39 protein-coding genes and 1 riboswitch (2 of these 40 cut by a window edge) are annotated in these 57,671 nt (G+C 43.3%); of the genes, 10 read left to right on the top strand and 29 right to left on the bottom strand.

What is annotated here, in order from left to right:
- The 3 genes in view from DUL71_RS25735 to DUL71_RS25745 are tightly spaced (at most 7 nt apart) and all read right to left on the bottom strand, a layout consistent with a single transcriptional unit that may run on beyond the window.
- Positions 1-889 carry the 5' portion of a glycoside hydrolase family 26 protein gene (locus tag DUL71_RS25735; protein ID WP_154402479.1) on the bottom strand. 800 nt of this gene lie to the left of the window's left edge, so 889 of the gene's 1,689 nt are visible here — the first part of the coding sequence; the start codon lies at positions 887-889; its stop codon lies beyond the left edge, outside the window.
- 7 nt (positions 890-896) lie between these two features.
- The gene (locus DUL71_RS25740) at positions 897-3,791 is read right to left on the bottom strand and encodes a glycosyltransferase family 2 protein (RefSeq protein WP_114940734.1); all 2,895 of its coding nucleotides are present in this window, start codon (positions 3,789-3,791) and stop codon (positions 897-899) included.
- The gene (locus DUL71_RS25745; RefSeq protein WP_114940735.1) at positions 3,788-5,107 is read right to left on the bottom strand and encodes a glycoside hydrolase 5 family protein; all 1,320 of its coding nucleotides are present in this window, start codon (positions 5,105-5,107) and stop codon (positions 3,788-3,790) included. Before DUL71_RS25745 ends, DUL71_RS25740 begins: the two co-directional genes overlap by 4 nt.
- Positions 5,108-5,503: 396 nt before the next feature.
- On the opposite strand from DUL71_RS25745, the gene adhP reads away from it, so the two are divergent.
- Complete coding sequence (adhP, locus tag DUL71_RS25750) at positions 5,504-6,538, top strand: alcohol dehydrogenase AdhP (RefSeq protein WP_114940837.1); 1,035 nt, start codon at positions 5,504-5,506, stop codon at positions 6,536-6,538.
- Positions 6,539-6,748: 210 nt separating this feature from the next.
- Here the strand turns inward: adhP and DUL71_RS25755 are convergent, their stop codons facing one another.
- The 5 genes from DUL71_RS25755 to DUL71_RS25775 form a co-directional block, all read right to left on the bottom strand.
- A complete protein-coding gene (locus DUL71_RS25755; protein ID WP_208645650.1) occupies positions 6,749-9,283 on the bottom strand; it encodes a zinc-dependent metalloprotease in 2,535 nt (844 codons plus the stop codon).
- A 121-nt stretch (positions 9,284-9,404) separates the two neighbouring features.
- On the bottom strand, positions 9,405-10,877 hold the full coding sequence (locus tag DUL71_RS25760) for a RagB/SusD family nutrient uptake outer membrane protein (RefSeq protein WP_114940736.1): 1,473 nt from the start codon (positions 10,875-10,877) through the stop codon (positions 9,405-9,407).
- Between the two features lie 13 nt (positions 10,878-10,890).
- Complete coding sequence (locus DUL71_RS25765; protein ID WP_161964509.1) at positions 10,891-14,163, bottom strand: SusC/RagA family TonB-linked outer membrane protein; 3,273 nt, start codon at positions 14,161-14,163, stop codon at positions 10,891-10,893.
- A 230-nt stretch (positions 14,164-14,393) separates the two neighbouring features.
- Entirely contained in the window at positions 14,394-15,554 is a 1,161-nt protein-coding gene (locus DUL71_RS25770; protein ID WP_114940738.1) for a FecR family protein, read from the bottom strand.
- A gap of 74 nt (positions 15,555-15,628) precedes the next feature.
- Positions 15,629-16,228, bottom strand: coding sequence for an RNA polymerase sigma factor (locus tag DUL71_RS25775; protein ID WP_114940739.1), 600 nt, complete (start codon positions 16,226-16,228; stop codon positions 15,629-15,631).
- A gap of 554 nt (positions 16,229-16,782) precedes the next feature.
- Between DUL71_RS25775 and DUL71_RS25780 the strand changes: the two genes are divergently transcribed.
- Positions 16,783-17,229 carry a DUF4202 domain-containing protein gene (locus tag DUL71_RS25780; protein ID WP_244228836.1) on the top strand — a complete coding sequence of 149 codons (447 nt, stop codon included), beginning with the start codon at positions 16,783-16,785 and terminating at the stop codon, positions 17,227-17,229.
- A gap of 210 nt (positions 17,230-17,439) precedes the next feature.
- Here DUL71_RS25780 and gap read toward each other — a convergent pair whose 3' ends face one another.
- The 15 genes from gap to DUL71_RS25855 form a co-directional block, all read right to left on the bottom strand.
- Entirely contained in the window at positions 17,440-18,417 is a 978-nt protein-coding gene (gap, locus tag DUL71_RS25785; RefSeq protein ID WP_114940740.1) for a type I glyceraldehyde-3-phosphate dehydrogenase, read from the bottom strand.
- A 96-nt stretch (positions 18,418-18,513) separates the two neighbouring features.
- On the bottom strand, positions 18,514-19,575 hold the full coding sequence (locus tag DUL71_RS25790) for a GlxA family transcriptional regulator (RefSeq protein ID WP_114940741.1): 1,062 nt from the start codon (positions 19,573-19,575) through the stop codon (positions 18,514-18,516).
- Between the two features lie 103 nt (positions 19,576-19,678).
- Positions 19,679-20,509 (bottom strand): bifunctional hydroxymethylpyrimidine kinase/phosphomethylpyrimidine kinase, encoded by an 831-nt coding sequence (gene thiD, locus DUL71_RS25795; RefSeq protein ID WP_114940742.1) that lies wholly within the window; start codon positions 20,507-20,509, stop codon positions 19,679-19,681.
- An 8-nt stretch (positions 20,510-20,517) separates the two neighbouring features.
- Positions 20,518-21,579 (bottom strand): HesA/MoeB/ThiF family protein, encoded by a 1,062-nt coding sequence (gene moeB / locus DUL71_RS25800; protein WP_114940743.1) that lies wholly within the window; start codon positions 21,577-21,579, stop codon positions 20,518-20,520.
- A 4-nt stretch (positions 21,580-21,583) separates the two neighbouring features.
- Positions 21,584-22,696 carry a 2-iminoacetate synthase ThiH gene (thiH, locus tag DUL71_RS25805; protein WP_114940744.1) on the bottom strand — a complete coding sequence of 371 codons (1,113 nt, stop codon included), beginning with the start codon at positions 22,694-22,696 and terminating at the stop codon, positions 21,584-21,586.
- Positions 22,689-23,456 (bottom strand): thiazole synthase, encoded by a 768-nt coding sequence (locus tag DUL71_RS25810; protein WP_114940745.1) that lies wholly within the window; start codon positions 23,454-23,456, stop codon positions 22,689-22,691. Before DUL71_RS25810 ends, thiH begins: the two co-directional genes overlap by 8 nt.
- Before the next feature lie 10 nt (positions 23,457-23,466).
- Complete coding sequence (locus DUL71_RS25815; protein WP_114940746.1) at positions 23,467-24,111, bottom strand: thiamine phosphate synthase; 645 nt, start codon at positions 24,109-24,111, stop codon at positions 23,467-23,469.
- The gene (locus tag DUL71_RS25820) at positions 24,108-24,716 is read right to left on the bottom strand and encodes a thiamine phosphate synthase (RefSeq protein WP_114940747.1); all 609 of its coding nucleotides are present in this window, start codon (positions 24,714-24,716) and stop codon (positions 24,108-24,110) included. Before DUL71_RS25820 ends, DUL71_RS25815 begins: the two co-directional genes overlap by 4 nt.
- Positions 24,716-26,599, bottom strand: coding sequence for a phosphomethylpyrimidine synthase ThiC (gene thiC / locus DUL71_RS25825; RefSeq protein ID WP_114940748.1), 1,884 nt, complete (start codon positions 26,597-26,599; stop codon positions 24,716-24,718). The genes DUL71_RS25820 and thiC overlap by 1 nt, the downstream gene beginning before the upstream one ends.
- A gap of 16 nt (positions 26,600-26,615) precedes the next feature.
- The gene (gene thiS / locus DUL71_RS25830; RefSeq protein ID WP_114940749.1) at positions 26,616-26,819 is read right to left on the bottom strand and encodes a sulfur carrier protein ThiS; all 204 of its coding nucleotides are present in this window, start codon (positions 26,817-26,819) and stop codon (positions 26,616-26,618) included.
- Between the two features lie 66 nt (positions 26,820-26,885).
- A riboswitch (TPP riboswitch) is annotated at positions 26,886-26,977 on the bottom strand.
- A 188-nt stretch (positions 26,978-27,165) separates the two neighbouring features.
- A complete protein-coding gene (locus DUL71_RS25835) occupies positions 27,166-29,256 on the bottom strand; it encodes a hypothetical protein (protein ID WP_114940750.1) in 2,091 nt (696 codons plus the stop codon).
- Positions 29,257-29,347: 91 nt separating this feature from the next.
- Positions 29,348-31,939, bottom strand: coding sequence for a bifunctional YncE family protein/alkaline phosphatase family protein (locus DUL71_RS25840; protein ID WP_114940751.1), 2,592 nt, complete (start codon positions 31,937-31,939; stop codon positions 29,348-29,350).
- A gap of 343 nt (positions 31,940-32,282) precedes the next feature.
- Positions 32,283-32,702: an OsmC family protein gene (locus DUL71_RS25845; protein WP_114940752.1), complete on the bottom strand. Its 420-nt coding sequence runs from the start codon at positions 32,700-32,702 to the stop codon at positions 32,283-32,285.
- 55 nt (positions 32,703-32,757) lie between these two features.
- Positions 32,758-33,552: an alpha/beta fold hydrolase gene (locus DUL71_RS25850; RefSeq protein WP_114940753.1), complete on the bottom strand. Its 795-nt coding sequence runs from the start codon at positions 33,550-33,552 to the stop codon at positions 32,758-32,760.
- A 150-nt stretch (positions 33,553-33,702) separates the two neighbouring features.
- Positions 33,703-34,299 carry a Crp/Fnr family transcriptional regulator gene (locus DUL71_RS25855; RefSeq protein ID WP_114940754.1) on the bottom strand — a complete coding sequence of 199 codons (597 nt, stop codon included), beginning with the start codon at positions 34,297-34,299 and terminating at the stop codon, positions 33,703-33,705.
- Between the two features lie 211 nt (positions 34,300-34,510).
- Between DUL71_RS25855 and DUL71_RS25860 the strand changes: the two genes are divergently transcribed.
- Complete coding sequence (locus DUL71_RS25860; RefSeq protein WP_114940755.1) at positions 34,511-35,335, top strand: alpha/beta fold hydrolase; 825 nt, start codon at positions 34,511-34,513, stop codon at positions 35,333-35,335.
- A gap of 167 nt (positions 35,336-35,502) precedes the next feature.
- On the opposite strand, the gene DUL71_RS25865 is transcribed toward DUL71_RS25860, so the two are convergent.
- Entirely contained in the window at positions 35,503-36,534 is a 1,032-nt protein-coding gene (locus tag DUL71_RS25865) for a LacI family DNA-binding transcriptional regulator (RefSeq protein ID WP_114940756.1), read from the bottom strand.
- Between the two features lie 142 nt (positions 36,535-36,676).
- Here DUL71_RS25865 and uxuA point away from each other — a divergent pair, with 142 nt between their 5' ends.
- Positions 36,677-37,870 carry a mannonate dehydratase gene (gene uxuA / locus DUL71_RS25870; RefSeq protein ID WP_114940757.1) on the top strand — a complete coding sequence of 398 codons (1,194 nt, stop codon included), beginning with the start codon at positions 36,677-36,679 and terminating at the stop codon, positions 37,868-37,870.
- Between the two features lie 154 nt (positions 37,871-38,024).
- Here uxuA and DUL71_RS25875 read toward each other — a convergent pair whose 3' ends face one another.
- Complete coding sequence (locus DUL71_RS25875; protein ID WP_114940758.1) at positions 38,025-40,607, bottom strand: glycosyl hydrolase 115 family protein; 2,583 nt, start codon at positions 40,605-40,607, stop codon at positions 38,025-38,027.
- A gap of 11 nt (positions 40,608-40,618) precedes the next feature.
- Positions 40,619-41,701 carry an endo-1,4-beta-xylanase gene (locus DUL71_RS25880; RefSeq protein ID WP_114940759.1) on the bottom strand — a complete coding sequence of 361 codons (1,083 nt, stop codon included), beginning with the start codon at positions 41,699-41,701 and terminating at the stop codon, positions 40,619-40,621.
- A gap of 488 nt (positions 41,702-42,189) precedes the next feature.
- Here DUL71_RS25880 and DUL71_RS25885 point away from each other — a divergent pair, with 488 nt between their 5' ends.
- Positions 42,190-44,316, top strand: a complete 2,127-nt coding sequence (locus tag DUL71_RS25885; RefSeq protein ID WP_208645651.1) for an alpha-glucuronidase family glycosyl hydrolase — start codon at positions 42,190-42,192, stop codon at positions 44,314-44,316.
- Positions 44,317-44,337: 21 nt separating this feature from the next.
- The gene (locus DUL71_RS25890) at positions 44,338-45,450 is read left to right on the top strand and encodes a glycoside hydrolase family 43 protein (RefSeq protein WP_114940761.1); all 1,113 of its coding nucleotides are present in this window, start codon (positions 44,338-44,340) and stop codon (positions 45,448-45,450) included.
- Positions 45,451-45,522: 72 nt separating this feature from the next.
- On the opposite strand, the gene DUL71_RS25895 is transcribed toward DUL71_RS25890, so the two are convergent.
- A complete protein-coding gene (locus tag DUL71_RS25895) occupies positions 45,523-46,335 on the bottom strand; it encodes an SDR family oxidoreductase (RefSeq protein ID WP_114940762.1) in 813 nt (270 codons plus the stop codon).
- Positions 46,336-46,418: 83 nt separating this feature from the next.
- On the bottom strand, positions 46,419-48,347 hold the full coding sequence (locus DUL71_RS25900; protein ID WP_114940763.1) for a sialate O-acetylesterase: 1,929 nt from the start codon (positions 48,345-48,347) through the stop codon (positions 46,419-46,421).
- 182 nt (positions 48,348-48,529) lie between these two features.
- On the opposite strand from DUL71_RS25900, the gene DUL71_RS25905 reads away from it, so the two are divergent.
- The 4 genes from DUL71_RS25905 (at position 48,530) to galB (ending at position 57,050) form a co-directional block, all read left to right on the top strand.
- Positions 48,530-48,913 carry a hypothetical protein gene (locus tag DUL71_RS25905; RefSeq protein ID WP_154402480.1) on the top strand — a complete coding sequence of 128 codons (384 nt, stop codon included), beginning with the start codon at positions 48,530-48,532 and terminating at the stop codon, positions 48,911-48,913.
- A gap of 110 nt (positions 48,914-49,023) precedes the next feature.
- Entirely contained in the window at positions 49,024-52,155 is a 3,132-nt protein-coding gene (locus tag DUL71_RS25910) for a SusC/RagA family TonB-linked outer membrane protein (RefSeq protein WP_114940765.1), read from the top strand.
- Positions 52,156-52,166: 11 nt separating this feature from the next.
- A complete protein-coding gene (locus DUL71_RS25915) occupies positions 52,167-54,161 on the top strand; it encodes a RagB/SusD family nutrient uptake outer membrane protein (protein WP_114940766.1) in 1,995 nt (664 codons plus the stop codon).
- A gap of 93 nt (positions 54,162-54,254) precedes the next feature.
- On the top strand, positions 54,255-57,050 hold the full coding sequence (gene galB / locus DUL71_RS25920) for a beta-galactosidase GalB (protein WP_208645652.1): 2,796 nt from the start codon (positions 54,255-54,257) through the stop codon (positions 57,048-57,050).
- Positions 57,051-57,143: 93 nt separating this feature from the next.
- Here galB and DUL71_RS25925 read toward each other — a convergent pair whose 3' ends face one another.
- On the bottom strand, positions 57,144-57,671 hold the 3' portion of the coding sequence (locus DUL71_RS25925) for a Crp/Fnr family transcriptional regulator (RefSeq protein WP_114940767.1). 48 nt of this gene lie beyond the right edge of the window; the window shows 528 of its 576 coding nt (coding positions 49-576); the start codon falls outside the window, past its right edge — the gene reads right to left on this strand; it ends in the stop codon at positions 57,144-57,146.

The raw sequence follows: 57,671 nt of genomic DNA on the forward strand, positions 1-57,671 counted from the left end.
ACACGCCGACCTTTAACGAGGTACGATTTGGTTTTAGCTTGGCACTATCTGTATAATTGCTTTTACTATAAATAGTATTGCTGTAAGTTGTAACTAAACTCTTTTGTTCATTTAACCAACTATACTGAAAATCCGTTTTACCCTTATCACTACCCATAATCAATATTGGTTTGCCAATAAACCGCAAGCGATGCAGCTTGTGCGTTAACATGGCAACAGTTGTTTGGTCCTGCGGATAAAAGTGGGTAGTGAGCTCTGACCAACTGCCAAGTGTTATGCCCGCATAATCAACAGTTTTGTTTCCCGGCCAATATTCAGTATCACCAGGGTAGCCCGAAGGCCCCCAAACGATTTGTACAGCAGGAGCAATCGTTTTTATTTTTCTTGAAAAATAGTTGAATGAATTAATGTAGTCATTAGGCGATTTAAATTGCCATGGATAAACACCTGCAGGTACTTCCATATCGGGGTTCCAGCGAATAAATACTTGATGACTGCTCTTGGCTACTATGGCGGCCAATTGATCGAACTGTTTGTCAAATCGCCCCTTAAGCACTTCTGTTAAAACATTGTTTGCGTAATCAGGGCCTTTAAGCCAGGTTTCTAAAGTGATTAATATGTCTCCCTTAGTTAATGCTGTTTCTAAATCTCCATAGTTTGACCATAACGCGGTATTTGTTAATATGCCTCTGTAACATGCGATAGATTTGGCAGGCTGGGACTTGTTTAAATTGATTGGATCAAATACAGCTAACACTTGCTCGTTGGTGCCGTAATAACTATTCACCAAATAACTCTTAAAAGAAAAACGCATGTTTAGTAGCAATACACCTGAGAATAATATACCCAGGCCGACTGCTATATAAACTTTAGAGGATGTTTTTTTCACTTAACAATTAATTTTGAAGAGGTGTATTTAAAGTGGTATAGTCATCAGTCATGTTATCGCCTTTGGCAGCAACGAGATATATTCTGTACCTGTCGTCGTTTTGCGGAATTGTAACATTTATACTCGGTCCGTCACCCAATTTTTTCATGTCGGTGGCATTGCCCCAGTTGTCTGTTTTGATCAGATACCATTCAAATTTCAAGTCGTTTTTTAAATAACCCGCTATATTCCATTTGTTGTATGCATAAATCAGGGCGTTATAAGACAACGAAGCACCAGGAGTGGTTGTTAAGGCCGGTTTTAATATTTTAACATGAGGCAAATTATAGTCGGCCACTGCGCCATGCCAGCGTTTGCTTATGCTATACAAGTAAGGTTTATTTCGGCCCCATATATCTTTTAAACCGTCAAGTGTAATAGCTACGCCGCTTTGCTGATCCTGCCAGTTAGCATAAAAAGCCCCGCCTAAAGGTTCTTTGCCCGCAAGGGCCATAGGGTCGGCGCTGCTAAAGAAAAAAGGAGCTTTAAGATCTGATTTAATAAATTTTAATGCATGCTTATTACTAATGATCAATCCAAATGCATCAATTTGAGGCATCTGCTCATGTAATAAACTCATAGTAGTGCCGAGGGAAGGGGACGACAATAGATCCAATGTTAATGGCCTGGTAGGGTCTGCCTGTTTGATTGCCTTTACAAGGAGCTTTAAAAAACTGATGTAATGTTGTTGGGCTTGCTGTAATTGTGTCCCTTTATAATATTGAGCCAGTTGCTGGTAACTGTTGTTGCCAAGGTTCCAGGCACTAATTTGAGGGTTTGATTTATTCTTATTTACGATGTTAAGAATAACACTGGCTTGCTCCTTTAGATAGCTGGTATCATTTAAAAAGTTTGGCGGATCCGGCATCCAGAAGCTATAATGTATTTTTAAGCCCTTTTTATCCGCAGCATCAAAAATGGAACGGTCATAGATATTAGGCCCATATATTTTTATTGTATTTATTCCTGCTTTGCGCATGTCATCAAAGTCGTCCATGATGATCTTTTTTGTGAGCGGAGTTATGTTTTTGTACCAGTAGTTCCCTTTTGAGTAGATCACACCTTTAACGGATGTGAAAAATGAGGGGTTTGCCAATATTTGTTCCTGATCTTTTACCTCGTCGACACTGGTTAATGTATCGGTTAAAGGATCTTTTTGAGCAGTATGAAACGATACGAGAGAAGGACCTTTACCCGCGCTGTCCGAATTCTCATCCGAATTCCGGGAGGCATATATACTTAAACAGACTGCTAATACTGTAAGAATGAGGCTCAATTTTCTTACACCACCATATATTCTTCTTCGCAGCAACCAAAAATGCTTTTTAACATGCTGTACTTGCGAAACCATGCTAAATAAGGTAGCGTGCTTACCAACGTATCCCTGGAACTTTAGCTCCGAACTTGCTATCAGCATAAAGATCATGAACATGCAATTCAGGCTAACTATACCAGCCATGAAAAGCGTAAACGGACTCCAGTCGTCATGAAGGCCGTAAGCGATAGCGGCAAGGGAAACTCCCAATACCACGATATTAGGAAGGTTGTATCTTAAATTTTTTTCGTCCTTGATATCCTTTGGGGTCGCAATGTAAGGTACATCCTTTCTGATGAGGGTGTAGATAAAACCTAAAATGAATACCCACCATGTGCCAATAAGTAATAATCCTCCAACTACGTGAAATCCCCGCTCATTGTCTTCCATTACCCACTGCTGCACAAAATGCCGGATCAGGATAACCGCTGTTATAAAAGGGATGCTAATAACCAAAAACTCCGAAAAATCCATTCTTAATGGAAACACATCCATGAAAAGGGACATGACAGGGATCAGGAAATTAATAAGAAATACAAAACCCGATAAATAAAACAAGGGTAAAAGGCCGTAATGGAGCTTTTGCCGCCAGGTGAATTTTTTAAATAACTGAACATAAGAAGTGACCAGGAGCTCAAAAACGCCCCTCGACCATTTCAATTGCTGCTTATAATAAGCAGATAAAGTAGCCGGAACAAGGCCCCTCGTCAATACTGCCGGTACATAAATGGATTTCCATTTACGCGCATGCAACTGCATCGCAGTATGCATATCTTCCGCCAGTCCGGCTGCGTGGCCGCCAATTGACTCCAACGCCGTGCGCCTGAAAGTGCAATTGGCACCTATAGCCTGAACGGTTCCATAGCTGTTCATGCACATCATCATTGGGCCGTAAAACTGGTAGGTTTGTTGTGCCGCGCCTTTCGCTATCCATCCGATGCCCTGGTTGTAGTAAGCCTGTACAATTTGCACATACCCAATTTCAGGATTGTCAAAATGTGCAACTATCGGATCGAGAAAATCGGGTGTAGGCACGTGATCCGGATCAAGGACAACACATAGTTCTCCGGATGATTGAGCTAATGCATTGTTGATATTACCGGCTTTTGCATTTATCTTTTTAGTTCGGGTAATATGGTGAACTCCCAGTTCCTGGCATACTGATTTCAAATACGGATCATTGGCCTCATCACATAAGTATGCCTGATGCGGATAATGTATAGCCTGAATAGCAGTAAGCGTTTCAACAATCATTTCATAAGGCTCACCCGCACAAAAAGTAGTAAATATATCTACCGTATATTGTTTTGTTAGTGGGGGGGATGTGGGAACGCTTATCGACCAGTAATGATACCACTCATATAATATTTTGAAAAACGTATATATAAAGGTCGACATTAACAGCCAGTAAAGGGGCTGATAGCCAATAACCGATTTTTTGAACATGCTGTATGTAAAAAAAAGCATGCAGAACACGCCGATGAGAATCATCAATCTCAAATAAAGCAGCTGTAGTTTGCTTGGCGGTTTAATTAAATTGTTCTTCATGGATTTTTTAATACATAAAAAGGTGTACTGGAAGTAGCGAAAGCTCCCCTTTGATTATATACATAAACCAATATGCGATAAGGCCCTTCTTTATCGGGTACCTTAAAGCTTAAATTGGATCCATGCTGACCGACGATTAAATTCTGAATTTCTTTTGGCTTCTTTTCATTAAAAGTACCATTGGGTTTAAACCAGTCCTCGTGAAATATTTTCCATTTAAATGTTAAACCGGTTGTATCTGCGTTTTCAAAATATACTTTGCTGTTAACAGTTATAGCAGGTTGAAACAAAATATTATCCCTGGCGCCCTTTCCTTCTAATAGCATATATTTTAGTGAAGGGGCGCTGTTTGTTGTTTTTTTACCGGTCCAGATGTAGCGCATAACCTGAACGGCCCCGGTTTCGGCGCCGTTTTCGTCAAACATACTGAACCACGTAGGGGTTAGCTCCTGCTTTTGTCCCCAATAAAATACCATTGAGCCCAAAAATCCAGGGTCATTTACCGGCATATACTTTTGGTAATTGGTAAGGTATTGTTCAGCTTTTTTTGTACTTGTGCTTTCGATATAAGCACCCCAGGCATTTCGGTTTTCTGCAAGCCAGGGCCCTTCAATACCCCATTCTGTAATTAAGAACGGCCCGCTCCAAAACCACTTGAATTTTACAAGGTCTTCTTTCAATGTTTGAATAGAGCCGAAAATGTTGAATGATATAAAGTCGATTTTGGTTCGTAGCTTGATGTTAACGATGTTTTTCTTTTGAAAACTCATGATTGTCGTCGTCACCGGATGATTAGGGTCCTTTTGGTGAATCATATCGACGATACCGTTGAACGTTGCGTAAAACTTGTTGTATTTCGGTTTGTTAGGAAATGCAAGTTCGTTACCGAGGCACCAGCTCAATAACGCAGGGCGATCTTTGAAGCGCTCAATTAAACCGGCAATTTTATCTGCGTAAACATCAGCCTTAGGGGTATTATAAAAATTTTCAAGGCTTTCGCTTGAAGGCATTGGTAAACCCACTACTACCGCTAAATGATAGACTTGGGCCGAATCCAGAACGCTGGCTAAGTGCGATGTGTCCCAAACTCTGATGGTATTGCCTCCCGATTCCGCTAATTGTTTCAGGTTTGTAAAACCCGAGGCCCCTTTTACGAAAAACGGTTCTCCATTACGGTATAATTGGTACTTTCCATTTATATTTTGAATGCAAACCGTAACTTTTTTAGGATTAACCTGTGGCGATTGATAACATGAAGAGAGTAAAAAACAAAATATGGAAAAGTTAAGGATTTGCGTAAAGAGTGTAGATTTCATAAATGATAATTCGGCAGCACTTGAAAACGGATAAAAGATCCGTGTTTGTCTATTTAAACCGCATAATGCGGATTCCCGGGCTGCATAAGTTTTTTCATATTTAAATCCAGGTAAAATTTCATTGTATCCTGTATACGCTGAATATTGACAATAGTTGGATTATAGGATAGAGAACCGGGATGTTTTTAGCTAATTAAGTTCAAAAATATGAAAAATGCATTTTGCGCTTGCATTTTACTTCTCAATAAGTGCATATGGTGTTGGCATTCCTGATACAGGCCATAGCCAGAACATTAGTTTCTTTTTTAGATGATTAATGTCATTTTATATAGTGCCAAAGGTTATACTTTATAAATGACTTGAATGATATCTTTGATGATAATAAACCCTTTTAGCATGATACCAAAAACAATGAAGGCAGCGGTTCTGCATGCTTTTGGCCAACCACTGGCTATAGAACAGGTTCCTGTAAAAGAACCCGGAAATGATCAGATATTAGTTAAAGTGATTACTTGCGGCGTATGCCATACAGATTTGCATGCGTGCGAAGGCGACTGGCCGGTAAAGCCAAAGTTGCCGCTTATACCCGGCCATGAGGCAATAGGTTATGTTGCTGCACTGGGGGCAAATGTCACAAATTTGAAAGAGGGTGACATTGTTGGTGTACCCTGGTTGTTCAGTGCATGCGGTTGTTGTGAGTATTGTTTTACAGGCTGGGAAACGCTTTGCGAAAGCCAGAAAAACGGGGGCTACAGTGTTGATGGTGGGTATGCGGAATATGTTATCGCTGATGCCCGTTATGTAGCGCGGTTCCCTGCCAATATTAATTTTCTTGAAGTTGCACCTGTAATTTGTGCAGGCGTTACCGTTTACAAAGGTATAAAGGAAACTGATACCAAGCCGGGAGATTGGATAGCCATTTCAGGGATTGGCGGTTTAGGGCACATGGCCGTACAATATGCAAAGGCTATGGGGTTGCATGTGGCTGCAATTGACGTTGCCAATGATAAATTGCAGCTTGCACAGGAACTTGGAGCTGATATTGTAGTAAATGCGCTCGAAGAAGATCCCGGTGATTATATAAAAAAACATACCGGGGGGATGCACGGCGTATTGGTAACTGCAGTATCACCCATAGCCTTTAACCAGGCGTTAACCGCATTACGGCGTAAGGGAACGGTATCGTTAACTGGTCTGCCACCGGGTAGTTTTGACCTTTCTATATTTAACACGGTGCTTAATCGTTATACCATCCGCGGTTCAATTGTTGGTACCAGGATAGATATGCAGGAAGCCATCGCATTCGCAATAGAAGGAAAAGTTAAAGCTACCGTCAGGGCCGAAAAACTCGAAAATATTAACGAGGTTTTTAACGAAATGAAACGAGGCGAGATAAACGGGAGGATAGTTCTGGAAATAGCTAAACCTTAGGTTTCATTACGACAACCGGCGATGCAAAAAGATTAAAGTAGGTAAGTCAGCTGCTTTACACAGACGTCAATAATGAGGGCCCAAGTTATTTGAAAATTAAGCGCCGCCACTCCAGGCGGCGCTTATTGTTGGTAAACTAAAACTGATTTTTACTGAAGGTTAAAAAATAAAGAACGAGGAGTATCTTATGAAAATTTTGTCCCGGTGGTATTAGGCATTATTCTGCTTTGGCTTAAGCGCATCGTTAAGGCGCTCGTACATATCCGTTAAGTGTGCACGGGTAATTCCGTTTGAGCCGTTTGCCGCGGCCTTTAGTTGCAAGGCCAGTGATTTAGCATGCGCTTTTACTATTGATAAGCCGTCATTATCCAAACCAGTTGATTGTTTGCTGATAATGTTAATGAGGGCCTCAACGTAAACCTTCTGGAGATCGCGGCGGTAAATGCTAATGTTTTTATGAGCCGGTAATTCAGAGAAAATACCTTTTTTTAAATCGGTCAGCATTTCGGTAACACTGTACGCTTTATCGCCATAAATATGCTCTTCATTAAGCATAGTGGTAATACGCTGTGCACCTATAAGCTGTAATAGTACTCCTTTTTGCACCCTGGTAACGATGCTGAAATCGGTAGTGCTGCAATCATAGAGTTTGCTGTCCACAAGCCAGTAGGGGGTGGTAAAAAGCTGTTCCTGCAAAAAAGCCATCGCCCGTTTTTGTTTTTCTTTTTCAACAACCGAATAAATAGGGCCTGCCTGATCAACTGTTTTTGGAGTAGTGTAAATACCACCAATGTGCTTTAATACATGCCCCATAAAACGCTGATATTCGGTTACTACTTCCGTGTACATATCAGCAATTTTATCGTAGTTTTCGTTAGGCTCTTTTAACCATGTAGTAAGGTTAGGCACAACCCTTTTCAGGTTTTTGATACCGTACGTACTGGCCAGCATAGCGTCGTCGCCAAGATCTTCGCTTTGGTCGCGCGGGTCAAGGTTACTTCCTTTGTAAATATCATTACTGTACGGGTCTACCTGGCTCCCGTAAAAATACTGCTTGCCCGAAGCCAGCTTATCAATCATCCATTTATTAAGGATAGGTTTCTCATCCTTGGTAGTTTTTGCTTCAGGGATTAGTTTATAGCCCCATTCAATGGCCCATTTGTCATAGTCGCCAATGCGGGGGAAAATGCCCTTTTCGCTAATGTTGTCTTCGGGCTGAGCTACGTAGTTAAAGCGGGCATAATCCATGATAGATGGGGTGTGGCCATGTGCTTCAACCCATGCTTTATTACGCAGGTTAGCAACAGGTACGGTTGATGATGAGCCAAAATTGTGCATTAAGCCGAGGGTGTGGCCAATTTCATGTGATGATACAAAGCGGATTAACTGGCCCATCAGTTCATCATCTAATTGCGGTTTACGTGCACGCGGGTCAATGGCACCGGCTTGCACGGTGTACCAGTTTTGTACCAGCGTCATTACACTATGGTACCAGTTGATATGCGTTTCGAGAATCTCGCCCGTGCGCGGATCTTTAATACTCGGGCCGCTGGCATTGGGTATAGATGAGGGTTTGTAAACCAAAACAGAGTGGCGCGCATCGTCAATATTCCAGGTTGAATCATTAAGCGGTGGTTCTTTGGCTACGATGGCGTTTTTAAAACCTGCTTTTTCAAAGGCAACCTGCCAGTCGTTGATTCCCTGCATCAGGTAGGGGACCCATTTTTTAGGCGTAGCCGGATCGATGTAAATAACAATCGGTTTTTGCGGCTCAACCAGTTCACCGCGTTTGTATTTTTCCATGTCGGCCGGTTTGGGCTCCAGACGCCAGCGCCAGATATAGCTGGTATTGGAAACACCATGAGGGTTGGCATCAAAATCAACATAGGAGTTGGAAAAGAAACCGATTCTCGGGTCGGCCAAACGCGCTTTCATCGGTATTGCCGGCAATAATACAATCGAACTGTTGAACTCAAATGTTACCGGCGGAGGGGTACCACCGCCCGGCCCTGGTTTTAAATTGTAAGTTTTTACCGATCGGATCTCTACATTAGTTGGAAATGCTTTTGCATCATCAATAAAGCCCCTGTCCGCAGCCAAAAAACCTAATAAGCCGCGTACAAAAGGGTCGCCAAGTGCAAAAATGCTGTTGTCTGAATTGATGTAGTCAGTCATATCTATCACACTACTTTTACCTTCTTTGTTAAGGGCTTTGATTGGAAAAGCTCCCTGTATGGTTTGGTAATTGCTATTGATCAGTGACCGTGATAAACCATTTTCGGTAGTATCATTTGAAAACTCCCTGAAAGCGATTGATCGCATTACAATTTTATCTCCGGGGATTTTTTCAAATTCAATTACCGATTCTCCAACCTCATCGCCTGCATAGCTCATTAAGCCACCCGGTAACCTGAAACCTGCGGGTGCTTTGTCAATACGTGATACAATGAGAATATCTTTCTTTAGAAGTGAGTCGGGAATCTCAAATAAGTACTTGTCGGCAACCAGATGCAGTGTAAAAAAGCTCTTCATGGTTTTTGCCGAAGAGGGGACAACCTCTTTGTAAGGTTTAGGGGCGTTAAGTGGCTTTGCAGCCGCAAGCAGGGCAAGCGCTTTTGCCTTGGCGGTATCAACGGTCGTCGCCGGTGTTTTTGATTTTTTCTGAGCATTGGCGGTACCAAACGCCATGGTCAATGCAGCCGCGAGTGTTAGCATCCGGCATGCTTGTTTTTTGTAGTTATACATTAGTTTGTTAGTTTTTCTGTTTTATTGGTAGTGAAAAATTGAGCAAAGCGGTGGCTTTAATAACAGCACAACAGCCGGAAAAATGGCCATTATGCTGCTATAACTCTTTAAGTAGGTTTGTTTAGTAGCCTGGGTTTTGAGTTAAGTTGTGGTCAATAAGGATTTCGGATGCCGGTATTGGTACAAGTGCTTTGTATGCTGCCCATGTGCCTCCTTTTTTAGGTGTTTCCACACCCATTACCGCATCAATTTTACCGGTGCGTTTCAAATCAAACCAACGGTGTCCCCATTCTGTAAAAAGCTCCACCTGACGCTCATGGGCAACGGCTGCTATCACGTCGGCTTGGGTACTTGCAGTAACAGCGGCAAGTGATGCGCGTGACCGGATCACGTTAAGATCAGATTTGGCACCATCCAGGTTGTTTTGCTGCACGCGGGCTTCGGCACGAATCAGGTATTGTTCAGCCAATCTGAGCTCAATTGGCCACTCGGTAACTGGTGCGCTGCTGCCAAATGTTGTATTCGCTTTGTATTTATAGGCATAATAGTAAGTGGTTGCGGGTGCGGTATTAGTTGCCGCGGCATTGTATTTGTCCACCCAGTTTGTAAACCGGGAGTCTCCGCTTTCAAAAGCATTTACCAGAGTTTGGTTAAGCGGTAACTGGGTTAATGCAGAAGCCAAAGGAGAGGCTGTTACTACCAGTGTGTAAGCGTCAGCATTGTTGTAACCGGTTGAAATTGGTTGCAGCGCCCAGATGGTTTCCCTGCTTGCCTTCAAAAATACCTGGTTAAGATTAGGCTCAAGTACATAAATTGAAGTACTAATTACTGAGCTTGCCTGGGCTTCGGCATTGGCCCAGTCGCCGGTATAAAGATATACCCTGGCAAGCATAGCTGATGCCGCCTGTTTGTTAGGCCTTAACCTGTCTGTTGTGGCGCCACCGGTGCCGTTCAGGTATTTAGCGTCGCTGAGTAAGCCTTGTGCATCTTTCAAATCCTGGATAATTTGTTGATATATCTGAGCTTTAGGTGTCCGGGCAAGGGTATTATTAGTAAGATAGTTTGTTGTTAAGGGCATGGCCATATCGCCATAAAGATTTATCGCATAAAAATAGATATAAGCCCTCGCAAATTTGGCTTCGCCCAAAAGCTGATTTTTTACTGCTGGCGTTAGCGCCGTTGCACTTGTTAAGCCTGCTATCGCGGCATTACAATTATAAAGCTGCTGATAAATGGTTGCCCAAAAGTAGTTGCTGTTGTTACCCTGCCCGCTGAGATTGTTGGTGAAAAACTGACCATAAACTACACTGGTGCTGTAGTTTACCAGTTCGTCGGCCGATAGGCCCATCAATAAACTTATGCTGTTTTGACCGTGGTAAAATGAACCTGTAGCACCCATAACATCAAATATGCCGGCTAATATTGATTGGGCTGTTCCGTTTGATGTATAAGCGTTTTCGGCATCAACAGCGCCAACTTGTGGCCCAACATCAAGCAATCCTTTTTTACAACCGGTAACAGATAAAAGTATCAGGACACAGCTCACACACATTCTAAAACCCGGAGCTGAAAATATATTTTTAGTTAATTTCATGATCGTTATAATTTTATAGTGTGACTTGTAAACCTGCAGTGATGGTTCTTAACGGCGGAATACGGCTTGCGCTTTGGTTCTCCGGATCAAGGTTGCCATATTTTGAAATCGTAAGCAGATTATCGCCCTGTACATAAACCCTCAGGTTTTGCAGGTGGAGCCTGGTTAAAACAGGTTGTTTGAATGAATAACTCAAGGATAAGTTCTGGAAGCGGATATAAGAAGCATCGCCAAATGCCGCGGTACTATTTTTAGCATTTGAAAGCGGCGTCAGCAACGCGAAACTGGTTCCAAAGCGTTGGATATTGGTAACATCGCCCGGTTTTTGCCAGCGTGCCAGCATATCGGTAGTAACGTTTTCGGCCCCAAGTCCGGGAGGGAGTAATCCGTTTTGGCCAAAAGCATTTTTGCCAACCTGGTTAATGAACCTGAAAGTGAAGTCAAGTGTAAAGCCATTGTATGACAAACTGTTTTGCAGCGAGCCATAAAATTTAGGTTCGGTATTAATAACGGCAGTATTATCAATTCCTATCACAGGGTTCGCCGTTATATTGCCGTCTTTATCGTAAAACTGGTATACGCCTGTTTGGGGATTTACGCCGGCAAATCGGTAAACCCTTTGTATGGTGGTTGGCATGCCCAATATATAGGCATTGGCAAACGAAGTAGTATTGAGGCTTGGATATTTGATGAGCGCAGTGCGTGGAATTGTCAATAAACCTGTGCTTGACCATGAAAAGCTATTACTTCTTACATTAACCGTGTTTAACGTAAGCTCCCATCCTTTATTTTGTACAAGAGCCGGCAGGTTTGATGTAATTGACGTTGAACCGGTAATGATGCTCAAGGGATAGCCATACAACACATCTGAAGTACGGTTGCGGTAATAGTCGGCTTCAAACTCGATACGCTCGTTAAGAAAATGCAGATCGATACCTAACTTGGCTTTTTTAGTGGTCTCCCACGATAAGTTTGGATTGGCCGGACTCCCTGCCGATAAACCCGGCACACCCTGGTATGGAATAGCTGCGGTTACAGCAGTATAGCTTTGCAGGAAGCGGTATGACCCAATCTGATCATTCCCTGTTATACCATAGCTTGCTGTAAGTTTACCAAGATCAATAAAAGAAAGGGCGTTTTTAAAGAATTTTTCTTTAGAGAAAATCCAGCCACCACCTACGGCGCCAAATAAATGGTACTGCCTGTTGGGGCCAAACTTACTTGAGCCATCGTACCTGCCGCTTACATCAAGAATGTATTTTCCGTCCCATATATAACCTAACCTACCGAACAAGGCAGCAAACCGGCTTTTGTCATATCCGTAAGGAATAGTAGTGGTTATTTTTGTTCCGGCCGAGATACTTTTTAACAGCGCGTCACTGGTGTAGCCTGTTACTGTTAGTTGAGTTGACGCCGATGTTTGTTCCTGCAAGCTGGCACCTACGGTTGCCGTAAAATCCCCTTTACTAATTCTTCGGTTATAATTTACCTGAGGTTCAACACTCCAGGTTGAGTTAACATCAGTTGTAAACCTGCTTGACCCGGTTGTTACATTTTGAAATGGCGCGTAAGATGTTGTTGGCGATCCCAGAAATTCGTTTATTTCCTGTCTGTTATAGCCACTGGTTAGCTTTATTTCCAATCCCTTAACAGGCCTGTAGCTTAATATTGCACTACTTGTCAGATTGCTTGCCGGGGTGTTGTTGATTAATTGAATGGCGGTATAGGGGTTATAAAAAGTGCCGTTTTGAAAATTGAGTGTACCGTCCGGATTGTATATCGGAGGTGCATCTGGTGATAAGGAAACAGAACTGGAGAAGTCTACATTTTTGATGGTATTGTTGTTATAGAGATAGCCGCCGGTAAACGAAACAGAAAATTTATTATCGCTTGTTGCCGAGTTGATGCTGAAGTGGGTTGATGCATTCTGATATGAGCCGCCAAGCTTCATCAGGTTTGACTGCGTATTGTAATTGCCGCTGATGAGGAATTGTGTATTAGCATTGCCACCCGATATTGTTGCCTGCGCATTGGTTGTGTGCGATGCTCCGCCTATCAACTCTTTAGCCCAGTTTGTATACCTTGTGGTGTCCCATGTTCCATTAATGTCATAAGCGGTAGCGAAGGACGGCCCGTCATTTTTGTAAGCCTCATGCCGCATTTCAAGATATTGCTGAGTGTTCAGGAAATTGGGTAGCCGTGTAACTTTGCTTGTGCCCTGGTAAACATTTAAATCAATTTTAACATTACCGGCCTTGCCTCTTTTTGTGGTGATCAAAATAACGCCGTTTGCCGCACGCGAACCGTATATTGAAGTGGCTGTTGCGTCCTTGAGCACGTTGATGCTCTCGATATCCTGCGGATTGATAAAGCTGAGGGCATCACCTCCAATTCCTGATTTGCCCGGTAACCCTCCTAAAGTGTTATTTTGCACATCGTAATAACCACCCTGGTATGGTACTCCATCAACTACATATAGCGGATCGGTTCCGGTACCGTTATTTATACCATTTTGCCCTCTGATTTTTACACTGTATACACCACCGGGCATGCCTGTAGTTTTAACTATGTTCATGCCGGGTACGCTGGCTTGTAGTGCTTCCAATACATTGGTAACAGGATATTTGGCGATGTCTTTGGCGGTGATGGTAGTTTGATCGCCTACGTTGAAACGTTTGGTTGTTTGACCATAAGCAATTACCTGGATCTCATCCAGTTTTCCGATATCCGGTTTTAAGGTAACAACGAGCGGGCTTTTGATATCCTTTATAAGGAACTCCTGGGTGGCGTAGCCTACATAGCTCACCTGTAATACGGCGTCATCTTTAGGGTCGATGAGCAATGCGGTAAATTCGCCCTTTGCATTGGTGATCCATACGTTCTGGGCGTTCTTTAGTTTTAAATTAACACCGGGAAGAGGATTGCCTTTATCGTCAAATACTTTACCGCTGATCAACCTGTTTTGAGGCAGCGTAATTGTTATTTGCGGCAGATCTTTACGCCTGATCACGACGCTTTTATCCACTACGAGATAATCAAGCGGCTTGTTCTTAAAGCACTTCTGAAGCACTTCGTCGATGGTAGCGTCGTTTATCTCCACGTCGATTTTGGGAAGATTCTTAAGTGCGCCGGCTTTGTAAAAAAATGAATAACCACTTTGTTTTTCAAGCTGTTTAAAAAGTGTTTCCATACTTATGTTGTTCACATTTAAATTAATGCGCTGGCCATAAACTGCGGCGTTAACCTGCAGGAAACCAATTAAAATAAGCAAAGTGGTTAACTTCATCACCAATAGTAATTTTTTTAGTTGCGTATGGGTAATACGCAGCAAACAAGAAGCAGAAAAATGCATACTTTTGTACGGTTTTGGGTTTCAGTAAAGTTTGTTTAGTCAGATAAGTCAAATGAGGTTGGCCCAAACTATCGCCGGACAGTGTTGCAACCACTTTCCGGTTTTTTGTTGTGCTACCATTGCACTGGCGGCCTCGCCACCCTGGTGTGTATCCTGTAGAGTAGTTATTTTACGATAATCTTTCTCCCTTCTATTTTAAAGTTAACACCCGAAAATTCAAGTATTTTTAAAGCCTTGGCAGCAGTAAGGCTGCGTGGAAATGTTCCGGTAAAAACATCATCATCGGGTAACTTACCCGTATATTCAATATCCACATCGTACCAGCGGCTTATTTGGCGCATTACGGTTTTAATATCTGCATCATTAAAATGGAATTTGCCGTTTTTCCATGCAGTTATTTCATCTATATCGGCCACCGCACTTACTTTGATGGGCGCATTAGTTTCGCTATTACCGATGGCAGATTGCTGGCCTGGTTTAAGCACGGCCGATAGCGTACCCTTAGCTACTTTTACCGATCCTTCAAGCAGGGTTGTTTTAAGTGTAGTTTCATCGCTGTAAGCGTTCACGTCAAAATGGGTTCCCAGTACTTCAATAGTTTGCCCGGCCGATGATACGTGAAATGGCATAGCCTTATTTTTTGCTACTTCAAAATAAGCCTCGCCGGTTAATTCAACATTACGTTCCTTGCCGGTAAATGCTGTTGGGAATTTTAATGATGATGCCGCATTAAGCCAAACCTGCGTACCATCGGGCAAAACCACATTGTATTGACCGCCCCGCGGAGTGGTAACTGTATTGTAGGTTAGTTCAGAAGTAATAGAACCAAGGGCTGATGAAAGGTACGCCAGCATGCCGCTGCCTGTTTTCTGAACAACAGTTCTTCCCTGTGTTGCCAGTTTGCCGTTTTTAGTATCATCAAGTATAAGTTTGGATCCATCAGCCAGGGTAAGGATGGCTTTGTTGCTGCCCGGAGCTATGTCATTTTTAGCTATGGCGTTGTTTTGCTTTACAATTGAATGTTGCTTGTAATAATAAAAGGTAATGCTAATGGATAGCAGCACAGCGGCCGCTATCCACTTTACATAGGTAAGCAAAATGACCTTGTTATTTTGGGCGGGGTATTGGTTTGATTTAGAAGTGCCAATGTAGGTTTGCAGCTTGTTAAAAGTACCCTGCTTTATTTCTTCAAGCTCATTATTACTCTTGGAAAGTTCGGCACCGTTTAAGGATTCATACCAATTTTCAATAAGTATGCGTTCTTCGGGAGTGGCAGCCCCCGAGTTATACTTTGAAATCAATATTTTTAACTTTTGCTCTTCCACAATATGTTGTTTATATGCATATTCGTTTGGAAAGCTAAAAGTACTATACGATTTTACAATTTATTTGAAAAAAGTTAATGATGAAGTAATAAAGGTATATAGTAAACTATGAAACCAACAGTTGCTATTGGCGAATTGTAGTCTTTAAGGCATAAACGCAGCCTTCCATAGGCGTTTTGTAATTGATTTTTTACTGTTTGTTCAGATATGCCTAATTTTTCGGCTATTTCACGGATAGAAAAATTGTACTCTTTCTTTAAAAGGTAAATTTCCTTCATCCGTTCAGGCATTTTTGTTACCTCTCCGGCAATTACTGCTTCTAATTCCTGGTTTAATAAGAGATTTTCCGACGACTGATCAAACGGACTATCGGTAATAACAGCCGATTGAGTATATCTTAAATGAATCTCAGATTTTTCAAATTCGCGTAGTGTTTTATTGCGAAGTGTGCCATATAAGAACGGACGAATCTCTTGCGGATCGCCCAAATTATCAAGGTTATCCCATAGTACCATGAAAGCTTCCTGCACCAGGTCTTTTGAAACATCCTCGGCCTGGGTTTTGCGGTAAGCATGGCGGTAAAGCTCGTTCCAGTACTCGTTGAAGGCTGTTTCAAACACCTGAATCTTTTCCGACCAAACAACAGCAAGCTTATCGTAAGTACTACCCCGCATTAAAAATCAATTAGTTTTTTAAAGATACAAAAATATCTAAAAAGTATATTGACGAGCAGCAGTCGTTAGTAATGAAGGTCAGCACAAAGGATATTTCCAGTTATACGAACTTTCTATTGATAAAATGCCTTGACAAATCATCAAAAAAATAATAGTGGCAAAAAAGCACAATTGTTTGAATAATCACTTGTGGTGCGAAAAGATCAAAAATGATTCTGACAATTATTATATTTATGTTATTGATTACAACTGAAAGGATTGCTAAAGCATAACAAGTTATTGGATCGGTAAAAAAAATATCGTCACAAAACTGTGAATTAACATGCACAGCGAAATGGTCGATTGCAATTAGTAACCAGTTGTCAATTATATACGCTTAAATCTGATAAAAACATGAACCTCCTGGAGGAAGCCTTTAGATTATTTGACGAATACAATTTACGTGATCCGCGTTCTATCAACTGGAATAACGCGGTATATCCCCAGGAATACGCGTATGCACTATTGCTTATCAGTGCATATTATCCTTACAGCCTAATGCAACCGAAGAGCTTTTGCTGGCGTCACGCAGTCAGCATATCGGTCGTTGGGAAATCCCAAGAGAGAGTTATCCTGAGGGGCGGGAGCATTATTTAAAATGGCGGAAAGACCTGGCACAACATCATGCATCCGTTTCCGGTTTCCTGATGGAGCAAGCCGGATATAGTGAAGCTAAAATAGCCCGTGTTCAGGAAATCATTTTAAAGAAAAAGATAAAGCAGGACCTGGAAGTGCAGGTCATGGAAAATGCCTTGTGCCTCATTTTTCTTGAATATCAGTATGAAGAGCTGCGCATGAAATACATAGATGATCCTGAAAAAATGACCAATATTCTTTATAAGTCACTACTGAAGATGGATGCGCACGGTCATTCGGCCGCGTTGTTAATCAAATTTAGTGATGATGGTCTGGCTCTGGTACAAAAAGCTATTGAGCGGATTAAGCAACCGAAGGTCAATTGATTAGAAACGCCGCCGACAGATGACCTTAATGCTGCTAATTTATACTAATCAGCATATTATGTGGTATGGTTTTGATTGAATTAAAGCTTAATATATTTTACGAGTGTTTTATTCAATCGGTTTAATTCAATAGAAAGCCCGCGAGACTACAGGCTTTCTATTGAATTAAGAATGTTTTGCACCGGTATGATTTTTATTGACCTTGAGCAATTACAATTCAGAGATCAGTTCAGAAATTCGATTAGATATCCCAACCTCATTATCATACCAGGCAACAACCTTGATAAGTTTTCCGATGGCTTTGGTCATTGTGCCGTCGACAATAGAGGAGTGCGGGTTGCCTAATATATCAGAAGATACAAACGGCTCTTCGGTATATTGCATAATACCTTTAAGTGAACTTTCGGCATAGTGCTTTAATAGTGCATTGATCTCCGTTACCGTAACTTCCTTTTGCAGGTTAATAGAAAGGTCAACAATAGAACCATCAATAACCGGAACCCTGTATGAATAGCCATCCAGTTTCCCTTTAAGGTTTGGCAATACATCTCCAATTGCTTTTGCTGCACCGGTTGTTGTTGGAATAATGTTATAGGCAGCAGCACGCGCACGACGCAGATCTCTGTGAGGCGCATCCTGCAGGTTTTGATCGGCGGTGAAAGCGTGTACAGTAACCATATAGCCCGATTCAATACCATATTCCTTGTCCAGTACATGCAATACTGGCGCTATACTGCCGGTAGTACAAGAAGCGGTTGAATAAATTTGATCGTTCCCAATCAAATCGTTGTTTACACCGTGTACAATGGTTTTAACACCTCCGGTTGCAGGCGCGGTGATTAAAACCTTTTTTGCACCGGCTTTAAGATGAGATTCTGCTGATTTCTTATCCGTAAATCTCCCGGTCGATTCGATAACGGCATCGATCTCCAGTTCACTCCATGGCAATTTTTCCGGATCTTTTTCGCTCAACAGTTTAATACGCTTTGCTCCAACAATAATGTAATCGCCATCCGCGCTTATCTCTCCCGAAAAACGGCTATGAGCTGTATCATATTTCAATAAGTGTACGAGTGTTCCGATATCTGTAAGATCGTTGATGGCAACAACTTCTATATTTGTTTTATCCTGTAAAGCACGCAGGGTCATTCTGCCGATCCTGCCAAATCCATTAATGGCGATTTTCATATTGTTAAAATTTATTTTGTTAAAAAAGTAAAGACGTGAGTTACCCGTTGCGCCGATTTCATGGAAATTGCACAGTCAATATTCTGTTTTGAATAGTTATATGATGTCAGTTAATCTGGCTTCTGATGCCATCAGGCTTTCGATACCTGAATCCCGGAGCGATGTCCGGAAGGCCCTGCGATAATCAGATGGGGTTGTATTTAAGTGTCTCAAGAAAATCCGGCGCATGGACACCAAACCACCCAATCCGCATAACTCTGCAATTCTTTCAATTGGTGTGTCAGAATCTTCCAGATATTTTCGTGCAGCCTCAATCCGTAGTTTTTCAACGAACTTAGCCGGTGGCATCCCCGTTTCACGGTGGAATACACGGGTGAAATTACGGGTACTCATATTCATCTGTTCAGCAATCTGGTTGACTTCCATTTTTTCATTCAAATGGCCGGCTATCCAATTCTGTGTCCTTTGACCAATGTGCTCTCGCTCATAAATAGGCAACAGGCTGCCAAATTGCGATTGAAAACCCGGTCGGCTTAAATAGAAAACCAACTTACGGGCTACGCTGATGGCGATATCCTTATTGTAATCCTGTTCTACCAGTGCCAGTGCCAGATCAATTCCAGATGAAACGCCAGCCGATGTATAAACATGGCCATCTCTGGTAAAAAAAGGATTGGCATTAACTTCAATATCCGGGTAGGCTCTACTAAGCCTTTCGCTTGCCTGCCAATGCGTGGTTGCTTTTCGCCCGTTTAATATCCCTGCTTTTGCTAAAACAAATGAGCCGCCGCAAATCGAAGCTATACGGCGCGTGTTATACTCGTTTCGGGTAGCCAACCAATCATAAAACTCGTTTAAACCCGGCTGGCTGGCTTCTCTGGAATCATTTCCGGCTATGATCAGTGTATCTATGGAGCCTTGAATGTCGGCTACACATAGCTCGCAATTTATGCTCATTCTGGCAGCGGTATTCAGTTTTTTGTTTGAAGTAGGAGCTACTACTTTAACGTCATAACCATCCAGGATATCATAGTTTTCGAGGTATCTGTCGGCGTTAATAAATACGTCGGCAGGGCCAGAAAAGTTAAGCAACATGTTGCCTGTCATGGCTACAATGATGATCAATTTTTTATCCGGTTGTCCATTAGCTTCTTCCATGTTCAAATTTAGAAAAATTGGAATTTGTCTGAAAGGACATAAATTATACAATTTAGGCCATGATGTAAAAACACATCTTAATGGTTAGCAGTGATGCCCGTCTTCAAAAATTAAGTTTCGCCAACTTACGAGGGTTAAAGAAATGATTCAGTGGCCCGCAGCCTTCGCCGGTTTTTATATTCTGACCTTCTTTGATGGCTATATTAACGTAAATACCGGCCGAAGCAATAGCTTCTGTTATTGATTGCCCCCGTGCTGTATAAGCCGCGATAGCCGAAGCCAGCGTACAACCGGTTCCATGTGTATTTAAGGAGTTTATAAAAGAGTAGGCAAAAGTCTCTCTTTTACCTTGTTGATCAGCGTACACATTATAGAGTTCAGCCCCATTTAAGTGGCCGCCTTTTACGAGAACGCTTTGGCAACCTAAGTTTAATAATGTTTCTGCCGCGTCCATCATATCATCAACATTGCCAACCTGTTTGCCGGTTAGTTGAGTTGTTTCATTCAGATTTGGGGTGAGCAGGGTAACCATCGGAAAAAGTAGATCTTTCATGGCAAGCAGTGCTTCGTTATTGGTCAGTTGTTTCCCGCTGCTTGAGCTGATAACAGGGTCGAGGATAATGGGTACCGGTTCGTGCTTTTTTAATGTATCGGCAACCGCCTGTACAGTCTCCGCATTGGGCAGCATCCCGATCTTTACTGCCGAAGGCCGGATATCACTCATTACCGCGTTGATCTGATTTTTTACCATTGCCGGCGGAACAACATGTATATCAGTTATCCCCAGCGTATTTTGCGCGGTGATAGCAGTAATGGCAGATGTACCATTACAACCCAGGGCGGCAAACGTCTTCAGATCGGCCTGGATGCCCGCGCCACCGCCGCTATCGGAGCCGGCAATGGTCAATACCGAACAATATTGATAATACTGCATATCGCGTTCTATAAATTAAATGCACTAATGCCCCCTTGTAAACTGAAAGCCTCTCTGCCTGAAAATGATCGGGTTTGCTGAGCAGCAATTTTACTGCGTTGTCCTGTCTGGCAGATGAATACCAGTTTTTTACCGGTTGGAAAACTATCAGCGTGTTCTTTCAATTCGTAAAGCGGGATATTTACCCCGCCTATATTTTCATCGTCAAATTCATAGTCTTCCCGCACATCAACCATGTAAATTTCGTCGGGTGTTTCCCTCAGCCATTGTTTGACGGTGTAGGCATCGACCTCGTTTATAACTTTATTACCTTCCATCGGCAGAGTTACGTTGACCGGAAGTTGTGGTGCTGCAGTAGCTATTTTGAAAATACTAATGCTATTATCAAGCGCATTCAGGGTTAGCAATTTACCTGATAATAGCTCGCCCATGCCACATATCAATTTAATAGCCTCGTTGGCCATATAAGTACCTATCATGCCGGGTAGCACACCGATAACGCCAATTTCGGCACAGTTGGGTACTTCATTTTCCGGTGGCGCTTCGGGAAATATATCGCGATAATTGGGGCCGCCCTTATGATTAAATACAGATACCTGCCCCTCAAATTTGAGTATCGAGCCAAATACCAGTGGTTTACCGAGGATTGCGCAAGTATCGTTTACCAGGTAGCGGGTGGTAAAGTTATCGGAGCCATCTATTACTACATCAAAATTGCTTATCAATTGCTGCGCATTGGCAGCGGTAACCCTTTCGGTATAAGTCATCAGCTCTGCAAAAGGGTTAAGCTGATGTAGTTTTTGCTTGGCTATCAATGCTTTCGACTGGCCAATATCAGCAGCAGAATATAATATTTGCCGGTGCAGATTGCTGATGTCAACCACGTCATCGTCTACAATACCAATGGTGCCTGCACCTGCCGCTACAAGGTACTGCAAAATAGGGCAACCTAAACCGCCGGCACCTATCATCAACACACGTGCAGCTTTTAATTTTTCCTGCCCATGCAAACCCAGTTCCGGCAATATCATTTGACGGTTATATCGTTTCAGTTCTTCGCGTTTCAACATATCCTTAGGTTAAACAGCTATCCCAATCTTTCCAAACCGCTTCATAGCCCTGTTGGGCAATTATCTTCGCAATTTCGGCGGGACTGCGTTCGTCCGAGATTTCGAATTGCTCCAATGATTCGGGTTCCACCGCGTACCCACCCGGATTGGTTTTTGAACCGGCACTTATAGAGGTAATGCCCAGTTTGATTATATTATTGCGAAAGTTAGCAGATTCTCGGGTGGATATCGAAAGCTCAACCTCCTCATTAAACAAACGGTAAGCACAAATCAGTTGCACCAGTTCACGGTCATTCATTTCCACCTTTGGTTCAAGGCCGCCGCTAAAAGGCCTCAATCGTGGAAACGAAAGACTATATTTAGTTTGCCAATATTTTTTTTCGAGGTAGTTAAGGTGCATCGCGGTAAAAAAACAATCGGTACGCCAGTCTTCCAAACCTATTAATACGCCCAGCCCCATTTTATGGATCCCGGCCTGGCCCAGACGGTCGGGAGTTTCAACACGGTATTTAAAATTTGATTTTTTGCCTTTGGGGTGGTGTTTTTTGTAATCTTCTTTATGATAGGTTTCCTGGTATACCAGCACGGTGTTAAGGCCGTAGGGTGTTAGTTGCTGATAGTCTTCAAGGTCCATTGGCTGCACCTCCATTGAGATATGTGCAAAATGCGGCCTGATTAATTCGAGTACTTTTTTGAAATAATCAACATGCACATTCACATTGTCTTCGCCCGTTACCAATAACACATGTTCGTAGCCCATTTCCTTGATAACAGCCACCTCCTGCATTATTTCCATTGGCGAAAGCGTTTTGCGTTTCACCTTATTATCATAGCTGAAACCGCAATAGGTGCAAATGTTGCTGCATTCGTTGGATAGATAAAGCGGCACATACATCTGTAGCACCTTACCAAATCGTTTTAAGGTTAAGCGCTGGCTGATCTGGGCCATTTGCTCCAGGTAGGGGGCTGCTGCGGGCGATACGAGGGCCTTAAAATCCTCTAATGTTCTTTTCTCGGCGGCCAGGGCACGCTCCACATCTGCGCTGGTTTTAGCGTAGATGCTGGCCTTGGTATCGTCCCAGTTATAGGTTTCAAAAATGTCGTTAAAACTACTCATCTAAAAATGAAGTTAGTGGACTACTTGCCATGGCATACGATACCGGTTGCGCCAGTTTGGCTTCAAAAGCCATGCGGCCGGCTTCAACGGCCAGTTTAAACGCTTCGGCCATTTGCACAGGATTACTTGATACCGCGATAGCGGTATTTACCAGTACCGCGTCAGCGCCTATCTCAAGCGCTTTGGCAGCATCCGATGGAGCGCCTATACCCGCATCAACGATAACAGGTACAGTGCTTTGGCTGATGATGATCTCTAAAAAGTCGATGGTTTTAAGTCCCTTATTACTGCCAATGGGCGAACCTAAAGGCATTACGGCCGCGGTACCCGCGTCCTCAAGTCTTTTACATAACACGGGATCGGCATGGATGTAGGGTAGCACCACAAAACCCATTTTCGCCAGTTCTTCGGTAGCCTTTAGGGTTTCAATCGGGTCGGGCATCAGGTATTTGGGATCGGGATGGATCTCCAGTTTAATCCAGTTGGTTTCGAGTGCTTCCCGGGCAAGTTGGGCTGCAAACACAGCCTCTTTGGCATTACGTACGCCTGAAGTATTAGGCAGCAGATTGATATGCGGGTATTTTAAGCGCAACAGCAAATCGTCGTTGTCGTTATGTTTTACGTCAACACGTTTCAGGGCCACGGTTACCAGTTGGGAACCAGAGGCCAGCAAAGCCTCCTCCATCATGGCAGGTGAATTAAATTTGCCGGTACCTGTAAATAAGCGCGACTGAAAGATTCTATCAGCAATGGTTAACATAGGCGTTGTTTTAGACTTCGTTAAACGAAGGTTGATTTAAATGATGGTATAATTCCGAAACCACTTGCCCGGCATCCGCGGCATGAGTGATGGCGCCGGATAGCGCTACGCCATGTACGCCGGTTTGCATGATAGGCAGTATATCGGCAGGCACAATACCACCTATAGCAATTACAGGGATAGTCATATTCGCAAGACGCATCTGAGCCATAATATCCCAATAGCCCCGCAAGCCCAAAATAGGGCTCAGCTTTTGCTTGGTAGTTGTAAAGCGGTAGGGGCCAAGGCCGATATAATCGGCGCCCTCGGTTACGCGCTGTTGTATATGTTCAAAGGTATTAGCCGTACCACCGATAATCATATCCGGACCAACAATCTGCCGGGCTTGTTGTATGGGCGTGTCCTGTAAACCGAGGTGCAACCCATGCGCACCCGCTTTTAGGGCAATTTCGGGGTGGTCGTTTACGATTAACTTGGCGCCATATTCATCGCAAAGCTTAACGGCCTCGATAGCGTATTGCAGAATGATATCTTCGGGCTGATCTTTAACCCTCAACTGGATCCATTTGCAGCCCGCATCCAAAGCCGCTTTGATAGCACTAAGGTGTGTGCCGTTTTGTGGCTGTTGAGAGATATAGTGTAGTTTATCGATCATGAATTTAATTCTTCAGTTACTTGTTTAATTTTTATAAAATTTGAAACAGCTTGTTCCGGATCTTGCCAGATAGCGCCCAATACAGCCGCTCCGTCGAAATTCATTTCTTTTATCTGTTTGAGATTGGACTCATCTAGGCCACCAAGGGCGAACACTTTTGGCAAGGGCATACTTTTATTCAAACGAAAACCTGCAGGCAAAATGCTTTGATAACCGGGCTTAGATATGCTGTTAAATACAGGACTTAAAAAAACATATTCAAAGCCTTGCAACGTGGGTATAACACCAACATCATGTATGGAGCTGCTTAACCGGTAACCCTCGTTAACTAGGTTGCCTAATTTCGATTGATCGTTTTTGATGCGGTCACTTTCGGTATAATGTAAATAATCCATTCCAAAAACTTTTGCCAGCTCATGATGCTGATGACAAACAATAGCATGATGGTGCGACGGATCTATCTGTGTCAGCAAATCGGTACACCGATTGATATCCCAACCCGGTTTGCGCAGATGTAAACGTTGTAATCCGGCCCCAAACAAGTGGCTGATGATTTGTGCTTCATTCGCAACCACATCAGGGGCCGATATCACGATCAGTTGCATTACAGATATATTTCGCTGCCTTTTTCGGTAAACTCTCTTGATTTTTGCTCCATGCCCCTGGTTAACGCGTCGGCCTCGTTAACACCGTTTTCTTTGGCAAAATCACGTACATCCTGGGTTATCTTCATCGAGCAGAAGTTTGGCCCGCACATCGAGCAAAAGTGCGCGATCTTGGCGCCCTCGGCAGGCAAGGTTTCATCGTGAAATTCTTTAGCCGTATCCGGATCTAATGAAAGGTTAAACTGATCTTCCCACCTGAACTCGAACCTTGCTTTGCTCAACGCATTGTCGCGGTACTGCGCGCCGGGGTGCCCCTTGGCTAAATCGGCCGCGTGGGCAGCAATTTTGTATGTGATAACACCATCCTTAACATCCTTTTTATTGGGCAAACCCAAATGCTCTTTAGGAGTAACATAGCACAACATAGCGGTGCCAAACCAGCCGATCATGGCAGCTCCGATGGCCGAAGTAATGTGATCGTAACCTGGGGCAATATCGGTAGTTAGCGGCCCTAAAGTGTAAAATGGCGCTTCCGAACAATGTTTCAGTTGCTTCTCCATGTTCTCTTTAATGAGATGCATAGGCACGTGGCCAGGGCCTTCAATAATGGTTTGTACATCGTGCTTCCAGGCTATTTTGGTCAGTTCGCCCAGGGTTTCCAGCTCGCCAAACTGCGCGGCATCATTGGCATCGGCAATACAGCCGGGACGCAAACCATCACCCAGTGAGAACGCAACATCGTAAGCTTTCATGATCTCACATATGTCTTCAAAATGCGTGTAAAGGAAGTTTTCTTTATGATGCGCCAGGCACCATTTGGCCATGATCGAGCCTCCGCGCGATACAATGCCGGTGATGCGCTTGGCAGTTAAGGGCACATAGCGCAGCAAAACGCCCGCGTGAATGGTGAAATAGTCGACACCCTGCTCGGCTTGTTCTATCAACGTATCCCGGAACAGTTCCCAGGTCAGGTCTTCGGCTTTGCCGTTCACTTTTTCAAGCGCCTGGTAAATAGGCACGGTACCAATGGGTACAGGCGTGTTGCGGATGATCCATTCACGGGTTTCATGGATGTTTTTGCCGGTCGAGAGGTCCATAATGGTATCGGCGCCCCAACGGCATGCCCAAACGGCTTTTTCTACTTCCTCTTCAATACTTGAGGTAACGGCCGAGTTGCCAATGTTGGCATTGATCTTAACCAAAAAATTACGCCCGATGATCATCGGTTCGCTTTCGGGGTGGTTAATGTTTGATGGGATAACGGCACGACCGGCGGCAACCTCCTGCCTTACAAACTCGGGAGTAATGTAGCCTTTAGGCGTATTTGCGCCAAAGCTATGGCCCTGGTGTTGCTGGCTCATTACATCATATTGTCCGTTCAGTTGTTCTTTTAACAGATCGATACGCTGGTTTTCACGTATGGCGATATATTCCATTTCGGGAGTGATAATGCCCTTTTTTGCGTAATGCAATTGCGATACATTCATACCCGCTTTGGCACGCAATGGTTTGCTGTGATAAGCAAAACGTAAGTGGTCTAAACCTGCATCATGTAAACGTTCGCGCCCGTATGCCGACGATATACCGTCTAATTGGTCGACATCGCCACGCGAAGTGATCCATTCTTCACGCAGACGGGGCAACCCTTTTTTAACGTCGATTTGTTGGTTAGGGTCGGTATAAGGACCGCTGGTATCGTAAACTGTTACCGGGGCATTGGGCTCGGTTTCGCCAAAACGGCCATGTAGTTTGGTGTCGCTCAGGCTTATTTCGCGCATGGCTACGTTGATATCATGCAATTGTCCTTTAACGTATATCTTTCGCGATGCCGGAAAAGGTGTTTGGGTGATTGCTTGTGCTGTAGGTGTTCTTTCTGTTTTCATAAAGGCTATTTGTTGTTTATCCTCCTTGGGTGGCTTTAATGATGATGATCTTATCTCCCGCGTTGAGCATACAGTTTTCCCATTGAGTTTTGGGAATAATAGCTTCGTTGATAGCAATGGCGAGCCCCTGGTGCGGGTGCTGCAAAACATCAGCGAGTAAAGCCTGCACATTGCAATTATCAGGCACAATAAGATGTTGTTGATTAACGGTGACTTCCATTACGTTGCATTAAAAAAAATCAACAATAGGAATGTACCCGTACAAGGAAAGAAAAACAACACGAATAGCGTTGTCGTCACTTTTCCCTTCGCCAGCATTACCCGGATCAGGTTCAAAGGGTATTATCTCAGTCCGTCAGGACACCCCTAAAGTTGGCATAAAGGTAAAGCAATTAAATATTAACATCCAAATCATTTATCAACTGATAATAAAAATGAATGATTGCGAGAAGCAGTAAAATGGCAAATTATAACAGGAAGCCTGTTAAGCAAAGGCTTTTATTTAAGACGGCCCTTTTTATTACAAAGCCTGAATTTCTTCATAATAATACCATCAGTTTTATATTTTAACCAACACTTATAAGTACACAACCTCTTTTCACAGGTACATTTAAGTTCAAGGTTTGGGCATATGTTACGTTTTTGAGCAGCTTCCATTTAGTTTCGCCGGGGTATAGCACTTTTATTTGAAGCTTTCTCTTGTTTAACTCAGCAAACGGCAGCCTGAGCATAACTGGTACTTTGCTTGTACTGCCGCCGAACACTACCGGTATAATCACTTTGCCATTTGCTTTAAAAGCGTTAGCCTTTGCCGGTCCGTTAATTACTTGTACTATATGCGGGACAAGAAGCCACTCGCGCCCTTTTATTGCTGATAGCAGGGGGCCATAATCTGAATAATATTTTTCGGCCCATGCATCGGGCTGTATGCAGTGGTCATTGCCGGGATATGGAGCTGTAAGGAAAGCGCCGAGGTATAAGTGCCGCTGAAAATAGGCATCGGGATCGGGCATCAGGTTTTCTTTTGACGCTGTCCATGCTATAATTGGTTTAAAAAAGGCCATTTGCGCGCACAGGTTTAAGCTGGGTGCCATGTAGCCAAACTCATCATAAATCCCATCGATATGTGACATCAGATCTATGCGCCGGTCAAGCGGATTACAAAAAATAACTTTGTGCGCGTTATGCATAATCTGGCTTAACGGCTCCATCAATTTTTTCCAGGATATTAGCAACGATTGTGTTTTTTGCCGGTCTACCATGCTGACGTGATCGTCGCCATTGGCGTTGTAAAACCGCATCCAGTCAAGCCTGTCAATACATATGCCCGACGAGGCTGGAATGTTTTTAATATGCAACGAGGCCTGGTTGAGCAAAAAAGACCTATATACAGAGTCGGCAGGATCAAGCACTATACAATCCTCCCAGTTTGAAAATACCGGTCGGTCGTCCCAATCGGGCAGTAAGCCAGCCGGCTTCAAAAAAGCTTTTTTTAACCTGGTATAAACAAAGTTATTGGGGTTTTTCCAGAGCGAATCATCAGCAACAGCCGCGGTTTTATAAGGATAAACTATGCCATTGCCAAATTCATTTACATTGAAATAGCTAATGGTGTGGAAGCCAAGTTGATTTAAATGTTCGGAGTATTTATTCAGCCGGTTTATGGTTGTGTAGCCATCATCCACCTGCACGCCTCTCTGTTTGTATTTTACCCATTTTTCGTCTTTGCTTTTAACCGGCGGGATAAACATACCCATATAAGGAAAATCCAGCGATGCCTTCCAGTTTAAGCTAAATGCCATTTTATGATATTTAGCTGTATCTAATTCGCCCTCGTAAGATGAATATGCGGCGCAGCCGGCAATGTTATTCACTGTTGGTTCTTCAGGAAAAAAGTAGGCTTTGTTGGTTTTTGCCATCCAGGCCATGCCAGCGCGCCAATCGGCCTCGTGTAAAACGATCTGATGACGGATATGAATGCTGTATTTTGAATTTATTCGATGATTAATATGCCGGTATGCTATTTTTCCATCCGCGGTAGTACGCATTTCCAGATTAAGGATGGTATCATCCAATGATTGGAGGAAACTTAAGCCAAGGTTATCCTTATTAAAAAAAGTGCTGGCAATTGGTATTACAAAAGCATTACACGAAAGGTGTGTTTCGCCGCCATATGTTAATGCCAGGTCCTGAAAATGCGCGGGTGAAAACGGGTCATGCCAGGTATCTGTTTCGGCATCGGTATGATTATCCGCCCATGTTGTCCAAAACAATGCCGAATCCTGCTGCATCCACTGTAATGAAGTTTCGATAGGGGCCGTCCAGCTACCGGTGTCTTTTGCACTGATCTCAATATCCCATTGCAACCCGTATGCGGTCTTTTTTACGGTACTGGTTAAATCACAGCTGTTTTTAAAATATTCAATATGCTTCCTGACAACCATTCCAGTACTATCAGAAGATAATAACCGGGCGTTATTGCTTTGATTGGTAGAGGGTATAGCAGCATCCAGTATAAAACTCTTTTCACCATTAGGGCTTTTAAAACTACTTTTTATCTGGCCGTTTTCAAACCTTAACTGTATGGGAGGGAGCTGACTGTAAACTGCCGCCGGAAAGAAAAATATAAACAGCAATAACAAAATTTTAGGAGGCATAATATCTATCTAAAACTAAAATGTCAAGATAAGATATTTTAACAAACCAGCCTTTATAACAGATCAATCTTTGAAATATTTGCCTCGATACTTAATCGTCGTCGTCCTTAAATTGAGGATCAGCTTTCAATCCCAATGCTTTTAAGCCTTTTCCGTGTGCCCCGAAATAGGCCTTTGGAAAAGGTATATCACCGTGAATTGTTGACCATAGATATTCACTGAACAGTAAGGCATCCTTATCATTAAGATCTGGTTTGGAAAAATCCAGCTTTTGTGTTAAAGGGGCCAATCTTATCATAGTTTTACTGGTCATCTTTTTCTTTGGCGGGTTCATTTCATTTACGGCAACAGCAGGTGTTAATGAAACGTAACTTTGATAATCCGGATCTTCCTTGAAACAGTCGGTCATTAAAGGGGCCATTGCCACCAATTGGTTCATGGGCTGCACGCCAAAGATCTGACAAATGGTGTGTAGTACCGATGCCTGGTTGTAAAATTTACTAACGATAGTATTACGCTTAACATAGGGACCGGCTATAAAACAAACCGACCTATGGCCATCCACATGATCGGCGCCACTTTGTGGGTCATCTTCATTAATAAATATGGCCATATCTTTCCAGAAAGAACTTTTTGAAAGTGCCTCGATTACCCGGCCCGTTGCCAGGTCATTATCTGCCACGTAAGCGCGTGGAGTAGGCAGGTTTTCGGCATAACCGCTGGTATGGTCGTTGGATAAATAAATAATGGTAAATTCAGGAAAACTGCCTCTGGCCTCATATTCCTGCAGTGCTTTTATGAAAACATCCGTTCTTATCCCTTCCGGAATGGTTAAATTCCAGCCGGGGAACCTTAAATCGCTGTATTTTTCAAGGCTTTTTACCTGGTATCCGCATTTGTAAAAGACAGAATCGTTCTTGTTTTTCCATCCATTATACAAATCTGTCCAGGTTTTACCTCTGGTTACTTCAGCAAAATCCAGCTCTCCAAAATTGCGGAATGAAATGCCTTTGCGCAGCAAATGATCCCAGATAAAACCGCAGCCGGCGTAACACAGCGGGTCGGTGCCAAAATCATAGGCACAATGGCCAGCCGAAAAATCTTTTTCATGGTAAGGTGTCGAAATGCCCTGAGTTGCCCATTGATGCCCATCGCTTGAGTTAATGCCATTGCAATAATAATTATCCAATAAAACAAACTGCTCGGCAAGGCTGTGCGCGTTTGGCGTTACCTGTTTTGAATATTCAACAAGTTTAGGGTCGCAATTTCCTTTTCCAAAATCACCTAATTCCTGGTCAAATTTTTTATTTTCCCTGATGATGTAAACAACATGTTTTATGGAAGAAGGCTCGCCAACGTTTGATGGAACAGGCTGGGGCTTTGCGTTTAAATTGGCCTCGGCCTGGGCCCTTAACATTTCAATAAAATGGAACCCTTTTTCTGCGTCTGCTGTGTATTTAGCTAACTGTTCTTTATTGGTGGGCAGTACAGCCTTCTGTATTGAGCCCTGTTTAAGCGGGGTTACATTTCCGATGAATAAATGATCCCCGGTAGCACAAACAGCCCCGGGAAATCCTCCTGCCGCAACAAAACCGTAAGGGCCTTTTTGCGGCTGTTTGGGGTTGATAAACGCTATTGAATTGTTACCTGCGTTGGCTGCGTATAGGATTTTACCGTCCGGACTGAACGATAGCGCAGTCGTAAGGCTGCCATATGGAAGCGCGGGGTCCGGTTTGGTACTGATCGTTTGTACAACCTTAAACGTCTTTACATCTACCACGCTTATGCCATCGCCGCTTTCATCACTTACATAGAGTAAGTTCCCATCAGGCGATAAAACCATCGACTCGGGGTGTATGCGGGTTGTAATTTCGCGAATTACTTTTCTTGATTGAATATCAATTACGGAAACAGAGCCACGCAGGGCTATTGAATGATCATCCACAGCAACTTTTGTGCCGGCAGATTCTTCCGTTCTGTCCCCTTTTTTAGCGTTCGGGCCGCCGAAATTGCTAACGAACGCAAGCTTTTTGTCTTTACTGATAGCAATGGCGTAAGGGCAAACACCAACAGGTATTTTGTTTAATACTTTGCCTTTGTCAATATCTACAACTGCAACCTGGTTAGGAATAGCAAGCGCTACATAAGCGACGTTGTTGCTAACCAGTCCAATACCTAATGGTGTTGTTGGCTTTTTATCAATTGAAAGATCAATTTCCTTAGAAAGCTTAAATACGCCTGACTGGTTAAGTTTTCCTATATACAAGTTTCTTTGCGCGCCGGTAAAATATACTGTAGAGTCATTGCTGCCAATGGCAAGTCCGTACATCGAGCCCGATTCGCCTTTTTCATACTCGAACTGGTTAACAACCTTAAAACTATCAGCACTGATAACAGCTAACCCTTTATTGCTTTTTGAAACCAGAAACTTTTTTTGACGAGCCAATTCAATGTTCAACACCCGGGTACCTTTGGGTAAATCCAGGATCTGCCCGGCTGGATTAAACAATTGACTGTTCACAAACATCCTGTCACCTGCTGATAATTTATTCCAGGAGGTATCAACCGGAGCTTTCACGTCTTTTCGTTTTTGAGGTGTTGACTGGGCGTATGAATTTTGAAGCCCCGAAAATGAGATGGCCAGGAGAGTAGTGACACCGAAGGCAATAGTTGATATTCTCATAAGCTGATAAGCCGATATTATGAAATAAGGTAAATGACAAATCTTGAGTATGGTTTAACAATTATAAAAAAAGTTTATTAATGCTAAATATTGTAATCGTTAATAAAGTATGAATTGTTTATTGGATGATGACTTCATGCCTCAAATGTTGATTGCCATTGATGCGTCCGGGCTCGATACTGATAGGCTAATTAACACTTTAAGATCATTGTATTATTCTACGCCGAATCATGAATCTTGTTCACTGTAATTTTATACAATAGGAATGGTCGCCATTTTATAAAAAAACTCACCGGAGATCATCCGGTGAGTTATAGACTATCAAGCTGTAAGACACCGCTTATTAAGCGTAAACAACGGTTAATGTGATTGGCACGTTCAATGCTTTGGAGATAATACAATGGCTTTTTGCGCCTTCGGCTATCTCAGTAAATGTTGCTTCTTCTACACCTTCAATAGCGCTGGCCCTTAAATCCAGATGAATACCGGTAATGCTCAATGCCTGCATGTCAAGATCCACAGTCGCCGTCGTAAAAATGTCGCCTGCAGTGATATTGTGATGGGCTAAAGTTGCGCTGAGGGCCATCGAAAAACAACCTGCATGCGCAGCTGCGATCAACTCTTCCGGATTGGTGCCGATGCCGTCGGCAAAACGGGTTTTGAATGAATAAGGTGTTTCGTTGAGTACTGTGCTTTGTGTGCTGATTTCGCCTGTACCTTCTTGTAAAGTACCATTCCAGTGTGCTTTTGCTATACGTTTCATGATTTTTAGATTGATGAGTTAAAGAACCTATTGTTTAAATGGTGTTTGTCGATTATTATTTGCTTTCGGTGATTAAGATGGCAGCCAGTTTATCCGGCATAGAAATGAAAGGCGTGTGGCTGCTTTGCAGGGTGTATACTTTGGCAACTTTGCTGTTTTTTACCATATACTGTTGTGCAGGATAGCTGATGGCGTGGTCATTAGCGGTATGGATATAGATTTTTTTCACGCTGCCGAAATTCTTCTCAGTCAAATGAACTGGTGTGGCAAGTGGCGCCAGCGGTTCTGGTTTGATGTTAGCGGCGATATAATCCTGAACCTGCTGAGGCGCGTCGGCAGCGAAGATATCTGCGGCTGCATCTTTGGCGATAATAGCCGCGCCATGTTCCTTATCGATAGTAAGGGATTTGCCGATATGAGATGCAGGGTCTTGTTGGGCCAATGATAAAAGGCTGTCGCCGTCGTGAGGTAAGGCTGCTGCAAGGAAGATCAATTCTTTAATCTGTGCTGGTTCATCTTCAGCAACCTGGCTGATCACCAGTCCGGCAAAGCTATGTCCCACCAAAACCACATTAGTTCGGGTACCGATGGCTGCTTTTACCTGGTCAACGTAAGTTTGAAAGGTGATACCCGCGAATGAGGTGGTATCTTTTCCGTGACCGGCAAGGTTAACGTTGATCACTTCTTCGCCCTGGGCTTTCAACAAAGGGGTTACCGCGTCCCATGAAGATGCATCAGACCATGCTCCGTGAACAAGTACGATAGTTTTAGAATTTTTGTGATTTGTTTTTTCGGCTTGAGCAGTAAAGCCTAATACGCTCAATGCCATCATTATTATTGCTGTTTTCATGTTTGTCTTGTGCCTAATTGTTTAGGACACAACAAACATCGGGCGATGCCGCCGCAATAAGTTTAACCCAGGTTAAAATCGAAAAATCCACTGAAAATTTTTTTCAGTGGACTTCGGTGATCCGGAAATTAAAGGGATTGTCAATGGATCTTATTTCCCAACCATTCTTTTACGGATCCGGCTTAATGACGGCCCCTGGATACCGAGATACGAGGCAATATGATATAATGGCACCGAGTTGAAAATATTAGGATGTTTTTCCATCATTTCCCGGTAACGGTCTTCAGGCGTTTTAAACAAGAATCCTTCGGTATTAACCATTACCTCATGAAAGGCTGTCTCGGCTACGATCCTGCCAAAGCGTTCCCATTGGTGTGATTGCCCGTAAAGATCATTCAAATGATCGATATGTATATATAATATAAGCGAATCAACCATCGCTTCTGTATAATACTCGCAGGCTGTCTGGGCTAAAAAGCTTTTATAGGATGTAACAAATTGCTGATCGGTAAAAAACAGCATGTTCTTTTCTTCTCCCGTATCGCTATTTACCCGGTAGATTCTGAATACGCCATTGATAACAAACCCGAGATGTTTACAAACATTTTTGTATTCGTTATAAAACTCACCTTTTTTATACTGCTTCAATTTCCAGTAAGGCAGTGACAGGTCAAAAGCTTCCGTTTTCATACCGGCAGACCCTAAAGTTGTTCTTAGTTGTTCTATAGCTGTTTCGTTTTCAGACATGCGATAAAAATATCAATTTTAATAATACCGTAAACAAATATGCTGCTTTAATCAACAGCTACCATTATTACTGTTCAATCGGCATGCAGGTTGCGTCACATGATATCTTTTTGACGGGGTTATATTATTTTTCGATTTTAACCTCGGTTAAACTTATCCGGAGCGTATTGTCGGATGTTTGTGGTGTCCTAAACAATTAGGCACTCAAATCATGAAAAAACTCATATTAACCTTACTTTCTATAGCCACTGTTGCTATTATTTTTTCATCTTGTTCAAAAAAGAATGATGAAGTGAAACCCACTGCTAAAAATTATGTACTGGTACACGGCGCATGGCAGGCCCCTTATGTATGGGACGCGGTAAAAGCCCAATTAATTAAGGAGGGTAACAACGTAACTGTTGTTGAACTTCCGGGCCATGGTAGCGATAATACTGATCCTTCAACTTTAACTATAAACACTTACAGGGATAAGGTACTTGACGCTATGTCAAAAATAAACGGTAAAGTTATCCTGGTAGGCCATAGTTTGGGCGGTATGATCATCTCAGCTGTTGCAGAGCAAGATCCTTCAAAAATTGAAAAACTCGTTTATCTCGCGGCTTACTTACCAACCTCCGGACAATCATTATTCGGCCTCGCCAGTACAGATCCAGGTTCGCAGCTGGGCATAGATGGAAATCTTATTAAGAATAATGGTGGCTTAACTGTTGATGTAAAACAAGATCAAATTGTGAATATCTTCATACCGGATGGTTCGGCCCAGGTTCAAAGCCTTGTACTGAAAAATTACCGGGCCGAGCCAGGAATCCCATTGCAGGATCCGGTAACACTAACAGCTGCAAATTTTGGCGCTGTAGAGAAGGTTTATATTAAAACATTGCAAGATCGTGTGGTATCTCCAGGCCTGCAAAGCAGGATGATCACCGCCGCTATGGGGGGCGTAAAAACAGTGTACCAGTTAAACACCAGCCACTCCGCGTTCTTAGCCAAACCAGATTCTGTAGCTATATTGCTGACTAAAATAGGGCAGTAATCAGCAGCCCCTCTTTCAATTTAAAGGAAGCCGTCTCATAAGTTATTATGAGCGGCTTTTATCGTTGAAATCTGAAGAGATCAATTATAAAGTTTAAATATAATCGTTCGAAAACCCGAAAAAATGAACTCTGAGTGGACAACAAATATGATTTTAAACCCAAGATATCATTTCTTCGTATTGTTTCTGAGTGACGATTCCCGAATTATTAGCTCAGATCTAAGTATCAAGCTGTGTGTTTCCTGAAAATCGTTTTTATCGACGAGGCGATTAATCATCAACTTTGCGGCAACTTCGCCCATTTCATAACCTTTATAATTTACCGTTGTAAGGGAAGGTTCGATAACTGTGGCGGTTGGATCATTATTAAATCCGGCAACTGCTATATCGGCAGGGATATTTATTCCTTCTTTTTTTAATACCTGCATACAACCGATGGCACAAATATCATTTGCCACAAACAAACCGTCGGGTAGGGGAGACATTTTCAGAATTTCTTGCGCTGCCTCCGCACCCGATTTGCTTGTCAGATCGTTTATTATTACCAGGTTTTTGTCAAAAGTTAAATTGTTTTCCTCTAAAGCCCTTTTGTAGCCCTGAAATCGTTCAGAATATACATTACGTAATTGGTTACCGCCAATATGAACTATCCGTTTGCTCCCTTGTTTTATAAGGTGGTCTGTAATATCATGAGCAGCTTTAAAGTTATCAATATAGATTTGCGGGCATGATTCATGTTCAAATACCCTGTCAAAAAATATTATCGGGACGTTTCGTTTGATGAACGGTTCAAAATGATCAAAATCTGTTGTGTCATAAGCTACTGAAACCAGTAACCCATCTACACGGTTATTGAGCATCGCTTTGGCATTGCTTGCCTCCTTTTTTGTACTCTCAAGCGATTGGCTGATAAAGAGGTTATAGTTATTGCTGTTGGCAACTTTTTCGATACCCGCAAGTACGTCAGCCATAAAATTGCTATTCAACCTCGGAACAATTACACCTATTATGTTGCTCTGCTTTTTTCGCAGGTTACTTGCTATCGAATTAGATCGGTAACCCATTTCGTCGGCTGTTTTGGCAATCAGTTTTTTGGTAGCCTTACTAACCCTCGGATGATCTTTCAATGCCCGGCTAACTGTTGCAGCCGAAACGTTGAGGCGGGCCGCAATATCATAAATGGTTATTTCTTTATGCACGTTATTGTCGGGTGTTTAACTTTTGATTCAGGGTATAAATATATAAATAAAAGATAAAAAGAAGATTTATAATGCAATCGATTGCATTATATTTGAGGCGTAAACCTGCAGGCACATATGATAGCTTCCAAATTGAATAAAAATGATTCCTAAATTAGAACAAACATTCAGGTGGTTTGGCCCTTCAGATCCGGTTTCTTTGTTGGCCATCGCACAAACCGGCGCAACTGGTATTGTCAATGCATTGCATCATATACCTTGTGGCGAAATATGGGGCGTTGATGAAATACTTGAGCGGAAAGAAATAATCAATAAAGCCGGGTTCAGTTGGTCGGTTGTCGAAAGCGTTAATGTTCACGAAAGCATTAAAATGGGCACTGCGGCACGCGACCACTATATTTCAAATTATATTGAAACGCTTACCAACCTTTCGGCAGCCGGCATCTATACGGTATGTTATAATTTTATGCCGGTATTGGATTGGACGCGCACTCACCTGGATTTCCGTTTGCCAAACAACGCTTCGGCATTAAGGTACCATGCACCAGCCTTGGCGGCATTCGATCTTTATATCCTTCAAAGAGATGATGCCTTTAAAGAATTTAGCCCGGCGCAACAATTGGCAGCCAAAACATACCTGGATACTTTAAAAGATACGGAAAAGCAACTTTTAACCAACACTATTTTAGCTGGGCTCCCTGGTACTGACGAGGTGTTCACGATAAATGAATTTAAAATATACCTTGAAAAATACGCTACTGTTAATGAACAAAAACTAAAAGAGAATCTTCGTTATTTTTTAAAAGCGGTGATACCTTACGCCGAAAAACTCGGCATAAAAATGTGTATCCATCCAGACGACCCCCCGTTTGCCATTTTAGGGCTCCCAAGGGTTGTTAAGTGCGAGGAAGACCTTGTTGAAGTTGTTAACATGTGCCATTCTGTGAGCAATGGCATTACGCTCTGTACCGGTTCTTTGGGGGCAAATAAAATCAATGATATTCCTGGTATTATAAATCGTTTGGGAGCACACATTCATTTTTTGCATTTGCGGAATGTTTGCAGGGAACCTGATGGAAGCTTTTACGAAGCCGAACACTTAAGCGGCGATACCGACATGTTTGCCGTAATGAAAGCGGTTGTGGATGAACAATTAAGACGTGAAAAAGCGGGCCGAAGTGATCTGGCAATCCCCATGCGTCCGGATCATGGCCATAAAATACTCGACGACTACAATTATCAAACATATCCCGGATATTCTGTTACAGGGCGATTAAAGGGGTTGGCAGAGTTAAGAGGCCTGGAGCTCGGTATCAGGCGGATGCTGAACAATTGATAAGCTTAAGGGTATTTGGATCGTTATTTAAAGCAGCTGATTTTCAAATAAAGACACGGCATTTGTGCTCGCTAAAGAAGGCACATTCTTTTAATTAATTTTGCTACCGTAAATTGTTTCTTCAATATGCAATTTACGGTAGCTCGGTATTATATTATTTATTGTTTAAAATAGTGGTTTCAGGCGGGCCAAGATAGGATGGTTTCAGGCCGCCGGTATTAATCACAACCTTCTCCAAAACAACGGCAGGGTCAACCATCCAATATTTAACGGTGTGTTTTCCCGGCTGGTCGATACGATGTACTGTTGTAAGTTTCCTGATGTTATCTGATACCGCGGCAGCCCAATCTTTTCCATCAACTTTCGGTGCTATATTAATAAGCTGTGGCAGTGCTTCATCTACAGATATAGCATAATATAACCCGTCTGTATTTTTGAAATCAAGCGTTGGAGTAATGTAACAGGTTATTGCAACTGATCCTGTATCTGTAAAATTAATATCGTATTCCAAATGAGGAGATTTCCCGCCGGGAGTTAAACGCGTGGCCGTAACGGGGCTGGGAGTAACGCCGGATTTGGTGTTCCCGAAATCAGGAATAGTTAACCAGTTTATGCTTTTTGATGATATAGCGCGCGAATAATGTTCTGCCTCGATAGCCGTGAAACCGCTTGGTTTACCCTTTCCGGATATTAAATTTCCCGGTAAAAGGTTAAGGTCTTTTCCTAATGTATCGGCAGCCGAACCACGCGAGGCTGCTTCACGTAAAGCAGGCATCTTGTTGTTTTTTGGATCGAACCATGATTCATAGCCTATATGAGTTTGATCCATCATGTGGCGCCATTTTCCTCCGGCAAGTGTGTCGTTATAATAGTTTGATATTTCCTGGTCGCGGGCGAACAACCTTTTTACTTTATCAGCCGACAATTTAGCCCCGGAGAAATTTCCGGCTTGCGCGTAGAAATTGTTTTTTGCAACTTCAAAATACATTTCATTTAAGTTGGCGCAAGCTTGTATGGGATGCAGCACGAGCTGGTAATATGCATCTTGATATTTGAGGGATAGCTTTTTGCCAAGCTGTTCAGCTTCTGTTAACAGGTGATTGTAATCACTTACAACGCGTTGAAATTCGCTGTAATTGGTGAGGCTGTACGTGTTTTGATTTAACAGTTCGGGTTTGCATCTTGCATTATACATGGTATAACGCGTCAGCATGTCCGCAATGTTCGTGGCATATTTTAAACCAAATTGCTGGCCCGCCCAATCCCGCGCATATTGTTTAAGGTTTGAGGCCGACCACTTTTCCGGGTTCCACGCATAATCCAGGAAAAAACTAATTGGATATTCCATCGGTTTCAGGTCGCCAACATTCACAACCCAAATCTGCCTTGCGTTGTAAGCGTATGCGAGGTGCATTTGCTCCCAGGTTTTTGATATGCTGTTGGTGTTAAGCCATTTGTAGTTTCTTGGGCCTCCAACGTAATCAAAATGATAATAAATACCGTATCCACCTTTTCGGGGTGCCGAAGTTAATGAAGGCAGTTTGCGGATATTACCCCAGTTATCGTCACATAATAAAAGGGTAACGTCATCAGGCACACGCATCCCTTTATCGTAGTAATCCTGCACTTCTTTATACAAGGCCCACATTTGCGGTACTTTTTCGGGTGACTTTTTCAATACATCGCCTATTATCTTGCGTTGGTCTTGCACTATACTTTCAAGCAGGGCAATATTGCTGCCTTCGGTCATCGGTTTATCCCCGTCGCCGCGCATACCAATTGTAACAATGGTTTCTTTGTCGCCCATGTTTTCAATTCCTTGCCGCCAAAACTCCTGTAGTACCTCTTTGTTATTTTCATAGTTCCATTCGCCTGTACCGTGTTTTTTCCATTCTTGCTGGGCCCTGTCCATAGGTTCGTGATGTGAAGTACCCATCACCACGCCATATTGATCTGCCAGTATGGGGCTTTGTTTATCATCAGCATTAAACGCGCTGCCCCACATGGCCGGCCATAAGTAGTTGCCTTTTAAGCGTAAAATAAGCTCAAACACTTTTTCGTAAACAAGGTGATTGATCCCGCCGAATTTTTCACGCGCCCAGCCGGAAAAAGCCGGCGCTTCGTCATTAATAAAAATACCCCTGTATTTTACAGCGGGTGTGCCGTCTGTGTGCCTGAGCGGGTTAACATAAATCTCCTTTTTTTGCGCCGGAGGCACATCTGCCCACCAATACCACGGAGACATGCCTATTTGTGCAGACAGATCATATACGCCGAAAACCGTACCGCGTTTATCACTTCCGGCAATTACAAGTGCCTGATCAACTCCGGGTAAGGGGCTTTTAACGGTTTGTATGAGGTAAGTTTCCCATTTGCCGGCAACGCTACTTGTGTTTAACTGCCCTTTTGTTACCATGTTGTCAATCACCGGGTTTTTTCCAAGTGTGCCAATAATTACAATTTTTTTTGCTTTGGGTGATGGCGCAAAAAGCGCATGCTTACCTGTTACTGCATATATATCTTTCAAAAAGCTACCGGCTGCCAAACGAACGGCAGGCCATTCATTATCGCTTAACCAAACTGAGGACGCGCCGGCGTGACCGACAAGCGGAAAATAACCAGGCACCATTTTTTCGGTTATTAAGTTTGGGTGGCCCGGTGATTGAGCTGCAGCTATATTTTTAGAAACTATCGTAGCGAAAATTACAAGGGGTAATAAAAAACTTTTTCTCAGCATATTATTATTCGTTAAAATTTTACGACATCCCAAAAAGCTTGTTTCGGCTGAAGCGACTGATCAAAAAGTAAAGGATAGTTTTTTCTGTCCCGTACCGGAAAATTGTCCAGCCAGCTGTATTTATCCGATAAATTCCAAAATGTAACACCAGTGATATATTTCCGGTATTTTCTAAATATTTCAAATACTCTGGTATATTGCTCGGCCTGTTTTTTAGCCCGCTCGGGTGTAAATGCTGTATTTTCAGCATCTTTCAGGGCCCGGTTGCCGTTTTCATTGGGATAAACGGAAATATCAAGTTCGGTGATTTGGATTTTTAGGCCAAGGGAGGCATACTCTTCTATAGCCCTGGTAAGTTCCAGTACTGTAGGTTCGTTTAATGACCAATGCGCTTGTAAGCCAACAGCATTAACCGGAACCCTGGCGTCAATAAGTTTTTTTAACAGCCTATAAACCCGTTCTCTCTTCCCTGGCCTTTCTGTGTTATAATCGTTGTAAAACAGGATAGCGTTAGGATCAGCTTCGTGAGCGTATTCAAAGGCTTTAAAAATAAAATCCTCGCCGCAGATCTTATACCATAATGAATTACGAAGGAGTTGTGTGCTATCATCAGATACGGCTTCATTAACAACGTCCCATGCATAAATTTTGCCTTTATATCTGCCTACAACAGTGTTGATATGGTCTTTAAGCCGTTTTAATAATATCTCTTTAGTTACCAGTTTTTTATTTCCATCGTAAAAGATCCAGTTTGGCACCTGGTTATGCCAGCACAAATTATGTCCTCTTATCCTAATGTGATGTGTTTGAGCAAAAGCAACGATTGAGTCAGCGTCGCGCCAATAGTAACGGTTTTCTTCCGGATGGATAGGCCCCATTTTCATCGCGTTTTCAGGGGTAATGCTGTTAAACTGATTACATATCAGATTTCGTTCGGCTGTGTCAGAGAGGGCCGCGAGGTTTACTGCTACGCCAACCGGGAAATAATTTTTATAGTAATCTTTCAAGCCCTTATGCGATAGAGTTTGAGCCGGGGTGATAGCGATGTTGGTTAAATACAGCAGCATGGCCGTGATATAGATTTTTGTTTTCATGTGGTTTATAGTTGCGGTTGTGAGGTGGCAATATAAATCTAAAAATACGATTTGTGCAATCGATTGTACAAATAACAATAATGATACATTCTGAGGATGCTGGTTGGCAGCGTATTGAGTTACTTTTATTCACGATAGCTTAATTATAAACGGTAATCCACCAATAAAGTCATGGCACATTCTGGCGCACGCGAAACGCCAGATCTTTATAACTGGCCAATTGCGCATAAGCAGTAACAAATAGCTGTGTAAAAAAGAGCACTATGTGCTTTGATTTTCAAAAGGTTTTTTATATTTGCAATCGATTGCATAGTCTTAATGAATTATAAACCATCGTTGATGACGATAAGTTATCGGCCAAATTATTTGCAATTCTTATAAAGCTGTTTTTTTGTTAGTATTATAAAATGTTGCTAAGCTGAATTAAAAATTTTATGCCTAAATATTTGTTGAAGTGTTCATGTCTGTGCCTGCTGTTTTGCATTGTGATGATAAGCAAATCCCGTGCAGACAATGGTTATAAGTTATGGCTTGAATATAATAGGGTAAACAATGAACAACTCGCAGGCGCCTACAGGCTGCAATTACGATACGTCGTATTTCCGGCAACGTCCGACCAGCTAAAGGCCGCTAAAGCCGAATTGTTGATGGGATTGGATGGAATGCTTGCAACAAAACCATCAGAGGTCAAGGATATAACCGGAGGACAAACTGTTGTAATTGGCACGAGGCAATCTTTAAAGTCCTTATCGATAGCAGTTTCTGACAGTGTCGGAGATGAGGGCTATCTTATCAAAACAACCCTGATCAACAAAAAACAATGCACCCTTATAGCTGCTAATACCGATGTTGGGGTGTTGTACGGCGTTTTTAATTTTTTAAAACTCATCCAGACCAATCAGCCGATCAGTAAGTTAAATATCGCTGATCATCCGCGTTTAATGTACCGGGTGCTGGATCATTGGGATAACCTAAACCGCACTGTTGAGCGGGGATATGCCGGTTCATCTATCTGGAACTGGCATAAGCTGCCAGACATTATCGATCAGCGTTATATTGACTATGCCCGGGCTAATGCATCGGTGGGTATCAATGGCTCGGTAGTGAATAATGTAAATGCCGATGCGTTGATCCTCTCACCGCAATATTTATTGAAAGTGCAGGCGCTGGCCAACGTTTTCAGAACGTATGGTATCAGAATTTACCTGTCGGTAAAATTCAGCAGCCCGGTTGAGTTGGGCGGACTAAAAACTGCCGATCCGCTTGACCCTGCTGTGAAAAAATGGTGGGCCGATAAGGCTGATGAAATTTATAGCTACATCCCTGATTTTGGCGGATTTTTGGTGAAAGCCAATTCAGAGGGGCAACCTGGTCCGCAAAGTTACAGTCGTACCCATGCCGATGGCGCCAATATGCTGGCAGATGTTTTGGCCCCACACCACGGCATAGTAATGTGGCGCGCTTTTGTATACGATAACAAAGTGCCCGATGATAGATTCAAACAGGCTTATAACGAATTCAAACCGTTTGACGGGAAATTTAAAGATAACGTGATCATCCAGGTTAAAAACGGCCCTATTGATTTTCAGCCGCGAGAACCTTTTCATCCCTTGTTTGGCGCTATGCCCAATACCCCGCTGATGATGGAATTTCAGCTAACGCAGGAGTATCTTGGTTTTTCAACCCACCTGGTTTATGAAGCGCCCTTATTTGCAGAATGCCTGCAATCTGACACCCACAAATATGGTAAAGGCTCAACCGTGGCAAGGGTAATTAAAGGCGATTTTAATAAGAAACTGATAACCGGTATGGCTGGTGTAGCTAACGTTGGTGCCGATTTAAACTGGTGTGGTCACCCTTTTGGGCAAGCTAACTGGTACGCGTTCGGTCGTATGGCCTGGAACCCGGATCAATCGCCCGCGGTTATTGCTACCGACTGGCTCCGTATGACTTTTACAAACAATGCCGGCTTTGTATCGCCAGTAAAAAACATTATGCTGCAGTCAAGGGAAAATACTGTCAACTATATGACCCCGCTTGGTTTGCACCATATCATGGGCGTATCAACACACTATGGCCCCGGCCCGTGGGTGGATAATGCAGGCCGCCCTGATTGGAATGCTACTTATTACCACAAAGCCGATTCGGCCGGGATAGGTTTTGACCGTACTACGTTCGGGAGTGGTGCATTAAGGCAATACGCACCAGAGGTTAAGGCGGACTGGGAAAACCTGCAAACCTGCCCCGACGAATACCTGCTTTGGTTTCATCATTTGAGCTGGAAGTATAAAATGCGTTCGGGCAGAACGTTATGGGACGAGCTGGTTTGGCATTACTACACAGGTGTTGATTCGGTTAAACAAATGGGCCTCACCTGGGATAAATTGCAAGGTAAAATAGATGCTGAACGTTTTATGGAAGTGAAACAGCTAATGCAGCTTCAGTATAAAGAAGCCGTAACCTGGCGCGATGCCTGTGTTTTATATTTTCAGACATTTTCTAAAATGCAGACAGGAGCCGGGTACCCTAAGCCTGAACATCCTTTAGATTATTACAAAAAACTGAAGTTTTACTATGTACCTGGCATAGGAGGCAATAATTACATGACCAATTAAAATCATCATAAACCCAAGCCAATGAAGCAGTATTTTACAACATCAAAGTTAATCGTTACGCTTTTTGCACCCCTGTGCCTTTTTAGCGCGTGTAACTCATCAAATTCCAAAACAGCCAACGCGGCCGACAGCACAAAAGCAGATACCGGGGAAAAGACAAAATATCTGTCACAGCCACTTATTAGTTCAATTTATACAGCAGATCCGTCGACACATGTATTTAACGGCAAAATTTACATCTACCCATCTCATGATATCAACGCGGGTATCCCCGAAAATGATAACGGAGATCATTTTGCCATGAAAGATTACCATATCCTTTCGATGGATAGCGTTGGTGGCAAGGTTACAGATAACGGCGTTGCGCTTGATATTAAGGATATTCCCTGGGCGGGCCGTCAACTCTGGGCGCCTGATGTGGCTTTTAAGGATGGCACTTACTACCTGTACTTCCCGGTAAAGGATAAAAAAGATGTATTCCATATTGGCGTAGCAACGTCGGCCAGTCCGGTTGGCCCTTTTAAAGCCGAACCCGAACCAATAGCAGGAAGCTATAGTATTGACCCTGCTGTATTTACCGATAGCGATGGCAAAACTTATATGTATTTCGGCGGTATTTGGGGTGGACAGCTTCAGCGCTGGATTAATGGAAAGTATGATGCCAATGGCTCAAAAACAGATTCAAAACAGGAAGATGCCCCGGCTATAAGCTGCAAGGTTGCCCTGCTTAAACCCGATATGAAAAGCTTTGACGGTGCTGTGAAAGATGCCGTAATTGTAGACAGCCTGGGTAAACCGCTACTGACCAAAGATCACGACCGACGCTTTTTTGAAGGCTCCTGGATGCATAAATATAATGGTAAATACTATCTTACTTATTCAACCGGTGATACACATTTTCTTTGTTACGCTATAGGCGATAGTCCATTGGGGCCATTTACTTACAAAGGCGTATTTATGAAGCCTGTGCAAGGCTGGACAACTCACCACTCCATTATAGAGGTTAAGGGCAAGTGGTATATTTTTTACCATGATACCCAGTTGTCAGGCAAAACGCATTTGCGTAATGTAAAAGTAACAACCCTTGAACATAATGCAGATGGATCAATTAAGCTGATCGATCCATTTTTGTAATTGATTGTTTTACAATTCTCTACCGTTTCTGAATTTAGAAACGGTAGAGAATTTTTTTATGCAGGAACTCGATTATACCCCGCTAAAGATAGAAAAGCCGCCATCAACAGTGATAACAGTCCCCGTCACAAACCGGGAAGCATCGCTAAGTAGCCAAACTAATGCGCCAACCAGTTCATCGGGCGCACCAAACCGTTTAAACGGTGTTTTATCAATTACGAGGTTTCCACGTTCGGTATAGGAGCCAATAGGGGTAGTTAATAAGTTTTTATTTTGCTCGGTAAGGAAAAATCCGGGGGCAATAGCATTGCTCCGGATCCTGTCGCCATAGCGGTTGGCAAGTTCTACCGCAAACCATTTGGTAAAAGTATCTACCGCGCCTTTAGCTAAACTGTATCCCAAGACTTTGGTAATGGCCTGTTGTGATGCCATTGATGAAATATTCACGATACTCCCGCTTCCGTTTTTAGCAATAGCTTCACCAAATATCCGGGTAGGTAAAATGGTGCCGAATAGGTTAAGGTTAATTACCTGCCGGAGTGCTTCCATATCAAACGAAAAAATGCTGTCGTCTGGCTGTATAATGCCCCCAGGCATATTACCGCCGGCGGCATTAACCAATCCGTCAATTTTTCCAAACGTATCCAGTACTAATTGGCGCGCAGCTTTTAGTTCATGCTCAATGGTTACATCGGCAATGAGTGCCAGGGCTTTAGTGCCGTTTTGCTGTAATTGGGCTACCCGCTGTTCTGCTATTTCTTTGTTCCGGCCAAGTATGGCAACAGCGCCGCCCGCCTGTGCAATGCCGTTAATAAAAGCTTGCCCTAATATCCCGGTTCCGCCGGTTACCACGATTACTTTGTTGCTTAGTGAAAAATTATCCATATATGATATTGGCAAATACGCCTTTGAGTTTTATGTGGTTTTATTTGTTGTATATAATTGAGCCTGTGGTAATACCAGGATAGTTATGGCTTATCTGTACGAAACGGCATTGCCGGTAAGCCTTCGTTATTGATTAAATTAGGATTGACCGGGTTATCTGCCCATGCATACCGAACGTACAGCGGATGAGACACATCGCTACTACTTAATACCACGGTATTGCCGTCAATGGTGGCTTTGGCCCAGGAAAAAATTTTATCGGCTCCGGCTATGGCGAATTCCTGCGGTTCGTCGCCGTCTTTGGTACTAAGTCCCGAACCCGAAGAATCAAAGGTGACGATGATCTTATCGCCATCAGCTTTTGCTGATTGAAAAACAGGACCGGACGCAACGATTTTTTTATCGCCGTAGGCAAGCTTTTCTGCCTGGAGGGCCAATCTTTCGCCAACCTCTTTTTTGGCATCCGGATGGATATCGTTCCATTCGCCAAGGTCAATAGCTACAGCCATCGCTGTGTTAGCGACGGACAATGAACTTACCTGGGCTTCGCGAAATTCGGCCCATTGACTTTCGGACGGCAAATAGTTCATTTCCATAAACCCCGGAAGCTGCACAAACAAGAAAGGCGCATCGGTCATTTGCCATTTTAGCCGCCAGTCGCGGATCATGCTCGGTTGGAGTTTTGCATATTGGGCCGGGTTGCCGGTATTTGATTCGCCCTGGTACCATACAAAGCCTTTAATGTTATAATTAGTAATAGGCGCTATCATTGAATTGAACAAAGCCGTTGGTTGATTTTGAAACGCGATGCCCCCGCCGGTTGCGTTACGCTGCGGTTTGTTTACCAATCCCACTTTATATTGCCAGTAGCCTGTAAGGTCAATGGTATCGGCGCCAGAAATAAGCTGGTATGGTTTATCGGGCACAAAACCCCCCTTGCCCGAATTGTTGGTAACGCGGACAACGATCAGGTTTTTCCCGGGTTTGAGGGTATTTGGAGGAATGTTATATCGCCGCTGGGGGTACATATAAGATGTCGAGCCGATCTGTTTACCGTTAATGTAAACTACATCTGCATCCACTATTCTTCCCAAAAAGATTTTGGCCTGCGGGTTGAGCATGGTTTGCGGAATGCTGATCTCGCGGCGATACCATACCACGCCGTCGAGGTTGTGAACACCCTGGTCTTCCCAGTATCCCGGAACAGCAATTCTACGCCATCCTTTGGTTATGTATTCAGGATCAAACCACTTTTCGGTAAGCCCCTTATCCTGCGGATAGGGCATAGGTTTATTTGCCGACGCATCTTTTCTCAAACTGTTTAGGAACGCTGTATCCCTGTTCCTTTTAATTATGTGTTCAATATCGGCAAAATCTTTCAGACTTTCTTCGCTCATCCAGGCCTCAATAGGGGTACCACCCCAGCTCGAATTGATCAAACCAATAGGTACGTGGTATTTCTGATAAAGCGCGTTGGCAAAAAAATACGCTACGGCCGAAAACTCACCAATGCTGGCAGAGTCAGCTTTTTTCCATTTGCCACCCGGAACATCTTCTTGCGGATTTTGCATATTGGCCTTATTGCTTATACCGAATTGCCGGATAGCGGGGTTATTTGCACCGGCAATCTCTTTTGCATAACGCACTTTGTGCAGTTCCATCTGGTGTACCATATTTGATTGACCCGAACACATCCATACATCGCCAATAAGTACATCTTTTAATTGAATGTGGTTTGATCCGTCAATGTTTATTGTATATGGTCCTCCGGCTTCCGTTGCTGGCAGCGTTATCAGCCACTTCCCGTCACCGGAAGCAAGGGTTTTAAATTTCCTGTTTCTGAATAGAATGGTAACATGCTCCGAAGGAGCGGCCCATCCCCATATTTTGATTTTTTGATTGCGTTGCAGTACCATACCGTCACTTATTATGGCAGGCAGGCGTACTTCGGCACGTGCAATAAGGCTGGTCAGCACAATCGCAATCAGACCAAGTGATTTCTTAAGTATCATATCTACAGTAGTTTATAATAAATGGTGGGCTATCCGACAGTGGTTCAAAACATGGTTTTAAGAGCGATGTAAGTTATAAATAAAAAATAATACTGCAATCGATTGCGCATTAAAAAAAATATATTACCTTGCAATCGCCAATTTTAATAGACTAATTTTCTTCTTTTTATATGAATAACCGCATGAGAGGCGTAAATAGCCAACTGAGCTTTATCCTTAATTTACCTTTTGAATGGCAATCGATTGCTCAATCAGGTATTTTGAGTGATAATTCTGATGGCTTTGCGTTGCTTTTTCTTCATAAATGGCGCCTTGTTGTATTGGCGCTTATAAGAAACCCTAAAGCGTCAGAAAATAAGATTGATCATTTGTGTCATGATTTTGCGTGCAATACAAAGGAAGAACTTCTGAATATAACCGGATTTAAAAGACCAAAACAGCTGAAAAGCGTTTGGTTACACCATTATATTATAAACTATTTTTTAAGAAACCTGAAATGTTTCCGAGGCTTTGATTTTGCAATCGATTGCGTGATTGAAATCAAAGGCTTTTCGCAAGGCAGGTGAGATGAGCCAATTAATAAATAAAAAACGAAATCTCCCGGGTCAAGGACCGGGGACTTTCAGTAAGGAACCCTATAAACCCCTATACTTCAATCCAATTATAAAATGAATTTATGCGAGTAAAAATTTACACAACAAAAGAAAGAGATGGTGATACCCCCCATCTTAAAAGGGCCCCGGTGCTTTTGCTGATAGCCCTGCTAAGTTTTTTTTCATTTAACCTGTATGCGCAGAATACTGCTGTTAAAGGCCGTGTGGTGGACGAACGCGGTCAGGGCGTGGCCGGTGCTGCCGTGCGGGTAAAAGGAGCAAAGACTGGTACTACCACCGATGTTGATGGTAGCTTCCAAATCTCGGCCCTACGAAACGCGTCGCTCCAGGTGTCTTCTGTAGGTTATGTTACCCAGGATGTGGCAATCAACAACCGGAATAGTATCACCGTTACCCTGGTGCCTGAACCTAAAAGTTTAACTGATGTTATTGTTGTCGGTTACGGAAGCCAGCGAAAGGAAGCCGTTACCGGCTCTGTAGCTTCCATTAGCGGCGCTAAACTTAACGAAGTACCTTCAGCAAATATCGCGCAGGCCCTGCAAGGCCGCGTCGCGGGCGTGGAACTTGCGCAAACCTCTACAAAACCGGGCGCAACCATGCAGATCCGTATTCGTGGCACACGGTCTATAAACGCTTCCAATGATCCTTTGATCGTACTTGACGGGATCCCTTTTGGTGGAACTATAGCTGATATTAGTCCTGATGATATCCGGAGCGTTGATATCTTGAAAGACGCGTCGGCAACAGCTATATACGGTTCGCGCGGTGCAAACGGTGTAATATTAATCACTACCAAAAAAGGAAGTGTTGGTCAGGAACCACAGGTAGCTTATTCCGGCTATTATGGTTTTAAGGATGTATTGAAGTATCCGATGATGCAGACTGATAAATATCTTGCACTAAGAAAAAGGGCCGGATTGAACAAAAATCCCGGAGCCGATGAAGATACTACCGGAAAAACCAACACCGATTGGCAGCATTTATTTTACCGCCCTGCAGCGGTAACAAACCATGATGTAAGTGTTACCGGTGGCACAGTAAAAGGCAGCTATAAATTTGGTGTAGGTTACTACCGTGACGAAGCACCGGTGCCACTTTCGCAATACAACCGTATTTCGTTAAGGGGTTCGCTTGATCAGGGAATTGGTAAGCTGTTCAGGGTTGGTTTTACTACCAATAACAGCTATAGTATTACCGATGGTGCAAGCATTGGCATGTATGGCGTGTTGAGCATGTCGCCGCTGGCTAACCCGTTTAATGCAGATGGAAGCACCAAACGTGTGGTTACTATGCCGCAGGATATCCAGTGGGTGCAAACCAAAAAAACATTAAATGCCCTTGGCGACCAATATGCCAACAGGACTAAAGAGTTTGCATCGTACAACTCACTTTACGGCGAAATGAAAATTCCGGGAGTGGATGGTTTAAAATATCGTTTAAACCTTGGCGGTAACTTCCGTTCGGGCTCAAATGGCAGCTATACCGGTATCGGTGTATTCAGCTCTGATCCAGCAAACCCTAACAGCGCATCAATCAGCAATTCGCTCACCACTCAGTGGACCGTCGAAAACCTGTTGTTTTATGATAAAACAATCGCGCAAAAACACAATATCAACGTAACTGCTTTGTATTCATCGGAGCAGGTAACTTACAACAGCTCTTCATTGAGCAGGCGGAACCTGGCCGGCGATACTTTTCAGTACTACAACCTGGGACAAACCTCTACAGGAAGCAATGATGACATTACTTTAGACCCCAATAGCCAGTCGTATACACAAAGCGGTTTGATGTCATACATGGGCCGTATCATGTACTCGTACGATGATCGCTACCTTATCAGTGCTACCTTCCGCAGCGATGCGTCGTCGAGGTTGGCTACCGGCCATAAATGGCATAGCTATCCTGCGGTTTCGGCCGGCTGGAACATCTCGCGCGAATCATTTATGAAAGGTGTGCAATGGATAAACTCCTTAAAACTGCGTGCCGGCTATGGTCAAACCTCTAACCAGTCAGTAGCACCTTATGCTACGCTTGGCCAATTGAGCGTGCGCCCGTATAATTTTGGAAGTACCAATGCCAATGGCTATTATGTAACCGTGCTGCCTAATCCTAATTTGGGCTGGGAATTTTCAAAAACCAAAAACATCGGTTTAGATTTTACTTTGTTTGATAATCGCCTGTCGGGTACGTTTGAAGGGTATGTAACCAATACCAATAATCTTTTATTAAGTGTTGGCTTGCCAGCAACATCTGGTGTGAGCAGCTATACCGGCAACGTGGGTTCTACACAGAATAAGGGCTTTGAGGTATCGTTGAATGGCGTGATCATCAACAATAAAAATGGTTGGAGCTGGGAAGCGGGCGTAAACTTATACCGCAACGTTAACAAAATTGTAAGCCTTGCCTCTGGACAAACCAGGGATGAAAGCAACTGGCTTTTTGTAGGACACCCGTTAAACGTGATATACGATTACAAGAAGATCGGTATCTGGCAGGCCAGCGAGGCAGCTGCCGTAAAACAATACGAAGGCAGCGGCGGGCAGGTTGGAATGATCAAGGTGCTTTACACGGGCGGTTACAATGCCGATGGCTCACCAAGCCGTATCATTGGTTCGGATGACAGGCAGATACTGGATGCCGATCCTAAATTTCAGGGTGGTTTTAATACCAAGGTTACCTACAAGGCTATTGACCTTACTGTAGTTGGCGCTTTTGTAAACGGCGGCATCCTGAACAGTACCCTATACGGATCTAACGGCTACCTGAACCTTGAAGACGGTCGTCGCGGACAGATCGATATCAATTATTGGACCCCCACCAACCCTGGCGGTCAGTTCCCTGACCCTAACGGGCCCAAAAACAGTAATAATCCCAAATACGGATCAACCCTGGGCTATTTTGATGGCTCATACCTGAAAGTACGTGCCATTACTCTGGGCTACAATTTTGAAGGCAAATGGATGAACCGGATTGGGATGAAAAGGCTAAGGGTTTATGCCACAGCGCAAAACCCGTTTGTGTTTTTCTCGCCGTACTACAAGCAGTCGGGAATGGATCCTGAACCAAACTCGTTTGCTAATGATGGTGCAAACATGGCTGTGGCTTATGGCTCTGGTCAAAGGAGGTTACTTACTGTAGGTTATAACACACCTAATACGCGCAATTATTTATTAGGTATTAATGTATCATTTTAAAATATACGGCAATGAATCGAGCATACAATAAAATATTGAGATTATCTGTCCTGTCTTTGCTGGCCATGACCAGTTGCAAAAAAATACTGGACGAAAAGCCAAGGGCCATCTTCACGCCCGATTATTTCAAAACACAGGCCGGCGTAGTAGGCGGTATTACCTCATGCTACGGTCACCTGCGCTATATGTACGGTAACGGTTATTTTCTTAATTCAAATCAGATAAGTACCGATGAGTCTACTTGGGGACAAAACTCCGACGGAAACGTTAAAAACCTTGATTTTTCCGGGGTAGGTACAATCGATCCCGCATCAAGCAATACAGGTATCCTGTGGGGAGCTGCATTTCCTAACATTAACACCGCGAGTGGCGTAATTGAAAATGGCGCGGCGGTGGGCGTTTCCGACGCATTAATTGCCGAAGCAAGGTTTTTTCGCGCGTTTGATTATTTTTTGCTTGTACAAACGTTTGGCGGTGTACCACTTGACCTTGGTGCCGGCGAACTGAAGTTTAACACCTCAACAACAAGAACATCAAAGCGTAATACCGTACCTGAAGTTTATACCAAAGCGGTATTTCCCGATCTGTTGATCGCCATTGATAAACTGCCGGTATCGGGCCGGGTTGTTGGAGGGCTGACACAAAATGTAGCGCGGCTTTTTTTAGCAAAGGCCTATTTAACCTATGGCTGGTGGCTTCAAAACCCCAACGGTATTCCAACCTATCCGGATGCGCAGCGTACAGACCCCGCCGGGCATGACCCGGCCTGGTATTTTCAGGCGGCTTATGACGTGGCAACCGCAGCTATCCAGAGTCCGGGTCCTTTTGGTTTGCAGCCAACTTTTTATGACGTTAGCTTAGCAACTAATGACCGTAATAATGAAACGATGCTGTATGCCGACCATACCCAATCGAGCAGTATTTATAATGGCGGGGATTTAAGCTACAGCGGAGGCGGTTTTGGTACCGATAGCTTTGCCGCCTGGTTTGAGCAGTTTAACTATACCAACGTAAAAAGTAGCACGTCAAGTACAGCGTGGGCGGCGGTTAGTTCGGTACAAAGGGCTGCCGTGCAATCTTTAGGCCGCCCGTGGACTATGCTGGCACCCCCCCAGGCAATATTTAAAAATACCTTTGCCGACAAAACAAATGATTCGCGCTATGACGGCACGTTTGTAACCCGGTACCGTACAAATTTTGTTGAAGCCGCGGTAAAAGTAAATGGCGTTATCCCGGCCCAACTTTACAATGCTAACTTTTTACCTATAGCTGAGAACGATCCGGTACTCACTTTTTTAAATGCCGATGTTGGCGGCGTTGATTATTCTAATTCTGTTTTCAATAGCACAGTAGGTGCCGGTGTTTTACCCGGACGTGCCGATTATGTGATAGAACCAAGCGCTTTCAGTAGGATCTGTTATCCGGGTAACTGGAAATTAGGGCCGTACAGAACTGATAACAACGGAGGTTTAGGATCGCCCAATGCCAGTTTAACCCGTCCGTTTCCGGTTGCAAAGTTTTCTGAATTATTTTTTATTGCCGCCGAAGCCGCGGTAAAAGGGGCTACCACTAAGGCTGTTAGCGGAACGTATACAAACGACGGTACTGCAAGAGGGCTTATTAATGTGATCAGGGCCCGTGCAGGTAAGTGGCGCTTTGATAATGGCAATAATGTTACCAAAATACAGGATAACAGCGCAGCCATGATTGCTGCCACACCAGCTACTATTGATATCAATTATATCCTGGCCGAACGCTCACGAGAATACTTTGGCGAGGGCTATCGTTGGTTTGACCTTGTTCGTACCCAAAAATGGGTGGAGTTAAGCAGCAGCTTTATAATAGCCGGTGCAACCAATGCTAACGATTGGAAAGATCATACAGTTTCAACCGTAACCCGTACCATTACACCTGCCAATTATCTGCGCCCAATACCTCAATCTCAACTTGATGGGATGGATATGAGTGCTGCGGATAAAAAAGCATATCAAAATCCGGGATATTAATTAATATTATAGTGATGTTCATAACATGATCAGGTAGGAAAAATACTCCTCCCTGGTCTGTTTTAGATTGGCAATATCTTCTTCTTCTCTATTATGAAACTTACCAGGTTAATTATCATTACTCAACAAGGTCTGTTTGGCTGTTTCTGCAATTTAATGGCCTTGAAATCCTCTTTGTTTGCTTCACTTTTTCTATTTCTGATATCATTTTCTGCTTCTGCACAACAACAGCAACATGGGGTGACTACAGGAAGGGAACGCATAAATATTAACAACGGATGGCTGTTTATGCGGTATGATGGTAAGGGCGATGACCTGATGTATGATGAACGCCCGGTAGTTAATAATCGTAAAGATGACGTTGTTGCCGATAGTCGTCCGTTACAAGCCAATTTTGAAGGAACTTCAGAAAACGTACTGAAGAAATGGATTTTGCCAACAGCTAATGATTTTTTAAGCGATACATCAAAGCGCTATACCCGACCGGCAGGCAATCCGGGTGCTGATTTTCCATTTGTGCAGGAGAAATTTAACGACCGCCAGTGGGAACGCATTAATCTGCCGCACGACTGGGCAATAAAGGGCCCTTTTTATAAAGATGAAAATGCCATTGTTGGTGGTGGCATGGGCCGGTTACCTATACAGGGAATTGCCTGGTACCGCAAAAAGATCAATATTCCGGTTACTGATAAAGGCCGGAGTATTTACCTGGAAATAGATGGAGCTATGTCGTACATCATGGTTTGGCTGAATGGTAAGCTGGTAGGGGGATGGCCTTATGGTTATAATTCGTTCCGGCTTGATTTAACGCCCTATATAAAATGGGGCGGGGTGAACCAGATAGCCATTAGGTTAGATAATCCGCTTAATTCTTCGAGATGGTATCCTGGTGCTGGTTTGTACCGAAATGTATGGCTTACCAAAACCAACCCGGTGCAGGTAGCGCAATGGGGAACAACAGTTCAAGCCTCCAATGTATCTGCGGCTTCGGCAACAGTGGCATTTAAACTAAAGGTTGAAAATAAAGAAAACAAGGATGAGCAGGTAAGAGCTGAGACCGATATCTATCGTTTGCCGGAATCCGGGAGCGAAGGCAAAACGATCGCAAAATTGCCTGTGTCAAATTTTAGCATAAAAAGCAATTCCAAACAAACATTAACCGGCACAATTGTAATTAAGCGTCCGGAACTTTGGGGGCCGATACCATATCAAAAACCAAACTTGTATGTTGCAGTAACAAAACTGTATGTAGGGAGGCATATTATTGATACTTACAGAACACCATTCGGCATCCGTGATGTGAAATTTGATCCCGTTAAAGGAATAATAGTTAACGGCCAGCCTGTTAAAGTTCAGGGTGTTAATCAGCATAATGATCTTGGTGCTCTCGGCGTTGCTTTTAATGCACGGGCAACCGAACGGCAGCTTGAAATATTACGCGAAATGGGATGCAACGCGATTCGGTTAGCGCATAATCCTCCAGCTCCGGAATTGCTTGAAATGACCGATAGGATGGGTTTCCTGGTAATCGATGAAATATTTGATTGCTGGAACCAGGGAAAAACACCGTTGGATTTTCACCTCATTTTTCCAGAATGGCATGAGGCCGATATCCGCTCATTCATCCGTCGGGATAAAAACCATCCTTCGATTATAGCCTGGAGTTTCGGTAACGAAGTAGGGGAACAGTATACCGATGTAGCGGGGGCTAATCTTGCAAAGCAACTAAGCAGTATAGTAAAAGACGAAGACCCGACAAGGCCTACAGCAGCATCCATGAATTATGCCAGGCCAAATATGCCTTTTCCCCAATCAACCGATCTGATTTCGCTTAATTACCAGGGTGAGGGAATCAGGGATGCTCCGGCGTATGCAAACCTAAAAGGAATCAGGACAACTCCTCTATATCCGGCATTTCATGCTAAATTTCCTGAAAAAATGATCGTTAGTAGTGAAACTGCTTCTACCTTAAGCACGCGGGGAACATATATTTTTCCGGTTTTCGATGGGATAAGTGCGCCGGTTAACGATACATCAGGCGGAGATCCGAATCACCGTTTTGTTAGTGCTTACGAATTGTATACTGCTCAGTTCGGCGCCTCGCCCGATAAGGTTTTTATGTCGCAGGATAAGCATCACTTTGTTGCAGGTGAATTTGTATGGTCGGGCTGGGATTACCTGGGCGAGCCTACACCATACTACACCGCTCGCAGTTCATATTCGGGGATCATAGACCTTGCAGGTTTTAAAAAGGACAGGTTCTACCTTTATCAATCAAGATGGCGTCCGGATTTGCGGTTTGCACACATTTTGCCTCATTGGACATGGTCGGGAAGAGAAGGCAAAATTACGCCCGTACACGTTTTTTCATCTGCCGATGAAGCTGAATTGTTTCTAAACGGAAAATCGCTGGGCCGAAGGAAAAAAGGTGAATATGAGTACAGGTTTAAGTGGGATAGTGTAAAATATCAACCGGGAGAGCTTAAAGTAGCGACCTATAAAAACGGTAAGCCATGGGCTACTGAGATTGTTAAGACAGCTGGTAATGCAGCTAAATTGCAGTTAACGGCAGATCGTCAAATAATCAAAGCCGACGGAACTGATCTATCTTTTATAACAGTAAAAGTTTTAGACAAAGACGGAAATATAGTGCCCGATGCTGATAACAATATCACTTTTTCAATATCCGGGCCAGGCGAAATTGTTGCTACAGATAACGGAGACCCTTCAGATTTGGTTGCATTCCCTTCAAAAACAAGGAAGGCGCTTAGCGGAATGGCGTTGGTTATTGTAAAAGCAAAGGCAGGGCAACACGGCAAATTGGTGGTTACCGCCAGTACGGGAAATTTAGAAAATGGAAATGTAATTATAACCGGCACCGCACACTAAGAGACGACTGGAAAAGCCGTTAAATGGTGCCATAATATCTCTAACTACATTTAATAAGTCTAACATCTCCTGTGAATGATTGACGAGGTTAGGTTACAAATCTTTTTCCTTGCGCATCATACTAAGAAACGCGGCCGTGATACCCAGGTAACTGGCAATTTGTTTCTGTGATATACGTTGTTCCAAACCAGGATAATGTCGGCGAAACTCCCGGTAACGCTGCTCCGCGGTTTGAGACAGGGCTGAAGTTACCCTTCGCTGAAACATGTCGAAACCATTCTGTGTCAATATCCGGAAAAAACGTTCCAGCTTCGGTACCTGGGCAAACAACTTTTCAAGATCGGTCAAGGTGAAATAAGATAATCTTGAATCTTCCAGGGCCTGCAGACTGGTGGTTGCGGGTTTCGCTTTAAAAAAGCTCACGATATCGCAAGCCCACCAGTTTTCAGGGTAAAAGCAGAGGTTATGTTCCTGTCCATCCTGGTTTGTATGAAAAAGGCGCAGGCAACCCTCATTTACAAAATAAATATGATGATTGACCTGCCCCGGCCGCAGTAACATATTCCGTTTAGAAACCTGTTTCTGACGCAACAAACCAAGCACCAGATCCTGTTCATCGGG

Origin of the sequence: Mucilaginibacter endophyticus (genome assembly GCF_003351025.1) — a bacterium.
Taxonomy (GTDB): domain Bacteria; phylum Bacteroidota; class Bacteroidia; order Sphingobacteriales; family Sphingobacteriaceae; genus Mucilaginibacter; species Mucilaginibacter endophyticus.

Bases quoted from the DNA above. Each gene is read 5' to 3' on its own strand.
- DUL71_RS25845 (WP_114940752.1), bottom strand. From the start codon at position 32,702: ATGAAACGTATAGCAAAAGCACACTGGAATGGTACTTTACAAGAAGGT.
- DUL71_RS25765 (WP_161964509.1), bottom strand. From the start codon at position 14,163: ATGAAGTTAACCACTTTGCTTATTTTAATTGGTTTCCTGCAGGTTAAC.
- DUL71_RS25875 (WP_114940758.1), bottom strand. From the start codon at position 40,607: ATGCTGAGAAAAAGTTTTTTATTACCCCTTGTAATTTTCGCTACGATA.
- DUL71_RS25740 (WP_114940734.1), bottom strand. From the start codon at position 3,791: ATGAAGAACAATTTAATTAAACCGCCAAGCAAACTACAGCTGCTTTAT.
- DUL71_RS25790 (WP_114940741.1), bottom strand. From the start codon at position 19,575: ATGGAAGAAGCTAATGGACAACCGGATAAAAAATTGATCATCATTGTA.
- DUL71_RS25890 (WP_114940761.1), top strand. From the start codon at position 44,338: ATGAAGCAGTATTTTACAACATCAAAGTTAATCGTTACGCTTTTTGCA.
- gap (WP_114940740.1), bottom strand. From the start codon at position 18,417: ATGAAAATCGCCATTAATGGATTTGGCAGGATCGGCAGAATGACCCTG.
- DUL71_RS25760 (WP_114940736.1), bottom strand. From the start codon at position 10,877: ATGAAATTAACTAAAAATATATTTTCAGCTCCGGGTTTTAGAATGTGT.
- DUL71_RS25915 (WP_114940766.1), top strand. From the start codon at position 52,167: ATGAATCGAGCATACAATAAAATATTGAGATTATCTGTCCTGTCTTTG.
- uxuA (WP_114940757.1), top strand. From the start codon at position 36,677: ATGATTCCTAAATTAGAACAAACATTCAGGTGGTTTGGCCCTTCAGAT.
- DUL71_RS25855 (WP_114940754.1), bottom strand. From the start codon at position 34,299: ATGTCTGAAAACGAAACAGCTATAGAACAACTAAGAACAACTTTAGGG.
- DUL71_RS25895 (WP_114940762.1), bottom strand. From the start codon at position 46,335: ATGGATAATTTTTCACTAAGCAACAAAGTAATCGTGGTAACCGGCGGA.
- DUL71_RS25900 (WP_114940763.1), bottom strand. From the start codon at position 48,347: ATGATACTTAAGAAATCACTTGGTCTGATTGCGATTGTGCTGACCAGC.
- thiS (WP_114940749.1), bottom strand. From the start codon at position 26,819: ATGGAAGTCACCGTTAATCAACAACATCTTATTGTGCCTGATAATTGC.
- thiH (WP_114940744.1), bottom strand. From the start codon at position 22,696: ATGAGTAGTTTTAACGACATTTTTGAAACCTATAACTGGGACGATACC.
- DUL71_RS25815 (WP_114940746.1), bottom strand. From the start codon at position 24,111: ATGATCGATAAACTACACTATATCTCTCAACAGCCACAAAACGGCACA.
- DUL71_RS25880 (WP_114940759.1), bottom strand. From the start codon at position 41,701: ATGAAAACAAAAATCTATATCACGGCCATGCTGCTGTATTTAACCAAC.
- thiD (WP_114940742.1), bottom strand. From the start codon at position 20,509: ATGCAGTATTATCAATATTGTTCGGTATTGACCATTGCCGGCTCCGAT.
- adhP (WP_114940837.1), top strand. From the start codon at position 5,504: ATGATACCAAAAACAATGAAGGCAGCGGTTCTGCATGCTTTTGGCCAA.
- moeB (WP_114940743.1), bottom strand. From the start codon at position 21,579: ATGTTGAAACGCGAAGAACTGAAACGATATAACCGTCAAATGATATTG.
- DUL71_RS25840 (WP_114940751.1), bottom strand. From the start codon at position 31,939: ATGAGAATATCAACTATTGCCTTCGGTGTCACTACTCTCCTGGCCATC.
- thiC (WP_114940748.1), bottom strand. From the start codon at position 26,599: ATGAAAACAGAAAGAACACCTACAGCACAAGCAATCACCCAAACACCT.
- DUL71_RS25755 (WP_208645650.1), bottom strand. From the start codon at position 9,283: ATGTATAACTACAAAAAACAAGCATGCCGGATGCTAACACTCGCGGCT.
- DUL71_RS25810 (WP_114940745.1), bottom strand. From the start codon at position 23,456: ATGTTAACCATTGCTGATAGAATCTTTCAGTCGCGCTTATTTACAGGT.
- DUL71_RS25850 (WP_114940753.1), bottom strand. From the start codon at position 33,552: ATGAAAACAGCAATAATAATGATGGCATTGAGCGTATTAGGCTTTACT.
- DUL71_RS25860 (WP_114940755.1), top strand. From the start codon at position 34,511: ATGAAAAAACTCATATTAACCTTACTTTCTATAGCCACTGTTGCTATT.
- DUL71_RS25820 (WP_114940747.1), bottom strand. From the start codon at position 24,716: ATGCAACTGATCGTGATATCGGCCCCTGATGTGGTTGCGAATGAAGCA.
- DUL71_RS25905 (WP_154402480.1), top strand. From the start codon at position 48,530: ATGAGAGGCGTAAATAGCCAACTGAGCTTTATCCTTAATTTACCTTTT.
- DUL71_RS25835 (WP_114940750.1), bottom strand. From the start codon at position 29,256: ATGCCTCCTAAAATTTTGTTATTGCTGTTTATATTTTTCTTTCCGGCG.
- DUL71_RS25775 (WP_114940739.1), bottom strand. From the start codon at position 16,228: ATGCGGGGTAGTACTTACGATAAGCTTGCTGTTGTTTGGTCGGAAAAG.
- DUL71_RS25885 (WP_208645651.1), top strand. From the start codon at position 42,190: ATGATAAGCAAATCCCGTGCAGACAATGGTTATAAGTTATGGCTTGAA.
- DUL71_RS25745 (WP_114940735.1), bottom strand. From the start codon at position 5,107: ATGAAATCTACACTCTTTACGCAAATCCTTAACTTTTCCATATTTTGT.
- galB (WP_208645652.1), top strand. From the start codon at position 54,255: ATGAAACTTACCAGGTTAATTATCATTACTCAACAAGGTCTGTTTGGC.
- DUL71_RS25910 (WP_114940765.1), top strand. From the start codon at position 49,024: ATGCGAGTAAAAATTTACACAACAAAAGAAAGAGATGGTGATACCCCC.